The sequence below is a fragment of the Pseudomonas sp. SDT291_1_S447 genome (assembly GCF_054070155.1).
The window spans coordinates 1-50,871 of record NZ_JBSVXS010000034.1 but is presented as its reverse complement, the minus strand read 5'-3'; the positions used below and the strand labels follow the sequence as shown (position 1 = coordinate 50,871).

The window sequence follows — 50,871 nt, the reverse complement described above, 5'->3', positions numbered from 1 at the left end:
TTACTTTTTTTGGCGTTTGAAAAAAAGTGAGTCGCCGTAAGGGCGAAACCGTAATCAGCAACACCCGCAGCAACGGATCCACCCACAAAATTGACTAAAATCCCCGAGCCATGCTCTCCTACACAACTTGTTACGGGTGCCCTTCACAGGGTGAAACGGGAAACCGGTGAATCATGTGCTTTACTCAAGCCCATGTCAGTCCGGTGCTGCCCCCGCAACGGTAAGCGAGCGAAGCGTCAAAACCACTGTGTCAGCAAGGCATGGGAAGGTGACGCTTGCAGGTCGGCCTGACGCCAACCCCTCGTGAGCCCGGAGACCGGCCCGCAACACACAGCCCGCACCTTGTGCGTCGCTGAACATAACAAACCCGCGGTGGGCGGGCGCTGTTCGAACCTTTGCGAACCCGACCCGCAGGGGTTTTCATGCGCTCGATTCACCCACTGACACTCCAGAGGGAAGCGCCATGTCGATCATCAGCAGCACCGGCAGCAACACGGACAAAATTTCCAGCACCGCCACCCTGAGCCAACGCCTGAGCGCCGCGATCTTTGCGTCGATCCTCGGCGCCAGCCTGGTCTACTTCGCCGGTTTCTCGCACATCGAAGCGGTGCACAACGCCGCCCACGATACCCGCCACAGCGCCGCGTTCCCGTGCCACTGAGACCTGCCGACATGATCAAGCGTATTGCGCAAACCGCAGGTTTCACCGGTCTGCTGGCCGCCCTGCTCCTCACCCTGCTGCAAAGCTTCTGGGTCTCGCCGCTGATTCTTCAGGCAGAGACCTTCGAAAAAGCCGAACCAGTGGCTGAAGTTCACGAACACGCCGCCGGCGCCGCTGCGCACACCCACGATGCCGAGGCCTGGGAGCCGGAAGACGGCTGGCAGCGCGTGGTCTCGACCACTGGCGGTAATCTGGTCGTAGCCGTCGGTTTCGCTCTGATGCTCGCCGGCCTCTACACCCTGCGCGCACCGACCAAAACCTCGCAAGGCCTGCTCTGGGGCCTGGCCGGTTACGCCACTTTCGTCCTCGCGCCGACCCTGGGCCTGCCGCCTGAGTTGCCGGGCACAGCCGCTGCGGATCTGGCCTCGCGTCAGATGTGGTGGATCGGCACGGCCGCTTCGACTGCGGTCGGGCTGTCGTTGATCGCGTTCAGCCGTCACTGGCTGATGAAGATCCTCGGCGTGGCGATTCTTGCCGTACCGCACGTGATCGGCGCACCGCAGCCGCAAGTGCATTCGATGCTCGCTCCCGAGGCATTGGAAGCCCAGTTCAAAATCGCTTCGCAGTTGACCAACGTGGTGTTCTGGCTGGCCCTGGGCCTGATCAGCGCCTGGTTGTTCCGCCGCAAAAGCGCTGGCCAATACCACGCATGACCGATGACCGCGCAGCGCCGACTTTCGTGGTCGGCCTGGGCTGCCAGCGCGGCTGCCCTGCCAGCACGCTGCGCGCGTTACTCGACCAAGCCCTACAGGCGCACCGCATTGAACTTCAAACGGTCAAGGCATTGGCCAGCATCGATTTGAAGCGCGACGAGCCAGGCCTGCAAGAACTTGCCGCTCAGTTGGCTTTGCCCTTGCTGTACTTCAGCAGCGAGGAACTGGCCAGTTATCAGCAACGACTCAGCCACCATTCGCAAATCGCCTACGAACGAACCGGCTGCTATGGCGTTGCCGAAAGCGCTGCGTTGGCACTCGCCGAACAGTTGATTCAGGCTCCGGCAAAACTGCTGATTTCCCGGCAAAAATACGCTCAGGCAACACTGGCATTGGCCGGCGCGGCGTAAAATCCCGATAATCGCCGCCATTGATCATGAGCGTTGTTCATCTGCAACGCGGTCGTGCCCTCTTTTACTCAGGATTCAAAGATGACCGTCTACTTCATCGGCGCCGGCCCCGGCGACCCGGAATTGATCACTGTCAAAGGCCAGCGGCTGATCCGCAGTTGCCCGGTGATTATCTACGCAGGCTCGTTGGTGCCGGCGGCAGTGCTCGACGGCCATCAAGCCGAAACGGTGGTCAACAGCGCTGAATTGCACCTGGAACAGATCATCGAACTGATCAAGACCGCGCATGCCAAGGGCCACGATGTGGCGCGGGTGCATTCCGGTGATCCGAGCCTGTATGGCGCGATTGGTGAGCAGATTCGTTATCTGCGTGAGTTGAATATCCCGTTCGAAATCATCCCGGGAGTGACGGCAACGGCAGCCTGTGCCGCGTTGCTCGGCGCGGAACTGACCCTGCCGGATGTTTCACAAAGTGTGATTCTGACCCGCTATGCCGATAAAACCGCCATGCCGGCAGGCGAAGAGCTCGGCAGTCTGGCGCAGCACGGCGCGACCATGGCGATTCATCTGGGGGTCAATCATCTGGACAAGATTCTGGCGGAACTGCTGCCGCATTACGGCGCCGACTGCCCGATTGCAGTGATTCACCGGGCGACGTGGCCGGATCAGGATTGGGTGGTCGGGACGCTGGCGGATATTGCTGAAAAGGTTGAGGCCAAGGGGTTTCGGCGTACGGCATTGATTCTGGTGGGTCGCGTTTTGGGCAGTGAGGTGTTTAGCGAGTCATCGTTGTATCGCGCCGGGCATGCTCACCTCTATCGCCCATGAAGGCCCCTTCGCGAGCAGGCTCGCTCCCACATTTGGAATGCGATCAAATGTGGGAGCGAGCTTGCTCGCGAAGGCGTCGGTACATTTCATCCATAAAAAACTCACCCATAAAAAAACGGCGCTCACGGGGCGCCGTTTTTCATGTCCGCAGCGAACACCTTAGTAGTAGGCGTTTTCTTTCTGCGTGTGGTCGGTCACATCGCGAACGCCTTTCAGCTCCGGGATGCGCTCGAGCAAGGTGCGCTCGATGCCTTCCTTCAACGTCACGTCCGCCTGGCCGCAGCCTTGGCAACCGCCACCGAACTGCAGCACGGCGATGCCGTCTTCAACCACATCGATCAGGCTGACCTGACCGCCGTGGCTGGCCAGCCCCGGGTTGATCTCGGTTTGCAGGTAGTAGTTGATGCGCTCGTTGACCGGGCTGTCGGCGTTGACCATCGGCACTTTGGCGTTTGGCGCCTTGATGGTCAGCTGGCCGCCCATGCGGTCGGTGGCGTAGTCGACGACGGCGTCATCGAGAAACGCTTCGCTGAAGTGATCGATATACGCGGTGAAGCTTTTCAGCCCCAGCGCGGTGTCTTCAGGTTTTTCTTCGCCCGGCTTGCAGTAGGCAATGCAGGTTTCGGCGTACTGGGTGCCAGGCTGGGTGATGAAGACGCGGATGCCGATGCCCGGGGTGTTCTGCTTGGAGAGCAGATCAGCCAGGTAATCGTGGGCGGCGTCGGTAATGGTAATAGCGGTCATGGAAACTCCTCGCAGGCTTGGGCGCAGTTTACGCCAATCGTTGCGCCGGACAAAGTCCTAGTATTTTTGTCGGGAAAGATTCTCGTCGGGCTCGTCGTCGATTCGCGCCTTGAGCCAGCGATAGCTGCGTTTTTCCACCCATTCGTAGCTCAACCAGGAGCCGACGCCAATGGCCAGCGCGCACACGACAAACATCAAATACGGATTGATGCCGTAGCGCCGGGCCAGATAACCGCCCGCCGAGAGCACCAGAACGTGCATCAGGTACACAGAATACGAGCAATCACCGAGCAGCTTGAGGACGCGACTGCGCTCGACATACCGCTCAAGCGAGATACACGCCATCACCAGCACGGCGCTCGGCACACCCCAGTTGAGCAGCCTCGGCGCCGGTGCCAAGTGATAGATCGCCAGCAATGCAGCGCCAATCGCGGTCAGCGGCAGCCAGAAACCCGGGCCAATCCAACCCCGGCGATAGAGCATGCCGATGCCAATCCCCAGCAGAAACTCATAGACGATGTCCGAACGGTAAAACTCGCTGATCCAGCCAAACCCGGTCCACGCCTGACTCACTGCAAACAGCAACGCCGCGACTACCAGCAGGCGCACCTGCAGACGGAACAGCAACGCCCAGGCAAACAGCACGTAAAACAGGATTTCGTAGTTTAGCGTCCAGCCGACATTCAGCGTCGGATAGATACCGTAGCCGCCGGGGTTCTCAGTCGGAATGAACAGCAACGACAACAGCAGATGGCCCCAATCCACGGTCTGATCCGGCAGTAACGGCTGGGCAAACACCACCAGTAGCGCCATCAACAGCGTGTACAGCCAATACGCCGGGACGATGCGAAACAGCCGATACAACAGAAAGCGCGCGGGCGGCAGCGGTTTGTTCTCGGTCGAGAGGAAAATAACCAGACCGCTGATGACGAAGAAGATATCGACGCCTACCGCGCCCTTGTCGATGAACAGCTGCCCGATCGGCCCACGCGCCTGGAAGTCGAAGAAAATCTGCATGAAGTGGTGGCAGACCACCGTCCACGCGGCAAGCGCACGCAGGGCTTGCACTGAAATCAACATCACCTGCTCCCGATCACACCCTCAAATTCACCTCAATCTCTGTAGGAGCTGCGGCACGCTGCGATCTTTTGATCATGATTCTTAAAGATCAAAAGATCGCAGCCTCGTTTCACTCGACAGCTCCTACAGGGTTTTGCGGCGTTGCTTGAAGTTGGGACAGCAAGCCAATCTGAATCGATCAAAGATTCTCGTAGCGGTTCATGTCCAGCACGCCCTCTTCCACCGGTTCGGTTTCGTGCAGGTACTGACTCAAATCGTGGAAATAGAACCAGAATTGCGGATGACTGCGACGAATCCCCCAACGTTCGACGATTTTCTCAAAGCGATTGGCATCCTTGGCGTTTTCCATTGCATCGACAAACGCCGGCACCTGATCGGCCGGGACATTAAAGATGAAGTTCGGATAACTGCTGAGCACGCCCGGGTAAATGGTCAGCGTGTCCAGCCCCGGTTGATAGCGCAGCGACTCACCCAGCAGGAACGCCACATTGCTATGGGCGCGGTTGCGCAACAGGCTGTAGACCTCGCGTTTACCGCTGGCGGTTTCAACGCGCAGCAGGGTCGCTTCAGGGAGCTGATCAATCACCTTCAAACCGGCCGCCGGACGCGAAGTCAGGCGGCTCAATGCCTGTTCAGCATTTTGCAGCGCCGGGTCGATATTCGGCCGTGAGCAGTAAGCGCCATCGCAGCGATTGATCGGGTCCGGCCGCGCATTGAGATCGCCGTAACGCGCCAGCAATTGCATGGCGAAGTCGTATTTCGGGTCTTTCTCATCGAGCTTCAGCGCGGTCGGCTTATCGTCGTCAATCGCTTCGTAATCGAGCCACATCTTGAACTGGCCGCTGCTCTGATACCAATCGTCCAGGTAATCCTCACGGGAATCGGCGGGCATCAGGCGCAGGAAGTTTTGCTCGGCGCCGTTGCGGATCAGGTCGAAATACAGGCGGGTTTGCGCCTGATGCGAGACGTTGCCGAATACATCGAAGTTGACTGCCAACTGGTAATAGGTGCGTTCCAGCAGCGGATAGTCGAACAGCCACATGGTTTGCGGCACTTCACCGATCAGGCCTTTGGTCACTGAAGCGCTGTCGAAGTGGCGGAAAATGCTCAGCAACGCGTTATCGTTGCCGGCCCACAGGGTCGACCAGCTCGGCGCGGGGAGATCGGCGTAGCTGTCGCGGCGCAGAGCCTCATATTCATTGCGCTTGTCGCGGTAGTTGCGCCACAGGCTGAGGACGCTGCCGACATCGTCGTTCTGTCCCGGCATGGCCAGCAACGGTGTGGCCTGACCGCGATAATTCGGGTCGGTGATATAGAGGTCGTGTTCCGGTGCCTGGAACAGCGCCCAGAAGTTGTCACGGATCACGTCGGTCGCAATCTGCCCCCGGCACACCGGGCCGCGAATAAAGGTGCGGACGAAGTATTCGGCGTTATCCAGCATGAACTGGTAACGCGCCTGCGCCGGAATTGCCTCGAACGTGGCAAACGGATTGGCGCGGCTCTGCGGACCGTAACCCGGCAAGGCATTGACCTGCCAGTTGCCGCTGTAAAACAGGCTTTTCACCCGCGACATCTTCGCCGCGCTCAGCGGATAGGTGATGTGGGTTTTATGCACGATCACACCCTGCACCGGCCACAAACGGTAATACACCTGAGTGCCCGGATCGTCGTTCGGGCGGCGAGTGGCGATAAGGTCGATCGGCTGCCCGCTCGGTGTACGTGATCGCACCCACTGGAAGTAATGCCCCGGCTCGCCATCCTTGAAATAGATGTGCGCGAGGTACCAGTGCTCGTACAACCAGCGGCCGACCAGACTTTGCCGTGCGCCGGGGGTGTTGAGCAGGTTTTCCCACTGGACGATCTGCAGCGCCTCTTTGGCGCTTGGTGCCAGGCCTTGCTCGTCAATCGGCGCACCCGAGGCCAGCCAGCGCTGCAATGTCTGATATTGCTGGTCGGTCAACCCGGTGACCGCCAGCGGCATGCCTTCTTTCGGGTGAGCGCCGGCGTAGCCTTCGAACTCGGCGGGCAGCGCGCACATGTTCTCGCGATTCAGGCCCAGCACGATGTCTTCCGGAAGTTTGGCGTTCGGTGTCAGCGGCGTCTTGTGCCCCAGTTCGAGCATGCGCGCCATCAACGCCGCTTGGCTGCCTTGGGCGTCGAGCACCGAATAAAAGTCTTTCTGCTGCCAGGCGCGTTTACCGAAGGCGTCGTAAAACAGTCGGGTGGTCGGTGCCGCTTGTGTGCGTTCGCCATCGTAGACCGGCATCTTGCTCGCACCACGGGCCGCGCCCTCGCCACTGCCCAGGTTCAACTGGCAGGCCGAATCGTAGCAGGCATGGCAGGCCACGCACTTCTCGGTGAAGATCGGCTGAATGTCGCGGCTGTATGAGATCGTGGGCTCTTGCGCAACGGCGCCCCAGCTTAAAAACAGCAAAACCATGCTGATGACGCGGTACGACATGCCCTTGATCCCGATCGTGAAAAAAACGCCGCGATTCTACAGTATGACGCTCGTACCAACATGAACGATATTCATGCAAAAGCCCCACATGCTCTAAAAGCGCACAGGTTTGCTATGATCCCGCTCCTTCGTAATGGTCTTTCCGAGTAGTTCAAATGTCCGATCGCAGCGTCCGCCTTCAAGCTCTCAAGCAAGCCCTCAAAGAGCGCATCCTGATACTCGATGGCGGTATGGGCACGATGATCCAGAGCTACAAGCTCGAAGAGCAGGATTATCGCGGCAAACGCTTCGCGGACTGGCCGAGTGACGTCAAGGGCAACAACGACCTGCTGGTGATCACCCGTCCGGACGTGATCGGCGGCATCGAGAAGGCCTATCTGGATGCCGGCGCCGACATCCTCGAAACCAACACCTTCAACGCTACGCGCATTTCCATGGCCGACTACGGTATGGAAGAGCTGGCCTACGAGTTAAACGTAGAAGGCGCACGTCTGGCCCGCAAGGTCGCCGACGCCAAGACCGCCGAGAACCCGGACAAGCCACGCTTCGTTGCCGGCGTACTCGGCCCGACCAGCCGTACCTGCTCGCTGTCGCCGGACGTCAACAACCCTGGCTATCGCAACGTCACCTTTGATGAGCTGGTGGAGAACTACACCGAAGCCACCAAAGGCCTGATCGAGGGCGGCGCCGACCTGATCCTGATCGAAACCATTTTCGACACCCTCAACGCCAAAGCGGCGATCTTCGCTGTGCAAGGCGTGTTCGAAGAGCTGCACGTAGAACTGCCGATCATGATTTCCGGGACCATCACCGATGCCTCCGGCCGTACCCTGTCGGGGCAGACCACCGAAGCATTCTGGAACTCGGTGGCGCATGCCAAGCCGATTTCGGTCGGTTTGAACTGCGCGCTCGGCGCCAGTGAGTTGCGTCCGTACCTGGAAGAGCTGTCGAACAAAGCCAGCACCCACGTTTCCGCGCACCCGAACGCTGGCCTGCCGAACGAATTCGGCGAGTACGACGAACTGCCGTCGGAAACCGCCAAGGTCATCGAAGAATTCGCCCAGAGCGGCTTCCTCAATATCGTCGGCGGCTGCTGCGGCACCACGCCGGGGCACATTGAAGCGATCGCCAAAGCCGTCGCCGGTTATGCGCCGCGGCAGATTCCGGACATTCCCAAGGCTTGCCGCCTCTCGGGTCTGGAGCCGTTCACCATCGATCGCAGCTCGTTGTTCGTCAACGTCGGCGAACGTACCAACATCACCGGTTCCGCCAAGTTCGCCCGTCTGATCCGTGAAGACAACTACACCGAAGCGCTGGAGGTCGCCCTGCAGCAGGTCGAGGCCGGCGCGCAGGTGATCGACATCAACATGGACGAAGGCATGCTCGATTCGAAGAAGGCCATGGTGACCTTCCTCAATCTGATCGCCGGTGAACCGGACATCTCGCGCGTGCCGATCATGATCGACTCCTCCAAGTGGGAAGTGATCGAAGCCGGCCTCAAGTGCATTCAGGGCAAGGGCATCGTCAACTCGATCAGCATGAAAGAAGGCGTCGAGCAGTTCATCCACCACGCCAAACTGTGCAAGCGCTACGGCGCGGCCGTAGTGGTGATGGCGTTCGACGAAGCCGGCCAGGCCGACACCGAAGCGCGCAAGAAAGAAATCTGCAAACGCTCCTACGACATTCTGGTCAACGAAGTCGGCTTCCCGCCGGAAGACATCATCTTCGACCCGAACATCTTCGCCGTCGCCACCGGTATTGAAGAACACAACAACTACGCTGTGGATTTCATCAACGCCTGCGCCTACATCCGCGACGAGCTGCCGTACGCGCTGACCTCGGGCGGCGTGTCCAACGTGTCGTTCTCGTTCCGGGGCAACAACCCGGTGCGTGAGGCGATCCACTCGGTGTTCCTGCTGTATGCGATCCGCGCAGGCCTGACCATGGGCATCGTCAACGCCGGTCAACTGGAGATCTACGACCAGATCCCGCAGGAGCTGCGCGACGCCGTTGAAGACGTGATCCTCAACCGCACGCCGGAAGGCACCGACGCCCTCCTCGCCATCGCCGACAAGTACAAGGGCGACGGCAGCGTCAAGGAAGCCGAGACCGAAGAGTGGCGCAGCTGGGAGGTCAACAAGCGTCTGGAACATGCGCTGGTCAAAGGCATCACCACGCATATCGTTGAAGACACCGAAGAATCCCGTCAGTCGTTCGCCCGCCCGATCGAAGTAATCGAAGGCCCGCTGATGTCCGGCATGAACATCGTCGGCGACCTGTTCGGCGCCGGCAAAATGTTCCTGCCGCAAGTGGTGAAATCCGCCCGCGTGATGAAGCAGGCCGTGGCGCATTTGATCCCGTTCATCGAACTGGAAAAAGGCGACAAGCCGGAAGCCAAGGGCAAGATCCTCATGGCGACCGTGAAAGGCGACGTGCATGACATCGGCAAGAACATCGTCGGCGTGGTACTCGGTTGCAACGGCTATGACATCGTCGACCTCGGCGTGATGGTGCCGGCCGAGAAGATTCTGCAAGTGGCCAAGGAACAGAAGTGCGACATCATCGGCCTCTCCGGTCTGATCACGCCGTCGCTGGATGAAATGGTTCACGTCGCTCGCGAGATGCAGCGTCAGGACTTCCACCTGCCGCTGATGATCGGTGGCGCGACCACCTCCAAAGCGCACACGGCGGTGAAAATCGAACCGAAGTACAGCAACGATGCCGTGGTTTACGTGACCGACGCCTCCCGCGCCGTGGGCGTGGCCACACAGTTGCTGTCGAAAGAATTGAAAGCAGGTTTTGTTGAAAGAACCCGTGCCGAATACGTTGAAGTGCGCGAACGTACCGCCAACCGCAGCGCCCGCACCGAGCGCCTGAGCTACGCCGCAGCCATCGCCAAGAAACCACAGTTCGACTGGGCGACTTATCAGCCGGTCAAACCGACTTTCACCGGCAGCAAGGTGCTGGACAACATCGATCTCAAGGTCTTGGCCGAGTACATCGACTGGACGCCGTTCTTTATCTCCTGGGATCTGGCCGGCAAGTTCCCGCGCATTCTCGAGGACGAAGTGGTCGGCGAAGCCGCCACCGCGCTGTACAAGGACGCGCAGGAAATGCTCGCCAAGCTGATCGACGAGAAGCTGATCAGCGCCCGTGCGGTGTTCGGCTTCTGGCCAGCCAATCAGGTGCATGACGATGACATCGAGCTGTACGGCGATGATGGCAAGCCATTGGCCAAACTGCATCACTTGCGCCAGCAGATCATCAAGACCGACGGCAAACCAAACTTCTCGCTGGCCGACTTCGTGGCACCGAAGGACAGCGAAGTGACCGATTACGTCGGCGGTTTCATCACCACCGCCGGCATCGGCGCCGAAGAAGTGGCCAAGGCTTATCAGGACGCTGGCGACGACTACAACTCGATCATGGTCAAAGCCCTCGCCGACCGTTTGGCCGAGGCTTGCGCCGAATGGCTGCACCAGCAAGTGCGTAAAGAGCACTGGGGTTATGCCAAGGACGAAACCCTCGACAACGACGCGCTGATCAAAGAGCAATACAGCGGCATCCGCCCTGCCCCGGGTTACCCGGCGTGCCCGGATCACACCGAGAAGGCTGCGTTGTTTGCCTTGCTCGATCCGGAAGCTGAAGAGATGCGCGCTGGTCGCAGCGGCGTGTTCCTCACCGAGCACTACGCGATGTTCCCGGCGGCAGCGGTCAGCGGCTGGTACTTCGCCCATCCGCAGGCGCAGTACTTTGCGGTGGGCAAGGTCGACAAGGATCAGGTCGCCAGCTACACCTCGCGCAAAGGCCAGGAGTTGAGCGTGACCGAGCGCTGGCTGGCGCCGAACCTGGGTTACGACAACTAATCCAGCTTCAAAGCATCACCCTGTGGGAGCGAGCTTGCTCGCGAAGGCGTCATGTCATTCAACATTAGTACTGAATGATCGACCGCTTTCGCGAGCAAGCTCGCTCCCACATTTGCTTTTGCGGTGTTCTGCAGAGGGTTGGCTATGCTTGTCTGACACACACGGCAGACGAGGGATTTATGGACGATCCAGTCGACAACAAACCGCCGACCTTCTGGCAGATGCTGCACAGCGTGATGGCGGCAGCGTTCGGGGTGCAGAGCGGCAAGAACCGGGCAAGGGACTTCACCCATGGCAAGCCCAGCCATTTCGTGATGCTGGGGATTCTGTTCACCGCGGTGTTTGCGTTGACGCTGTTTGCCATCGTCAAACTGGTGCTGCACTTCGCCGGGGTCTAACGCGTTCAGCGCATCAGGGTTTGCAGGGTGAACGGATAGCGATACGACTCCGGTTGCCCTTTGGCTGAGAGCTTGCGGAAATTCACGCCATAGTTCGGCGACTTGCCCATGGCCAGCATTTGTCGGGCGTGACGCTTGTCGATCAGTTGCAGCAACGGAATCTGCCGGTCACGGCCGCCGTAGTGATCCAGCTCGACGCCTTGCTCGACGTCATGCAACTCGACCAGCGCCCAGCCACCCAAGGTGAAATGTCCGCCGACCAGTGCGCTCAGGCGCCCGTCAACCAATGCCTGCAAGGCCGCCGGGGAGGTGTTGACCGCACTGAACAAGGCATCTTTGCCGGGGACTTTGCCGATCTCGGCGTACGCGCGCATCGCCCCGAAGGCCATTTCATCATTGGCCGACCACACCAGCGACACCTTCGGGTAACGGGCGAACAGCTGTTTGGCCTGTTCATAGGCGCGCTCTTGGGTCCAGCCGCTGTAGACCAATTGCCGCAGGCGAATCTGTGGATGTTCGGCCAGCGCCCGCTGCATGCCGCGCTCGCGTAATTGCGCCGAGGGCGTGACCTTCAGCCCGGAGAACGCCAACACCTCAATCGGCTCAGTGCCTGGCGTCGACGGGTGCAGGCGAATCAGCTCCTTCATCATCAAGTAACCGCCCTCCTCGTCGTTCGGCACCAGGCTGCCAATGCGGTCGTCACGCTCGCCAACCATGGCCTGCTGGTCAGCCGTCAGTGCGGCATTGACCATAAACAGCTTCACGCCGCTGTTCTGCGCCAGGCGCAGGATTTGCGGGGCTACGTATTGTTCGTTGACGAACACCAGGTACTCAGGCCGATTCGCCCCCTGCAACGCGACGCGCGCTTGAGCGAGGGTCAGTTCGGGCTGACGTTGTGAGTAGAGAATCTGCAGATCGATGCCCAGATCATGGGCGGCCGCTTGCATGAATTGCGAATAGCTGACCCAGAAGGCTTCTTGCGTCGAACCCGGATTCAAAAACAGCACAGACTCTGCCCGCGCGCCGGTCTGGAACAGCGCGCCGAACAACAGAAGACTGATATGGAAAAGCTTGAACATGAAGCATCCGGGCCCAACGAAAAATGGCCGCGCATTATAGCCCTCGTTTCATCGGCTATTGATGCCTGATCCCGCTTTTTGTCCGACAATCTGTCGCAAGCGAGGCCCGGATCGGTCGTTTACTGATGGCTGACCCAGAATACCGCTGTTCCTACTACGAGAATGATCAGGAACAGGATGGCCCACGCATCGACACTGCTGTCGCTTTTTCTTGCCTTGGTCGGGTTGCTCATTGCATCGCCTCTTGTCGGTTTTATCGGTGATTGCAGAAAGACTCGACCACAGTTAAGACGATGATTGCCCGCACGACAAATGTGGGTTAGTTGACAGCCATTCTCGTTAGGCGATTTGGTTCTTTACATATACTCAAACATCACTTTTGCGCATAACTGCAAACGGGTATATTGCCCCGGCTCCGTTAGGGAGTGCGCGGCCGTGCGCGCAGAATTGCAGAGGCACAATCGGACTCCAGCAAGCGAAAACGCAGTGCTACTCCGAATGGCCCAAGCCTGAGAACAGGACTTATATGTACGTATACGACGAGTACGATCAGCGGATCATCGAGGACCGCGTCAAGCAGTTCCGTGATCAGACCCGACGCTATCTGGCAGGTGAGCTGAGCGAAGAAGAATTCCGCCCCCTGCGCCTGCAAAATGGCCTGTACATCCAGCGCTTTGCGCCGATGTTGCGTGTGGCGGTGCCTTACGGCCAGCTGACTTCGCGTCAGACGCGCATGATGGCCAAGATTGCCCGCGACTACGACAAGGGCTACGCCCACATCAGTACGCGGCAGAACGTGCAGTTCAACTGGCCGGCGGTGGAAGACATCCCGGACATCCTCGCTGAACTGGCCACCGTGCAGATGCACGCGATCCAGACCAGCGGCAACTGCCTGCGCAACGTCACCACCGACCAGTTCGCCGGCGTCGCTGCCGATGAAGTGATCGACCCGCGCCCATGGTGCGAAATCGTCCGTCAGTGGACTACATTCCACCCGGAATTCGCCTACCTGCCGCGTAAGTTCAAGATCGCCGTCAACGGTTCGACCGCTGACCGTGCCGCCATTGAAGTCCACGACATCGGTCTTGAGCCGGTGCATAACGCCGGTGGCGAACTGGGTTTCCGTGTGCTGGTGGGCGGTGGCCTCGGTCGTACCCCGGTGGTCGGTGCGTTCATCAACGAGTTCCTGCCGTGGCAGGATTTGTTGAGCTACCTCGACGCCATCCTGCGCGTGTACAACCGCTACGGTCGTCGCGACAACAAATACAAGGCGCGGATCAAGATCCTCGTCAAAGCCCTCACGCCGGAAGTGTTCGCACAGAAAGTCGATGCGGAAATGGAACACCTGCGCGGTGGCCAGACCACATTGACCGACGCCGAGCTACAGCGTGTCGCCAAGCACTTCGTCGACCCGGATTACAAGGCGCTGGACAACCAGACTGCGCAACTGGCCGAGCTGGACAAAGAGCATCCGGGGTTCGCCCGCTGGCGTACCCGCAACACCCTGGCGCACAAGAAGCCGGGCTATGTCGCCGTAACCCTGTCGCTGAAACCGACCGGCGTTGCCCCGGGCGACATCACTGACAAGCAGCTCGACGCCGTCGCCGATCTGGCCGACCGCTACAGCTTCGGTCAGCTGCGCACCTCGCACGAACAGAACATCATTCTGGCCGACGTCGAGCAGAGCCAACTGTTCACCCTCTGGGGCGAACTGCGTGAAGGCGGTTTCGCCACGCCGAACATCGGCCTGCTGACCGACATCATCTGCTGCCCTGGCGGTGATTTCTGCTCGCTGGCCAACGCCAAGTCGATCCCGATTGCCGAATCGATCCAGCGCCGCTTCGACGACCTCGACTACCTGTTCGACATCGGTGAGCTGGACCTGAACATCTCCGGTTGCATGAACGCCTGTGGTCACCACCACGTCGGCCACATCGGCATCCTCGGCGTCGACAAGAAAGGCGAAGAGTTCTATCAGGTCTCCCTCGGCGGCAGCGCCAGCCGGGATGCGAGCCTGGGCAAGATCCTCGGCCCGTCCTTCGCTCAGGAAGCCATGCCTGACGTGATCTCGAAGCTGATCGACGTGTACGTGGAACAACGTACCGAAGACGAGCGCTTCATCGACACCTACCAGCGTATCGGCATCGACCTCTTCAAGGAACGCGTCTATGCAGCGAATCATTAAGAACAACGAGGTCGTCGACGAAACCTGGCACTTGCTGCCCAAGGATTTCAACATCGACGAGATCAGCAACTGCGACGATCTGATCGTGCCGCTGCAACTGTGGCGCGAACACAGCCGCATGCTCAAGGCTCGCGACGGCGGTCTGGGTGTCTGGCTGGACGCCGACGAAGAAGCCGAAGAAATCGGTGAAGACGTCGCCGAGTTTCAGGTGATTGCCCTGAACTTCCCGGCGTTCACTGACGGCCGCAACTACTCCAACGCCCGCCTGCTGCGCGACCGTTACGGTTTCAAAGGTGAATTGCGGGCGATTGGCGATGTGCTGCGCGATCAGCTGTTCTACATGCATCGCTGCGGTTTTGATGCCTTTGCCATTCGCGCGGACAAAGACCCGTACGAAGCGCTGGAAGGCCTCAAGGACTTCTCGGTGACCTATCAGGCTGCCACTGACGAACCGCTGCCGCTGTTCCGTCGCCGCTAAGTCTTCAGGTTTAGCGCGAAAAAAAACGCCGGTCATGTGACCGGCGTTTTTTTATGCCTGTTCGAGTTACCAGAAGCGCTGCTGGGTCAGGCGACTCCACCAGCTCAGCAGTACGCGGTCGACCGAGCCGCTGGCGGCCATGCCGATACGCTCCTGCAAGCTTTTGCGCTCGGCGTAGTGCAGGTGATAGACCTCGGCTTTTTTCGCCCGGTCTGCCAAATATTCATCACTGGTCTTGAGCTCATCGACCAGTTGCTTATCCAGCGCCGCGACGCCGAGCCAGACTTCACCAGTGGCGACATCGTCAATCGCCAGTTGCGGGCGATAGCGGGCTACGAAGTTCTTGAACAGTTGATGGGTGATGTCCAGGTCTTCCTGAAACTTCTCCCGGCCCTTCTCGGTGTTTTCGCCAAACACGGTCAGGGTGCGTTTGTACTCGCCGGCGGTGAGGACTTCAAAGTCGATATCGTGCTTCTTCAGCAAGCGATTGACGTTGGGCAATTGCGCCACAACACCGATCGAACCGAGGATCGCGAACGGCGCGCTGATGATCTTCTCGCCGATGCACGCCATCATGTAGCCGCCACTGGCCGCAACCTTGTCGATGCACACGGTCAACGGCACGCCGGCTTCACGGATACGCGCCAATTGCGAGGATGCCAGACCGTAGCTGTGGACCATGCCGCCTCCGCTTTCCAGACGCAGGACCACTTCGTCTTTTGGCGTGGCCAAGGTCAGCAGCGCGGTGATTTCATGGCGCAGGCTCTCGGTGGCCGAGGCTTTGATGTCGCCGTCGAAATCGAGGACGAATACGCGGGACTTGGCTTCGGGTTGTTTCTTCTGCTTCTTCGCGCTTTTCTCGGACTTGGCCTCGCCCTTGCGCAAAGCCTTGAGCTGATCCTTGTCGAGCAAGGTCTGCTCCAGGCGCTCACGCAAGCCCTTGTAAAAATCATTGAGTTTGCTGACCTGCAACTGACCGGCGGATTTGCGTCGGCCCTTGCTGCGCAATGCAGCAAAACTGGCAAGCACCACCAGAATGGCGATCACCAGGGTGACGGTCTTGGCCAGGAAGCTGGCATATTCGGTGAAAAACTCCACAGAGACTCCTTAAACGATGCGCGGATGTGAGGCACGCGCGAGATGGTTCCAGCATACCCATGCGCCGGCTTGTCGGCCAGCCGTGAAACCTCTGGCAACACCCCTGTAACGGGCATTTCAAACAAGCGTATGTTTTTTCATTGACAGCTACCCGTCATCCTCATAACCTCGCCACAACCTTCAACGTACCGGGATGACGCGGACGTGGGCAGTATCTATTTGATTCGACATGGCCAGGCCTCCTTTGGTGCAGACGACTATGACGTCCTGTCGCCGACCGGTGTGCGCCAGGCAGAAATCCTCGGTCAGCACCTTGCTGAACTGGGTATCAGCTTCGATCGCTGCCTCGCCGGAGACCTGCGCCGTCAGCAACACACGGCCACCAGCGCGCTGGAACAGTTCACCGCCAAAGGCCTGCCGGTGCCGATCCTGGAAACCGATTCTGCCTTCAACGAATTCGATGCCGACGCGGTGATCCGCGCCCTGCTCCCGGACATGCTGGCAGACGAGCCGGAAGCCCTCGACATCTTGCGCAACGCCGCGCAGAACCGTGGCGAATTCCAACGCATTTTCGCCCTGATCATCGAGCGCTGGCTGGCAGGCACTTACGACACACCGGGGCTGGAAAGTTGGCTGGGTTTCGTCGAACGCGTTCAGGCCGGGCTGCAGCGGATTCTTGATCTGGCCGATAAAAACCAGAAAATCGCCGTGTTCACCTCCGGCGGCACCATCACTGCCCTGCTCCACCTCATTACGCAAATGCCTGCGAAACAGGCCTTTGAATTGAACTGGCAAATCGTCAACACCTCGCTCAACCAGCTGAAGTTCCGCGGTCGCGAGGTGGCTTTGGCCTCCTTCAACAGTCATGCGCATCTGCAGCTGTTGAAGGCTCCGGAACTCATCACTTTCCGTTGAGTCCGGTTAACTGTGAACCTTGCTGTAATTAACCTCATAAGGATCGAACCATGACCTCCGTAGCCGATGCCGTAAAAGCAATGCAAGCCAAGTTCAACCCAGCCGCTGCTGCCGGTCTGGATCTGGTCTTCGGTTTCAACATCACTGACGAAGACAAGCAGTACTCGCTGATCGTCAAAGACGGCACCTGCGACATCCAGGAAGGCGAAAACCCGGACGCCAACTGCACGCTGGTGCTGGACAGCGAAACCCTGAAAGGTATCGTCAGCGGCGAAACCGACGGCATGCAGGCTTTCATGGGCGGCAAGCTGCGCGTTGAAGGCGACATGATGCTGTCGATGAAGCTGTCCGAGCTGTTCCCGTCGTAATAGCGACGTTCAGTGACACAAAAATCCCGCCCCCAGTGGCGGGATTTTTGCGTTTCGGCCCTGTAGGAGCTGCGGCACGCTGCGATCTTTTGATCTGGTTTTTTTAGAACGCAAAGTCAAAAGATCGCAGCCTCGTTTCACTCGACAGCTCCTACAGGGTTACCCGCTGAACGAAGCGGCCAGCAACTCTCGGGTATACGGATGCTGCGCGGCATGAAACAGCGCATTCGTCTCGCCACGCTCCACCACTTCACCGTCCTTCATCACAATCAAGTCATGGGCCAACGCGCGTACCACCGCCAGATCGTGGCTGATGAACAGGTACGTCAGGCCATGTTCTTGCTGCAAACGCCGCAGCAAAGCAACAATCTGCTTTTGCACCGTGCGATCCAGTGCCGAGGTCGGCTCATCCAGCAGGATCAAGTCGGGCTTGAGCACCAGCGCCCGGGCAATCGCGATGCGTTGCCGCTGCCCACCGGAAAACTCGTGGGGATAACGATGCCGTGTGGCAGGGTCGAGACCGACTTCACGCAACACATCGATCACCGCCCATTCGCGCTCAGCGGCGTTCAAATCGCTGTGCACCTGTAGACCTTCAGCGATGATCTGCTCCACACACAGGCGCGGACTGAGGCTGCCAAACGGATCCTGAAACACCACTTGCAGACGTTTGCGCAGTGGCCGGAGTTGTTTGCCGCTCAAGTGCTCCAGCGCCTCGCCTTGAAAGCGAATACTGCCTTGCGCATCGATCAAACGCAGAATCGCCTGGCCCAGCGTCGACTTGCCGGAACCAGATTCGCCAACAATTCCCAAGGTCTTGCCGCGCTGAAGATTCAAATCTATGCCATTGACCGCGTGCAAGTACGACTTCGCGCGCAGCCATCCACCGCCCAAACGGAAGCGCACATTGAGATCACGCACCTCCAGCAAATCCTCAGCGGGTTCCCGGCACAACGCCTCGCCACCCGGTTCAGCGTTGAGCAATTCGATGCTGTAAGGATGTTGCGGCGCACTGAACAACTGTTCACAAGACGCTTGTTCGACGATCAGACCGCCACGCATGACCGCCACCCGCTGAGCGATATTGCGCACCAGATTCAGATCATGACTGATGATCAACAACGCCATGCCCAGCCGCTCCTGCAGTTCTTTGAGCAGCAACAAGATCTTGCGTTGCACGGTCACGTCCAGCGCGGTGGTCGGCTCGTCGGCGATCAGCAACTGCGGCTCGCAGGCCAGCGCCATGGCAATCATCACCCGTTGTCGCTGACCGCCCGACAGTTGATGCGGATAGGCCTTGAGCCGTTCGCGCGGATGTTGAATGCCGACCAATTCCAGCAGCTCCAAAATCCGTAACCGCGCCGCCGCCCCGGCCAACCCCTTGTGCAGCGCAAGGCTTTCGCCCAGTTGCCGCTCAATCGTGTGCAAAGGGTTCAGTGAACTCATTGGCTCCTGAAAAATCATCGCGATGCGGTTGCCCCGCAATTGCCGCAAGTAGCGTTCATGCACACCAAGCAGCTCCTCGCCGGCATAACGGATGCTGCCGTCGATCCGGGTGATGGCCGGGTCGAGCAATTGCAGAATGCTGTGCGCCGTCACCGATTTACCGGAGCCGGATTCCCCAACCAGCGCCACGCACTCGCCGGGGCGGATATCGAGGTCGATGCCGTGCACCACGGCCTGGCCATTGAAGGCGACGCGCAGGTCGCGTATTTCGATCAGATGTTCCGGCATCTCAAGTCCTCGGATCAAACGCATCGCGGCAGGCCTCGCCGATGAATACCAACAGTGAAAGGATCAGCGCCAAGGCAAAGAACGCGGTCAAACCCAGCCACGGCGCTTGCAGATTGCTCTTGCCCTGGCCGATCAACTCGCCCAGCGACGCGCTGCCGGCCGGCATGCCAAAACCGAGAAAATCCAGCGCCGACAAGGTCGCAATCGCACCGGTGAGAATGAACGGCAGATAAGTCAGCGTTGCGCTCATGGCATTGGGCAGGATGTGTCGAACGATTACCTGCGCATCGCCGACACCCAGTGCCCGCGCCGCTTTCACATACTCCAGACCGCGACTGCGCAGGAACTCGGCCCGCACCACATCGACCAGGCTCAACCAGGAAAACAGCGCCATGATCCCCAGCAACCACCAGAAATTCGGCTCGACAAACCCGGACAGAATGATCAGCAGGTACAACACCGGCAGCCCAGACCACACCTCCAGCACGCGCTGACCGATCAGGTCGACCCAACCACCGTAATAACCCTGCAACGCGCCGGCGGCGATGCCGATCAGCGCACTCGCTGCGGTCAGCGCCAGGGCAAACAGCAGCGATATACGCGTGCCGAAAATCACCCGCGCCAGCACGTCGCGCGCCTGATCATCGGTGCCCAGCCAATTCTCGCCGCTGGGCGGACTCGGTGCCGGCTCCGTGAGGTCGTAATTGACCGTGTCGAACGCGAACGGAATCGGCGCAAACCACAGCCGCCCGCCCTGCCCCTCGATCAATTGCCGCACCTGCGCGCTGCGATAGTCTGGTTGGAACGGCAACTCGCCGCCGAAGTCCTGCTCGGTGTAGCGCTTGAACGCCGGGAAATACCAGTCGCCCTGATACGCCACCAGCAGCGGTTTGTCATTGGCCACCAGTTCCCCGCCAAGGCTCACGCCAAACAACAAGATAAACAGCCACAGCGACCACCAGCCACGCCGATGCGCCTTGAAGCGCGCCCAGCGGCGCTGACCGATTGGAGATAACGTCAGCATCAGGCAGCCCTCGCGGTGAAGTCGATACGCGGGTCGACCAGCGTGTAGCAGAGGTCGCCGAGCAGTTTTATCAGCAGGCCGAACAAGGTGAAAATGAACAGCGAGCCGAACACCACCGGGTAATCGCGGGCGACCGCCGCTTCGTAGCTCAGGCGACCGAGACCATCGAGGGAAAAGATCACTTCGATCAGCAACGAGCCGCCGAAAAACACCGTCACCAACGCTTGCGGCAAACCGGCGACGACCAACAGCATCGCATTGCGAAACACATGGCCGTACAACACCTGCCGTTCACTCAGCCCTTTGGCGCGCGCGGTCACCACATAAAGGCGCGAGATCTCGTTGAGAAAGCTGTTCTTGGTCAGGATCGTCAACGTGGCGAAACCACCGATGACCAAGGCAGTCACCGGCAGCACCAAGTGCCAGAAATAGTCAGCCACCTTGGCCCACGGCGACAGCTCGGCGAAGTTGTCCGAGACCAGCCCGCGCACCGGAAACCAGTCCAGCGCCGTGCCGCCGGCAAACACCACGATCAGCAGCAGCGCAAAGAGAAATCCCGGCAGCGCATAACCGATGATGATCGCCACGCTGCTCCAGACATCGAACGCCGAGCCGTTGTGCACGGCTTTGCGAATGCCCAGCGGAATCGACACCAGATAGGTGATCAGCGTCGCCCACAGGCCCAGCGACAAGGTCACCGGCAGCTTCTGCCAGATCAGTTCCGTGACGCTGGCACCGCGAAAGAAACTCTGACCGAAATCCAGTTGCGCATAGCTTTTGAGCATCAGCCACAAGCGCTCGCTGGCGGGTTTATCGAAGCCGTATTGACGCTCGATATCGGCCACCAGTTTCGGGTCCAGTCCGCGGGTAGCGCGGGACTCGCCACCGACCGTTTCTACATGGCTGGAGCCCACTGCCGCGCCGACGCCAATCCCCTGCAAGCGCGCAATGGCCTGCTCCACCGGGCCACCGGGTGCGGCTTGCACGATAACGAAATTGACCAACAGGATCGCGAGCAAGGTCGGCACGATCAGCAGTAGACGCCGCAGGCTATAGCCCCACATGGCTGTACTCCTTGGGCATCTGCGCTGATGTCAGTGCAGTCGGGCTGATTTCCCACCAGGTGTCGAGGCCGGCGTCGTACAGCGGGGCAATCGCCGGTCGGCCGAAACGGTTCCACCACACCGTGGAAATCCCCGGCGGGTAATAGTTGGGCACCCAGTAATAACCCCACTGCAACACTCGATCCAGCGCATGGGCATGGCGCAACAGACTCTCGCGATTGTCAGCCTGCACTAGCCCTTCGAGCAGTGCATCGACGGCCGGGTCGCGCAGGACCATGTAATTGTTCGAGCCGGGATCGTCGGCGCCGTCGGAGCCGAAGTAATTGAACATCTCGCGCCCCGGTGCCTGGCTCACCGGGTAACCGGCGACGATCATGTCGTAATCGCGATTGCGCACGCGGTTGGTGTATTGCGCGGTGTCGACCTGGCGGATATCGAAGCCGATGCCGATCTGCGCCAGGTTGCGTTTGAACGGCAATAACAGCCGTTCGAAACCTTTCTGGCCATTGAGAAACGTGAAGTGCAGAGGCTCGCCATTGGCGTTCACCAACTGATCGCCCTGAGGTTTCCAGCCAGCGGCCTCTAGCAGTTTCAGTGCCTGCAATTGTTCGGCGCGGATATTGCCACTGCCGTCGGTTTTCGGTGCTTCAAACACCGTGGTGAACACTTCATCGGGAATCTGTCCGCGCAACGGCTCAAGAATCTTCAGCTCTTCGGCATCCGGCAATGCAGTGGCCGCCAGTGCGCTGTGCGAGAAGAAGCTGCGCTGGCGCAGGTACATGCTGCGCATCATCTGGCGGTTGCTCCATTCGAAATCCCAGAGCATGGCGATCGCCTGACGCACACGACGATCCTGAAACGGCGGTTTTTGCAGGTTGAACACAAAGCCCTGCGCGCCTTGCGCGGCACCGGGTGCGAGGTGTTCACGAAGCAATTTGCCTTGCTCGAGTGCAGCGCCCGCGTAGCCGATGGTGAAACTGGTGGCAGAGAATTCGCGGTTGTAATCGAAGCCGCCGGCCTTGAGCACTTGCCGCGACACGTCGGTGTCGGCGAAAAACTCCACGCTTAACTGATCGAAGTTGTACAACCCGCGAGTGATCGGCAGATCCTTGGCCCACCAGTCTTGCACCCGCTGGAATTTCACGCTGCGCCCGGCATCCACCGCGCTGACGCGATACGGGCCACTGCCCGGCGGGATCTCAAAACCACCGCCCTCGGCAAAGTCGCGAGTGCGCCACCAATGTTCGGGCAGCACTGGCAGTGTCGCCAGGTCCAGCGGCAAGGTGCGGCTGTCGTTGTTCTTGAAGAGGAAACGCACTTGCGTCGGTGACTCCACAAAGACTTCAGCGACATCGCGAAACTGCTGGCGGTATTTGAGGCTGCCCTGGGTGATGAACAGATTGAAGGTGTAGCGCACGTCTTCGGCAGTGATCGGTGTGCCGTCGTCGAAACGCGCCTTCGGGTTCAGGTAGAAGCGTATCCAGCGGCGATCCGGATCCAGCTCCATCTGCTGCGCCACCAGTCCGTAGACGCTGTAGGGTTCGTCCTTGCTGCGATAGGCCAGTGGCGCGTAGAGCCAGCCATCGATGTCGGCCACGCCGGTGCCTTTGTCGGTGTAAGGAATCAGGTGGTCAAACGGGCCGCTTTCCAGCGAAGACCGGCGCAGGCTGCCGCCCTTCGGCGCGTCGGGGTTGGCGTAGGCCAGGTGCTGGAAGTCGGGGGCGTATTTGGCGGGTTCGCCGTAGACCGTTAATGCCGGTTGCGGGGTCGCCCAACTGAACGGGGTTAAAAGCGCAAGAGCGCTGAATAATATGAGCCTGGAGAACATCGGCAGATCCTTTTACTCGCTGCTGCTACTGGCTTCATCGCGAGCAGGCTCACTCCTACAAGGGTCTGCGGTGAACACAAATCCAATGTAGGAGTGAGCCTGCTCGCGATAACGCCGGAACAGTCAACACACCTTCTGCCTACCTGTGATGTGCAACAGGCCGGCGATTTTTATAGGGCACGCTTTAGATCAATAGGTGACTAAAACTCGCCATCTCTGAGCATTTTCAAAACTTGTAACTGACCCGCGTGTACAGCGTCCGCCCAAACGGATCGCCATATTTCGGGTCGTAACCGCTCTGGAACGTATAGGTCTGGTTGCTGAACGGTGGCTCGCGGTCGAACAGGTTTTTCGCGCCGAGGGTCACGCTCAGGGTCTTGCGCCAGGTGTAAGTGCCGGCCAGATCCCAGACGTTATACGAGCCGACGTAATCGTGAGTGTCGCGATCGGAGTCGTGGTAACCGCTGGTGTAGCGGTTGGTCAGGGCCGCACCGAACGGGCCGTAATTCCAGCTGCCGGTCAGGCTGTGGCGCCAGCGCGCCACGGCACCCGCCGAGGCAAAGTCACCGCCACGGAAATCGCCCAGCTTGTCGATGTAGTCGCCCTTGAGTTGCTGCTGATAGTCATAGCGGGTGACGTAAGTGCCTTGCAGGCCGATGCCGAAGTTTCCGTACGGCGTGCTCGGCAAACGGTAATCGAAACTGACGTCGACGCCGTTGGTCTTGATCTTGCCGAGGTTGGCCAGGCCGGTGACGATGTGATCGATGGAGCCATCCGGCTTGCGCACCAGCCGATCCGGGTACAGCTCAGGATTCTCGAACACCGCCGATTCCGGGAACTCGGCAATCTGGTTGGCGATGTCGATCCACCAGAAATCCAGCCCGGCGCTCAGGCGCTCAAACGGTTGATAGACAAACCCGAGGGTAACGTTGCGCGCGGTTTCCGGGCTCAGGTCGCTATTGCCGCCGCTGCTGCGATTGAACTGCTGCGCGCAATCACGGTTGGCGATGCCGCCATTGCTCGGATTGCCGCCAGCGCACAAACGTGGATCGTTGTAGTTGGCATTGGTGAAACTGGTAAAGGTCGGGTTGTACAGCTCATACAACGACGGCGCACGGAACCCTTCGCTGTAGGCACCACGTACCACCAGTTCCTTGAACGGCTGGAAGCGGAACGAGTACTTCGGGTTGGTGGTGCTGCCGAAGTCGCTGTACTTGTCGTGGCGTACGGCGGCGGACAGTTCGAGGCTGTCGAGCACCGGCACGTTGACCTCGGCGTACTCGGCGGAAACGCTGCGATCCCCGGCGACGCTGCCGTTCGGATCGACACCAAGGCTTTGCACGTCGCCGGCAAATTGCGCGAAATCCTGATGGAAGTCTTCCTTGCGGTACTCGCCGCCCAGCGCCAATGCCGAAGGGCCGGCACCGAACCAGTCGCCGATTTCACGACTGATACGCCCGTCGATGGCCTTCACCCGCCCGACCGCCGTGGCGTAATCACCGTCCACCGAGTTGGCCGCCAACAGCGCGGAACCGGCAGCCGTCTGCGGGCCGAACGGGTTGATCACGCCGTTGGCAATACCGGCGCTGACGGCACGGTCATTGACGTAGCCGTCCTGAATGCTGTTGACCACTTTGTTCTGGTTGTACGAGGCACCGAGGTTGTAATCCCAGCCGACCAGCGTGCCGTCGAAACTCAGCAGCAAACGCTGACTGGTGTTGTCGTCTTCGTGCTGACGCGCGCCGACGGCAGTTTCGCGCCAGTTCACGTCGACCGGTTGCGTCGGGTCGAGGGCAAAACCGTTCGGCCCCGGGGTGATGCCGTTGCCTGGATAGAACGCCGTGCCGGGGTTGACCTGATTACCCATCAAAGTGCCGGGGCCGATTTGCGTGCGGTTTTCGTTTTGCGCCCAGAAGTATTCGAGGCTGACGTTGTGATCGTCCGACAGTTTGCCGGTGGCTTTGGCGAAGGCCGAGGTCTTCTCCGTTTCCGGCACCAGATCAAGGTAATTCCACAGGCTCTGCCGGCAGATGCCGTTGCGCGCCAGCAAACCCGGTGCGTTGCAGCCAGAACCGGCCAATGGATTGGTGGCGTTACTGCCCTGGCTCCAGTTGGCTGGCGAGGCGGTGCCGGAGGTGTAGTCGAGTCCACGATTCGGCTGGTAGTTATAGGTGTAGCCGCGATCTTCGGCGGCCAGGCGTTGCTGCTTGTCGTAACTGACCACACCAAACACGTTGAAGCGATCATCCTGCAAATCACCGAAGCCCCAACTGCCGCTGAAGTTTCGACTTTCACCGCCCCCCGAATGCGTCGGAGTGTCGTAATTGGTGCTGATCTGCCCTTCGGTCAGGCTGGTCTTGGTGATGAAGTTGATCACCCCGCCAATCGCATCGGTGCCGTACAGCGCCGAGGCGCCATCGCGCAGCACTTCGACGCGGTCAATGGCGGCGAACGGAATGGTGTTGAGGTCGACACCCGAGCCGTTGATCGCATTGGTAGCGTTGTTGCTCAGGCGCCGGCCGTTGAGCAGCACCAAGGTTTTGTTGGCGCCGATGCCGCGCAGATCCGCATAAGACGCCCCACCACTGCTCGACCCCACCGAACGCCCGGAACCAACCGAAGACTGGTTGGCGGATATCCGGCTGACCAGTTCCTCGGTGGTGGACACGCCCTGCTCGCGCAGCTCTTCTACGCGCAGGATGGTCACCGGCACCGCAGTTTCCGCGTCGACCCTACGGATTGCCGTCCCCGTGACTTCGACACGCTGCAGTTGAGTGGTCGGTTCGGTTGCCGTGCTGTCGGCGGCGATGGCCGGCAGCGTGTTGATTGCCAGCAGCAAGGCCAGGCTTAAAGGTGATTTGACGGGTGAAAACTGAATCATGAACAGCCATCCCTGCGTTTTGGTTTATGCAGGGATGTGCAATGACGAATAAGGATTTATAGAGGGCGGTTTAGACCGTTGGGTGATGAGGTTATGCACAAAATGCCGTGCGTCCGAATCAAGCCAATGTCACCTCCCTCAACAACCGGGTATCCAGGCCAAACCGCTCCTGGGAGACCATCTTGAACTGCCCCTCTGCGAGGTCGCAGCTCACCAGCAGATTCCACGAGTGGCGGGTTGCCGCCGAGGGAATCAGGACAAACGGATGCTCATCCAGTAAAGCGTCGGCAAACCGCTGTTGATTGGGCGACGGCCACGCGGGACTCAACCAGTAAGGATTGGGTACCTCTTCAGGCTGAACGACTTTGACCCGTGCATCGCGGATGACTTCAAAGCACGTCAGCACATAAGGCTCTCTGTCCAGTGCATCAAAACTGTTATTGGCCGCCACCTCCAGAATGGCCGAGGACGGGTCAACAGATGCATAGACGACTCGCCGGCCAGGCGCATTCCATCGACCGCCCTTCAGTTTTGAACCCATCCCGCTGTCCCACGTCTCTCCGTAGGCCGCCTGATCCAGGCGCCAGCCATACCAGTGCCCTTCCCAAGGCAAGGGATTCATGGGTAACCCCCGTACAGGAGCCGACACAAGTATTGCTCGACCATCTGGAAACCGAGCGGATGGTGGGTCAGTTCCAACGGCACGTAGCCGTTAAGGTAAGGGGTGGATTTCTGCATCCATACCTCCGCCTGTGGCAGCCCCCCGAACGCACGAGTAGCCATCTCCAGCACCAGCGCATATTGGTAGGCGACAACACTCTGCTGCGAGTCAAGCCGTATCGATTTGCCTTCCTTCAGCAGCCGCTGCACGGTTCTGACAGACCGGCCGGTGATGCGTTTGACCATGTCTTCGCGCAGGTACATTTCGGAAGTTGAAAGCATGTTGACGACGTCGCTCAGCTCAAAGCCCTCCTCGGTAAGGCGGACAATCAGCATGGCGTCGTCACCGAGGTCCTGGCCATGCACGAGCAAATCGACAGGCTTGCCCGCGACCTTCTTCAGCCCCGTCAGCCGAGGCACTTTTGCTGTGGGCATCGCGACATCCTCCATGGGGCATCTGGCGCGATCGTCGATCCAGAAGTTGCGCAGGGAATAAACAGAGGTTTCATGCTGAATGTGTGGTGTACGCATAATTGATCCTTGATCTGGGAGCCTGAGCGTTCAAGCCGCTCAGCGACTTCAATGTCAGGTCCGATGCTATAGATCGCGCGTCCGACGACCAACCTGAAAAAGTCGTCGGAAATATCCCCTGCTTACCGCAAAACCCGCCATTTTCCGTAGGACGTCAACGCGAGATTCCTGCCCTCAGCCGCCGAAGTGATAACTCACGTCCAGCCACCACTGCCGCCCGTACGGGTCATAGTTGCCGGTCGGGTAATACGGCCACCCCGCTGAATCATCGTGTTTGACCTGATTGAGCACGTTGTTCACGGTCAGACCGACACTTGCCCGGTCATTGAGTTTGTAACGCGCACTGGCGTTGAACACTGTCCACGGCGACAGACGCCCGTCTCCTGCGCCGTTGGTGACTGAACCGTAACGAATGCCCATCAGCGTCGCCGTGGCTTTCTGATAATCCCAGGTCAGGCTGGCGTTGACCTTGCTGCGCCAGTCGTAGTTGGTGCGTGAAGTGCGCCAGTCTTGCGTCGGTGCTTCTTCCGACTCCTTGTAGTAATGCGACAGCACCAAGGTGTAGCCCAGCGCCGAACTGAATGCGCCGTACTGCCCGGCGCCCCAGCGAATGTTGCTCTTGAAGTCCAGACCACTGACCCGCTCGCTGGCGGCGTTGATCGCGTTGACTCGCACGCGGTTCAACTGGTTCGGATCGACTGCGGCATTGCCGGCGTTGCGATCGATGCGCGCCAGGGTCGACTGGCAATTGGCCGAATTGATGTCCTGCGTACCGTTGCGGCACTCGTTCTCTTGTTGCAACAAGCGGTTTTCATCGACGGTGGTCAGCAGATCGTCGATCTCGACACGCCAGAAATCCGTGGAGAAATCGAAGTTGCGCGACGGCGACCAGACAAAGCCGTAGGTCCACGATTTGCCGCGTTCAGACTCCAGATTCGCCGTACCGCTCTGGGTGTAATCGACCCGCCCACGATCACACGCGCCTTCCACGCCCTGGCTGCAACCGTAGTAATCGATCTGCGCCGGATAGTAGCCATTGCTGTCGGATTGATAGATGTAGTTCAGGTCCGGCGCACGGAAACTGGTGCCGTAACTGCCGCGCAGCAACAGGCTGGTGACCGGGCGCCATTCCAGTCCCAGGTTGTAGGTTTTCTGCTGCTCGGTGCGGCCGCTGAATTTGTATTGGTCCCAGCGTCCGGCGGCAGTCGCCAACAACGTGTCGGTGACCGGAATGCTGAACTCGCCACCTGCCGCATAGCGCTTGCGCGAGCCACCGGAGCTTTGCTGTGGGCTTACGCCGTAAAACGTGCCGTCGTTGAGGCCGTCATCCGGGTCGACGCGGTATTCCTGTTTGCCCGCTTCCAGTACTCCGGCGAAGCCCACCGGGCCGGCCGGCAAGTCGAACAGATCACCGTTGACCGAAGCGTTGTAACTGGTCGACACCGATTTGCTGCTCTGGGTCAGGTTGCCGCGAAACTGCTGCCATTCCTGCGGCGTCAGCGGCCGGTCGAGCCGTGAAGCATCCGGGGCGAATACTGGATAACCGCCGCTGACACCGAGTTGCGGGCCGAGGTAGAAATCCTGAATCGATGACAGTGGCGTGTAGCGCGTGGTCCTGACGCTGCGATATTCCGAGCGGTTGGCCGCCAGATCGTAACTCCAGCCAGTGTCGGCGATCTTGTCCGAGAGGCCGAGGGTGCCGGTCCACGAGGTGTCGCGCCACTTGCTGTTGTTGCTGGTGCGACCACCGATTTCCTCTTCGCCGAAGCGTCGATACCAGCGCTCCAGATTGCCGCTGTTCTGATTGATGAAATCCGGCGAGGTGAAGGTCGGCCCGCGTGTGTTGTTCTGGATATGGTCGAGGCCGTACATCAGGTCGGCGAAGACCTGACCGCTGTCGCTGAAATGCCAGGTGCCACGGGTGTAGCCGTCGTAGTTTTCCTTCTGGGTCTGCACAGTCCAGTAATCGTTGTACATCTGATCGGTGCGGCAGCGCCCGCCGCTGTTGACCAGTTTGTTGTCGAAGGTGCCCTGATAAGCACCGCAACCCGGTCCCAGATAACGACTGTTGCTCAGGTCGCGGCGGTAACCGACGTCCGCCAGCGGGCCGTTTTGCATAAAGCCACGGTCATCGGCCCAGATCGGATCGCGGTTAGTCAGTTCCAGACCGAACAAACCGTCAAAATCCCCCCAACTGCCGCCACCGCTGATCTGCAAACGCTGGTTGTCACCGCCGCCGCGCTCGCTGGTGCCGCCCTTGAGATTGACGTCGACGCCGTTGATCTTGTCCTTGAGGATGATGTTGACCACCCCGGCGATCGCGTCCGAGCCGTAAATCGCCGAGGCGCCGCTGCTGAGGATTTCGATGCGTTCGATGACCGCCGACGGAATGTTCGCCAGGTTGGTGAAGTTGACCTTGCCGTCGTACGGCGTCGGGTAGTCGGCGACGCGACGGCCATTGATCAGCACCAGCGTATGGTTCGGGCCGAGGCCGCGCAGGTTGAGCGCGCTGGCCGCCGGTTGCCAGGTGTTGCCGTAATCTTCGCCCTGGGTCATGCCGGTGTTTTGCGTCTGCGTCGCGAGGGCGTCGTAGACGTTTTTGTAGCCGCGCGCTTCCATTTCTTCGTGGGTAATGACGTTGACCGGTGTGGCGCCATCGCTCTGCGCGCGGGCAATGCGCGAGCCGGTGACGGTGACTTTTTCCATGCGGTAATCGGCGCTGGTGACCGGCGCGACGCTGGTGACTTTCGCCGGCGCATCGGCTTCGCGAACCGTCAAACCCTGAGCGCTTTGCTCGACTTGCAGACCGCTGCCGAGCAAGGCTTTTTCGACTGCCTGCCGGCCACCCAACGCGCCGCGCACCGCCGCGCTGCGCTTGCCCTGCACCAGTTCTTGGCTGAAGGAAATCGGCACACCGCTTTGCCGCGAGATGTCCAGCAGCACTTCGTCTAGCGGCCCGGTAGCGATGTCGAAGGTAAACACCGCTGCAGCAGGTTCCTGAGCAACCGCCGCCCATGGGCTGATGCCCATCGCCAACGCAGCGGCGAGGGTCAATCGAGGTAATTGTTGTTTGATTGAGAACATCGAAGGGTTTCCCTGTTGGAGGCATCTGCAGGGAATGAGCAGCGGGCCGGCGCTTTTTATAGGGCGGCGATTAGGCCAAGAAGTTATGGGTTTATAACCGCGCGTCGATGCTGACCCAGTACGGGTTGTGCCAGGTCACGCGAATCGGCAGCGAACGTTCCAGCAACTGCAACGTACGATCGCTGTCGTCGAGCGGATAGAGGCCGCTGAGGCGCAGGTCGGCGACTTCCGGGCTCAGATGCAAGATGCCGCGACGGTAGCGGCGCAGGCTGTCGATGACCTCGCGCAGAGGCCGGTCGCGCACCTCCAGTCGACCTTGCACCCAAGCACTTTCCTGGCCACTGCTGCGCTCCAGCGCCAGCAACCCTGCGCCGTTGAACAGCAGACTCTCGCCGGCCGCCACCACTTGCCGCGCGCCACCGGCGGTGACCACTTCGACCTGCGAGTGGAGCATCACCAAACGCGTCGAATCCTCGCTGTACTGCACGAGAAACTTGGTCCCCAGCGCCCGTATGCGCCCGTGCTCGGTCTCGACCACAAAGGGTCGCGCCGACTCTTTCGCCACATCGACCAACAATTCGCCACTGCGCAAGGCGAGCAAGCGTTGCTGGCTATCGAACAACGGCACCACACGACTGCGCGCATTGAGGGTCAGCGCACTGCCGTCGGCCAAGGTGAAGTCACGTCGTTCACCGGTGCCGGTCGACAACTCCCCCGCCTCCGGCAGCCAGCCGTAGCGCCGTCCGAGTAATCCGGCCAACAGCGCAATGCCGAGCACACTCAAACTGCCGCTGATAAAGCGTCGACGACTCGATGGCGCATTGAGACTGTGCAGCAGGCTGTTGCGCGGCACGTTGCGCAAGCTCGGGCTGCGCAGCAAATTCAGGCCGCCGCCCATCTGCTCGATGACCTGCTGATGCCGTGGATCGGCAAGCCGCCAGGCCTCAAACGCGGCCCGCTCGGCCATGCCCGCCTCGCCCGACTGCAGCAACGCCAGCCATTGCGCCGCCTCGTCGATCACCGCGTCGTCCGGCCTCATGCCTGCATTGCCTGATAGCAACGCTTGAACGCTTCCACCATGTATTGCTGCACGCGACTGGTCGACACGCCGAGGCGTTCGCCGATCTCGCTGTAGGTCAAGCCGTCGAGTTGATGGTAGAGAAACGCCGCTTTGGCCTTGGCCGACAACCCGTTGAGCAAACGATCGACCGCCAGCAGCGCTTCGATCACCAGCGCCCGCTCTTCCGGAGACGGATGCACCGGTTCGGGCGCCAGCGCCAGACTTTCCAGATAGGCGCGTTCAAGGTCCTGACGGCGCCAGCCTTCGTACACCAGTCGCCGGGCGATGGTGGTCAACAGTGCCCGTGGCTCGCGAATGGCCGTAGGGTCCGGCAGTGCCAGCACCCGCAGAAAGGTTTCCGAAGCGATGTCCTGCGCACTGTGCGGGCAACCCAGCGTGCGGCCAACGGCAGCACACAGCCAGCGATAGTCCTTTTGGAACATCTGCCCGATGATCTGGTAATGCGGGTTGTACCCACCCATGCCTTGCTCCCTGAAACGGGTCCCACCCGCTGCGAAAAACCATCGTTCTGCCGGGATCGTCCGGCTCTGATCAGGCGCGACTGTGCAATAGCCTCGAAGACATTTGAAGTAATAAAAAATAAGCACAAGCAAACCATTGAGCATAAGGCACTTGGTCGCCGCAGAAACATTGGCTGACACAACGTTGACCTCGGTCACTGGCGCGTGGCCGGCCACTGATTAATCTCGCGGCTCCATCGAAAGCCAGGGACGGCTCACCGAGAGCCCACGGCGAACCCACTCAAGGAAGAGCAAGCATGCGACCACTCAACATCATTCTGCTGTCGTCAGCGTTCAACGGCCTGACCCAACGTGCCTGGCTGGAACTGCGCGAGGCCGGGCACTCGCCGAGCGTCGTGCTGTTTACCGATGAAAACGCTGTATGCGAACAGATCGAACACAGCGGCGCGGATCTGGTGATTTGCCCGTTCCTCAAGGACCGTGTGCCCGAGGCACTGTGGAGCAATGCACAGCGTCCGGTGGTGATCATTCATCCCGGCATCGTCGGCGATCGGGGCGCCAGTGCCCTCGACTGGGCGATTACCAACGAGCTGCCGAGTTGGGGCGTCACCGCGTTGCAAGCGGTCGAGGAAATGGACGCCGGGCCAGTGTGGGCCACTTGTGAATTCAACCTGCCGGCGGGCCTGCGCAAATCCGAGCTGTACAACGGCCGGGTCAGTGACGCGGCGATTCGCTGCATACGCGAAGTGGTGGAGAAATTCGTCGAAGGATTCGAGCCGGTGTCTCTGGACTATACCAATGCAAAAGTGCGCGGGCGCTTGCAGCCGAATATGAAGCAGGTCGACCGCAGCTTCAGTTGGCACGACTGCGCGCGCTTCATCAAACGCTGCATCGATGCCGCCGATGGTCAGCCCGGCGTGCTGGCGAGCCTGGCCGGCGGTCAGTATTACGTTTACGACGCACACCTGGATTCACGCAGCGGCGTGCCCGGCGAAATTCTCGCGGTGCATGACGATGCCGTACTCGTCGCAGCCGGCGATCAAAGCCTGTGGATCGGTGCACTACGGCGCAAACCGCAACCCGGCGAAGAAACCTTCAAACAACCGGCGCGGCACCTGTTGGCTGAGCAATTGGCCGACGTGCCGGTGCTGGACTGGTCGATCGCTACACAGCCGTTCAGTGACGAAGCCTATCAACCGCTGCGTTATCGCGAATCTGGCATCGTCGGCGAGCTGACATTCGAGTTCTACAACGGCGCCATGAGCACCGAGCAATGCCAGCGCATGGTCGCCGCGCTGCGCTGGGCCAAATCCCGTGATACGCAGGTGTTGCTGATCAAGGGCGGACGCGGCAGCTTTTCCAACGGCGTGCATTTGAACGTGATCCAGGCTGCGCAGGATCCCGGTGCTGAAGCCTGGGCGAATATTCAGGCGATCGATGATGTCTGCGCAGAACTGCTGACGGCCCGGCAACTGGTGGTCAGCGGCGTCACCGGCAATGCTGGCGCCGGTGGTGTGATGCTCGCGCTGGCCGCCGATATTGTGTTTGCCCGCGCCGATATCGTGCTCAATCCGCATTACAAGAGCATGGGTTTGTACGGCTCCGAATACTGGACCTACAGCCTGCCCCGCGCCGTCGGCCCGGCCATGGCCGAGCAATTGACCCAGGCGTGCCTGCCGGTGAGCGCGGTGCATGCGTGGCAACTGGGCATGGTTCAGGAAATCGGCCCACGTTGCCCGGACGAGTTTTCTCTGTGGTTGCTGCAACGGGCCAACGGCGTATTGAGCGATCCGACCTATGCGGCGGTGCATGAGCGCAAGGCGCGGGTTGATCAGGTGTTGATCCAGCAATGCCGTGAAACCGAGTTGCAGGAGATGCAGGAAGACATGCTCTACAACCGCAATCAGTTCGCCGAGAAGTGCCGAAATTTTGTCTACAAGCGCAAGGTCTGCGGCACGCCGGCGCGGTTGATTGAAGAGTGGGCGCGGGTGCGTTTGACCGAGTTGGCCAGTTGATTTTGCGGTGACTGCTTTCCCCTCACCCTAGCCCTCTCCCCAAGGAGAGGGAACCGACCGAGGTGTCTGGCGCCCTGCATCGACCTGAAAAATTGGGTCGATTATGGATTCAACGCTGATCGTTCAAGTCGGTGCATTGCTTCAATATCCCCCAATCAGTCCCCTCTCCCTCCGGGAGAGGGTTAGGGTGAGGGGCTTTTGCCTTTACAATGCCCGCCACCTCAAACACCGGCCCGCCCATGGACATCGATCTCGCTCGCACCTTTCTGGAAATCGTCCGTCACGGCAGCCTCGCCGCTGCCGCGCAGAAGCTGTTCGTCACGCAAACGGCGATCACCGCCCGGGTGCAAAAGCTCGAAAGTCAGCTGGGCAGCACGCTGTTCGTGCGCAACCGCGCCGGGGCGAAACTGACGCCCAATGGCGAGGCCTTTGTGGTCTACGCCAACCAACTGGTGCAGACCTGGGAAGCCGCGCGCCGCGACCTGCCGCTGCCCGAGGGCTATCACAACGTGCTGCACATCGGCGGCGAAGTCAGCCTGTGCAACCCGTTGATGCTCAGTTGGGCAGCGGAGTTGCGCGAAAAGATTCCCGGGCATGCCCTGCGCATGGAAATCCGCGACGGTGAAAACCTGCTGCGGCAACTGGAACTCGGCGTGCTCGACGCCGCGCTGGTCTATCAGCCGGAATACTGGCCGGGATTGCAGGTCGAGCAAGTGCTGGAAGAAAAACTGATTCTGGTGCGTGCGCCCGATCGCCCCGATCCTTACGTCTACATCGACTGGGGCCCGGACTTCCGCCGCCAGCATGACGCCGCCCTGCCGGAAAAAGCCAAAGCGGCGCTAAGCTTCAACCTCGGCCCACTGGCCCTGCAATACATTCTCGAACACGGCGGCAGCGGCTACTTCCGTACTCGTGTGGTGCGCACCTATCTGGAAAGCGGCGCCCTCGAAGCGGTGACCAAAGCCCCGGAATTCGGCTATCCGACTTACCTCGTCTACTCACGCGATCGCGATTCGGCGACACTGCAGCAAGCCTTCCACCTGTTGCGCGAAGTGATCCGCACTGATGACGACTGGTCGCAACGTTGGAACCCGCTGAGCTGAACCGGCAGCTTTGCACCGGAGCATGGCGCATGTGACACCGAGGTCCGGCCAGCACAAACGGCCGGATCGGCTAATCTGCCGGGTATAACAACAATACCCGCAGGTGAAGCAGTGAGGCAGACCACCGAAATATTCCGCAGTCGCTACCGCGCGGCCATTCATCCGCTGTACAACCCGTGGCTGCACGGCGCCTTCGTGCTGCTGTTCGGCGTGCTGGCCATCGGTGCGTTCTGGAACAGCGTGCAGCAGGTCAGCCTGCTGGAATGGCTGACGCTGCCGTTGACCCTGCTGCTATTCAATTTCGGCGTGTACATGGTCCATCGCCATCTCGGCCATCACAAAAAAACCTTCGCGAAAATGTTCTACGCCCGGCATGCCGGCGACCACCACAGTTTCTTCACCCCCGGCCACATGACCTACGACAGTGCCCGCGACTGGCGGGTGATCCTGTTCCCTGCCTGGCTGATCGTGCTGCACACACTGCTGATTACCCTGCCGCTGTGGTGGCTGTTGGCACAGGTAAACGCCAACGTCGCCGGACTGTTCGGCGGCTGCATGGTGCTGGGTTATCTGACTTACGAGGTGTTTCATGCCTGCGAGCATTTGCCGGCAGACAATCCCCTGACACGCCTGCCATGGATCCGCCAGATGCGCCGCTTGCACGAGCTGCATCACCGCCGCGAGCGCATGCAGCAGAGCAATTTCAACATCGTCCTGCCGCTGATGGACTACCTGTTCGGCACCCTTTACTGGGAGCCGGAAACCGCCCCTTTGAGCTACGCGAGAATGCCCATGACCCGCATGCAGCACACCGTCGATATCGCTGGCGAACCCAATGCTGTGCTTGCCTACGCCGCCAGTGTCGGTCGCTGGCCGGAGTGGCACCCCTCGTCGCTGAAGATAGACGGCGCCCACGGCCCCCTGCATGCCGGCTCGCGCTTTGAAGAGGACATTCACGCGGGTGGACGTGAAGGCCATTTAAGCTGGGAAGTCACCAAGTACTTGCCCGGCCGACGCTGGTGCGCGCGGGCGCAAGGTGATCATGGATTATCGCTGCTGTTGACGTATGAATGTACCGCCGAGGGCAGCGGCACGCGGTTCGTGCGCACGCTGGATTATCGCTTCGACGGTTTGGCCATGCGCATCGCCAATCACCTGCTGCTCAAACGCCGCATCGAGCGCGAATCCGCCGCGTCGATGCTGGCGTTGCGTGACATGGCTGCCCGCTACCTGGCCTCGGCGAGGGCCAGCGCGTGAAGCTACGGCATCTGTTGTTGCTGCTGATCCTCATCGTCATCGCGTTCTTATTGTTGATGCCGACCAAAGTCGAACCGGTGGCCTGGACGCCGCCGCCGGCACCTTCGCTGACAGAAGGCATGTACGCCGAAAACCAGAAACTCAAAGGCATAGCGCAGGTCGGGCCGAGCGACATCGAAGGGCCGGAAGCCTTGCTGCTGGAGAGTGACTTTTTGATCACCGGCCTGCACGACGGCCGACTGATCCGCACCAGCCTCGACGGCCAGCAACGCAAGGTACTCGCCGACACCGGTGGCCGCCCGCTGGGATTGGCCCGGCACCCGAACGGTTTGCTGGTGATTGCCGACGGGGTCAAGGGCTTGCTGTCCCTTGATGCGCAAGGTCAGTTGATTCCTTTGACCACGGAGGCCAACGGTCTGGCCTTCGGTTTCACCGATGACGTGGCCATCGACAAGGCCGGGCATTACGCCTATTTCAGCGATGCTTCCAGTCGCTGGGGTTACGGCCACGACGGCGAGGCGATCATCGAGCACGGCGGTGACGGACGCCTGCTGCGCTATGACTTCCAGAGCGGTAAAACCAGTGTGCTGCTAGATAAGCTTGAGTTCGCCAACGGCGTGACCCTCGGCCCGGACGATGCCTATGTGCTGGTCAACGAAACCGGCGCCTATCGCATCAGCCGCTACTGGCTGACCGGGCCGAAAGCCGGCACTCATGACCTGTTTATCAACAACCTGCCGGGGCTGCCGGACAACCTTGCATTCAATGGCAGTAACCGGTTCTGGGTGGCGTTGTATGCGCCACGCAATGCTCTGCTTGATGGCACCGCCGGGCATCCGTTCGTGCGCAAGATGATCGTGCGGGCGTTGGCGGTTTTGCCTAAGCCAGTGGAGAAGCGCGGGTTTGTCCTGGGGCTGGATCTGGAGGGCAAGGTGATTGCCAATTTGCAGGATGCGAGCAGTGGCAGTTACTCGCCGATCACCACGGTGCGCGAGTATGGGTCATGGTTGTATTTTGGCTCGTTGAAGGCGACGCATATGGCACGGATGCCGTTGAATGCGGCGTTGAAGTGAACCTGCTGGATCTGTATCGAGCCTACTGACGCCATCGCTGGCAAGCCAGCTCCCACAGGGTTCTTTGCTGACCGCGGCATTTGTGGACAACACAATTCACTGTGGGAGCTGGCTTGCCAGCGATGGCGATCTGTCAGTTGCTGGATTTATCGAACTTGTCCGGATCTTCGTCTTCGGGAAGATCCTCATCCGGCTCTTCAGGGTTGGCCGTGGTATGCGCCGGGCTATTGGGTTCGGGATGCGTGGGAACCGGGTCGAATGCGCCCTGCTCTTCACTGGGGAATTTGGGATCGTTCATAAGGCACCTCGCAATGAGTCGGATGGAAGACTCTATACATTCGAGGTGCCGGTTGTGGCTGTCGTTCCCGTCAATCCGCGACCGCAGGTCGGCGGATCAACAGGGCCTCAGGTTCGCGCCTGTAATTGTTCGACGATCTTGTCTTTGACCTGCAAGCGCTTTTCTTTGAGTTTTTTCAGCGTGTCGTCGCTGGGAGCATCCGAGGTGGCAGTCTCGGCCTTGACTACTTCGGCGTCCGCCTGGGAGTACTTGTTGATCAGTGCGTCCAGATGTGGATCCGCGGTGCGTTTTTTCTGGATCTCTTCCTTTGTAAGTTTCAAGTCCTGTAACAGATCATGGATCACCGGCATGGAACACCTCCGTCAGTTGATCGGCTGGCCAACGCGACCGATTGCGCTGGCCAGTTATCAGAATGGCCTCGGTTGCACGGTTCTGTCGACCACCTGTCAGACCAGCGGTGCCCGTTCGTCGCCCTGTCGCAAATGCGATCAAACCTTTGCTTGCCGCGCTGCCTCCATTGCTTAACACCAACAAAAACTGCGTGGAGATACACCAATGGACGGATTCAACCTGCGTCATCTGGTTTTGGCTGTCGCTTTGAGCAGCGGCATGGGCAGCGCCTTCGCTGCGACTGACAATGACTTTGTCGATAACGCTGCGGCCGGTGGTATCGCTGAAATCGAAACCAGCCGTCTCGCCCTGGAAAAAAGCCAATCGGCTGACATCAAGGCGTTCGCCAACATGATGATTACTGACCATGGCAAGGCCAACGACGAACTGGCGACCATTGCCAAGGCCAACGACATCGAAGTTCCGGACACTACGACATTGGTCAAACAGGCCAAGGAAAAAATCCTCGAAGTGCGTGATGAATCTTTCGACGCGGCGTACGCCAACAATCAGGTGAAGGCTCACGAAGAGACTATTGAGCTGTTCAAGAAGCAAGCCAATACCGTGACCGATGACAAGGTCAAAGGCGCTCCTGAACTGAAGGCCTTTGCGCAGAAAATGCTGCCGGCGCTGGAGAAACACCTCGCGGCTGCCAAAGAGCTGCAAGCCAAGCATCCGAGCAAGTAAAAAGCCTTACCCTCACCCCAGCCCTCTCCCGGAGGGAGAGGGAGCCGACCGAGGTGGATGTTCGAGTTACATCGACCTGAAAGTCTTGCTTCGAACTCAGGTTCTGAATAGCCCCCGACCTGAAATCTCGAGTCGAACCTGGCTTTTGAAAGGCACCGAGATCGGCTCCCTTCCCCCTCGCCCCCTTGGGGGAGAGGGCTGGGGTGAGGGGGATCGATCTCAGCAACACCACAAATCCAATGCAAAAAAAAGGCCGCATCCATAAGATGCGGCCTTGTCATCTCCACCGAACATCAACCGCCATCCGTATCAATATCGGCATCCGTCTCCTCCCCCGGTTTCGCCCGATCCGGCTGCGGTTCGAAGCCCGGACTGAATTCATTGTCGTTGTCCGTGTGCTTGTTCTTTTGATCCACCACCGGATCCGCACTCTGCGCCTGGCCGTCATCGCCCTGTTGCTGCGTCGGCACCTCTTGCCCCGGCACCTGCGGGTCAATCGCCGGGTCGTTGCGGTTGATCGGCTCGGCGGAGGGTTTCTGCTGATTTTGCGATTGCTCGTTCATGACCACCTCGTTCGTCAAAACCAGCCCGGCGCAAACCCGCCGGGCCTTGAAGATTCGAAGCCTGCCCCACGCCAACGTTCAAAACTTCGCCGCGCCCGGCCACGCCGACTAGAGTTACCGGGACGTTCCTTGCGCCAGATCAAAAATATACGTGCAAGAACGAACAACTATTTCGAACGGCAAATGTCGATCACTTCGCGGCGATCATTTTCACGACCGCCCCCCAATTCGCGACGGAGCAACAGGCACATGGCAGCACTGCAGAACAGCACACTCGATGCGATGAAAAACAAACAAGCACAACTGCTGGGCGAATGGATCAACGGCCTGCAAGCCAGCGGTGCCACCCGCAACCTGAAAGACCACGATCTGCAGCAACAGACCACAGAATTCCTGCAACTGGTGGTCAGTGGCATCGAGAACGACAACGGCACCAATATCGCCGCACCGGGCTGGGAAGCCACCCGCCAGTTCCTCGAAAAGCTCTCCCACAGCCGCGCCCTGCTCGGCCAGGACTCGCAGCAGACCGCCAGTTTCATCTTCGCCCTCAAAGGCCCGTTGTTTAACCTGCTGCAGAGCCATTACAAAGACCAGCCGGCGCTGCTCGCCGAACAACTCTGGGAAGTCTCCGAGCTGCTTGATGCATTCGGCATGCACACCATCCGCACCTTCCAGAAATCCCGCGAAGCGGTGATCAAGCGTCAACAGGAAGAACTGCTGGAGCTGTCGACCCCGGTGGTCAAGCTGTGGGACGGCGTGCTGGCGCTGCCAATGATCGGCACCCTCGACTCGCAGCGCACGCAAGTGGTGATGGAATCGCTGCTGCAACGCATCGTCGACACCGGTTCGGAAATCGCCATCATCGACATCACCGGCGTGCCGACCGTCGACACCCTGGTCGCGCAACACCTGCTGAAAACCGTGACCGCAATCCGCCTGATGGGCGCCGACTGCATCATCAGCGGCGTGCGTCCGCAAATCGCGCAAACCATCGTCCACCTCGGCCTCGACCTGCAAGGCGTGGTGACCAAAGCCAATCTGGCCGATGCGTTGAAACTGGCCCTGACCCGTCTGGGTGTCAGCCTCGTCAAGACGGTATAAGCATGGAACGTATTCCGATTCTCCAGATGGGCAAGTTCCTGCTGGTGACCATTCAGGTCGACATGCATGACCAACTCGCCCTCACCTTGCAGGACGACTTGTCCGAGCGAATCAGCAAGACCTCAGCGCGTGGCGTGTTGATCGACATCTCGGCGCTGGACATGGTCGATTCGTTCATTGGCCGGATGATCAGCACGATTTCCGGTCTGTCGAAAATCATGGACGCCGAAACCATGCTGGTCGGCATGCAACCAGCGGTGGCGATCACCCTGGTCGAACTCGGCCTGACCCTGCCCGGTGTCAGCACGGCATTGAACGTCGAGCGCGGGATGAAACTGCTGCAGGAACGAGTAGACCGGCAATGACCGTGCGCAGTAGCGGTACTCAACCCATCCACATCGAGCAGGATGTCGTGCTCGCGCGTCAGACCGCGCGCAAGCTCGCCACCGAGTGCGGCATGCGCCTGATCGACCTGACCAAAATGGTCACGGCGGTCAGCGAGCTGGCGCGCAACACCATGGTCTATGGCGGCGGCGGCGACATGGACTGGCAGATCCTCGATGAGGATCACAAGGTCGGTCTGCGCTTGACCTTTCGCGACGAAGGCCCGGGCATTCCCGACCTGAAACTGGCGATGACCGACGGCTGGACCTCCGGCAGCGGCATGGGCCTGGGCCTGACCGGGGCGAAACGCTTGGTTGAAGAGTTCGAACTGGACACCGAGCCCGGCAAGGGCACCCGAATAACGATTACCCGATGGACATGAATATCAGCGGGTCGATGACCCAGGTTTTACTGATCGAAGACAGCAGCCAGATCGGCCACGCCCGCCGCACGGCGCAACAACTGGCCGAACAACATGGCTTTGACGAGCGCGATGCCGGACGCGTGGCACTGGTGGCTACGGAGTTGGCGAGTAACGTGCTCAAGCACGCCAGCCACGGTGAAATGCACCTGCGGGTGTTGCCGCGCGCCAAAGGTTTTGGCATTGAACTGCTCGCCATCGACCGTGCTCAGGGGTTTGATCTGGAGGCCTGCATGGCCGACGGGTTTTCTACCGGCGGCACCCAAGGCATCGGCCTCGGGGCGATATCGCGTCAGGCTGAAGTGTTTGATGTGTACGCCGATGCCCGTGGCGCAGTATTACTGGCCCGATTTTATCCACGCACGGATCGCGAGCCTGACCTGCGCTTCGGGGTCAGCCAGCACTCGCTGCACAACGATCCGGCGTGCGGCGATGTCTGGCACCTGGCGTATGACAACGGCAGCATCAGCGCGCTGATCATCGACGGCCTCGGTCACGGTGAAGAAGCCGAACGCGCCGGCCGCGCCGGAGCACAAACTTTCGCCCTGACGCCTTTCGCCGAGCCGGTGATGCTGATGGAAGACCTGCACCGCGACATGATCGGCACTCGCGGTGGCGCTGTTGCGTTTGCCCGGTTCGATGCGCGGCGCGACAGCCTGACCTTTGCCGGCGTCGGCAACATCGGCGCCAGCCTGATCAACGCCGACAAGTCCCGTGGACTGGCCTCGCACCCAGGCATTGTCGGCGTGCAGTATCGGAAAGCCAGACCCTTTGACTATGCTCACGTGAACGGACATCTATTGATCATGTACAGCGACGGCTTGCAGTCCCGTTGGAACCTTCAAGACTACCCCGGTCTGGTGCACCGCCATCCCGCCGTGATAGCCAGCGTCCTGCACCGCGATTTCTGTCGCGGGCGCGACGATGTAACGGTGCTGGTCGTTGCCCTGGAGGCCGCCCATGGCTGAGTCCCCCATTCTGAGCAGTGCCGAACAGGCCGCACTGATTGCGCAGTTGCAGAGCGAGACTGCAGCCCTGCGCGAAGAACTCGATGAAACCAACCAGGGCGTGCTGGCCCTGTACGCCGAACTCGACATACAGGCTGAGGAATTGCGCCAGGCCTCGGACTTGAAAAGCCGTTTCCTGTCGTACATGAGCCATGAGTTCCGCACGCCACTGGGCTCGATCCTGAGCATCAACAGCCTGCTCGCAGACGAGCTCGACGGCCCGCTCAGCCCTGAACAACACAAGCAGGTGGCGTTCGTCAGCACCGCTGCCCGCGAGTTGAGCGACATGGTCGATGACCTGCTCGATCTGGCGAAGATCGAGGCCGGACGCATCAGCATTTCCCCGGCGTGGTTCGACATGTTCGACCTGTTCTCCGCCCTGCGCGGGATGTTCCGGCCGATTGTCGATGCCTCCGCCGTCGATCTGATTTTCGAAGAGCCGGTCGGTTTGCCGCGCCTGTACACCGACGACAAGAAACTCGCGCAGATCCTGCGCAACTTCATTTCCAACTCGCTGAAATTCACCACCCGTGGCGAAGTGCGGGTGTCCGCGCGGCTCGAAGGTGCAGACAAGGTGCGATTTGCCGTCAGTGACACCGGAATCGGTATCGCTGCCGAGTTGCATGGCGCATTGTTCGAGGACTTTTCCCAGGTCGACTCGCCGTTGCAGAAACGTCTGCGCGGCACCGGGCTGGGCCTTTCGCTGTGTAAACGCTTCGCCGCCCTGCTCGGCGGTGAAGTCGGGATGGACAGTGCGCCGGGGGTCGGCTCGACCTTTTTCGTGATCATCCCGTTGGCGATCGCTCTGGAGAACGTCGATGAAACGTGACATCCGCCTATTGATCGTCGATGACAACGTCGCCACCCGCTACGCCCTGCGTCGACGGCTGGAGCGCCACGGTTACGAAGTCCTTGAGGCCGGGACCGGCGGCGACGGGCTCGCGCTGATCGACAGCGAAGCACTCGATGCGTTGATTCTCGACGTCAATCTGCCGGACATGAGTGGCTTCGATATCGTGCGCATTCTGCGCGCTGATGCGCGCACTGCCCTGCTGCCCGTGATCCATGTGTCCGCGGCGTCGATCCAGACCGGCGACATCATCACCGGCCTCGACGCCGGTGCCGATGCCTACCTGATTCACCCGGTTGACCCGGATGTACTGCTGGCGACCCTGCGCACGCTATTGCGGGTGCGCGATACGGAAAATGCCCTGCGCGAAAGTGAAGCGCGGTTCCGCGAAATTTTCGCCAATGTGTCCGCGCCGATCGCGGTGCTTGATGCCAACCTCAAGGTGCATGAGTGCAACCAGGCCTTCGCGCAACTGATTATCGACAATCAGGACCCGCAAATCCTGCGTGAATGCTTCGCCGAGGATCAAAGCGCGATCCTCAATGAGCTGCGCCTGCGCCTGGTCGATGGCGAACGCTGGCAAGGCACGCTGAACATGCGCGTGCAGGGCGAGATCCGCGAGACCGAGTGGCAGATTTCGCCGTACCGCACGCCAGAGTTGAGCCTGGTGTTCGTCGAAGACGTTACCGAACACCGCCATCGCGAGCGCTCGCATCTGGCGCGCCTGGATGACACCACCACGCAACTGGCCAAGGAAGTCGCCGAACGCGTGCGTGCCGAAGCGCAGTTGCTGCAAGTGCAGAAGATGGACGCACTGGGCAAGCTCACCGGCGGTATCGCCCACGACTTCAACAACCTGCTGACCGGAATCATCACCAGCCTGGAGCTGATCCAGAAACGCGTGGTCGATGGGCGTCTGGACAAGGTGCAGTTTTATTCCGAAGCGGCGCTGAATTCAGCGATGAGTGCCGCGTCCCTCACCCACCGCTTGCTGGCCTTCGCCCGTCAGCAACCGCTGGATACACGGCCGGTCGACATCAACGAGCAAGTCCGTTCGCTGGAAGAATTGCTGGTGCGCACCATCGGCGAACGGATCAACCTCAAGCTTGAACTGACCAACAAACCGGCCATCGCCCTGGTCGATCCAGTGCAGCTGGAAAGTGCGGTATTGAACCTGGTGATCAACGCACGCGATGCCCTGCCGGCGGGCGGCAATATCTGGGTCAACACCTACGCCGCGTACTCCCATGGCGATCCGAATCTGGCCGATGGCGCTTACGTGGCGCTGTCGGTGCGCGACGACGGCACAGGGATTGAGCACAACGTCATCGATAAAGTCTTCGATCCGTTTTTCACCACCAAACCGTTGGGCCAGGGCACCGGGCTGGGGTTGTCGACGATCTATGGTTTTGCCCGTCAGTCGGGCGGTGATGCGCACATCCGCAGCGTCGCGCGGCGCGGCACCGAAGTGACCATCATGTTGCCGGCTACCACCGATCCGACAGGGGCCGACATCCCCGCGCCAGTGGTTGATCCGCAAGGTAGCGGTGAGCATGTACTGATTGTCGAGGACATGCCATCGGTGCGCATGTTTGTCACTGAAGTGCTGGAGGACGCGGGTTATCGCTGCACCCAGGCGGCGGATATCGAAACGGCGCTGGAGCGATTGCAGAATGATCCGTCGATCAACCTGTTGCTAACCGACGTTGGTCTGCCGCGCATGAGCGGGCGGGAGTTGGCGGATGTGGCGCGGGGTTGGCGTGACGGATTGCCGATTCTGTTCATGACCGGGTATGCGGAGACGGCGATCAACCGTCAGGTGTTTCTGGGCAGTGGCATGGACATGCTGGTCAAGCCGTTTCAGATCAGTGAACTGCTCGACAAGGTTCGCCGCACCCTTGATGGGGCCTGACAGATTGCCATCGCTGGCAAGCCAGCTCCCACAGGGATTAGTGTCGCTCGCACATTTCTTTTGTGTGTACCGATATTCCGCATACAACACCAAAACCTGTGGGAGCTGGCTTGCCAGCGATGAGGCCCGCTGGGCCAACGCTCCCTATCGGTTTAACGCACGAGCCAAAAACGGCGCAGTCCTGCTCTTCTTGCTCGCCGCAACCTTCTGCGGCGTGCCCGCCACGACAATCCTGCCGCCCTGATCCCCCGCCCCCGGCCCGATGTCGATCACCCAGTCACTCTGCGCGACCACGCGCATTTCGTGCTCGACCACAATCACCGTATGCCCCGCCGTCACCAGCGTATCCAACTGCTCCAGCAACCGATCGACATCACGCGGATGCAGCCCGGTGGTCGGCTCATCGAGCACGTACAAGGTTGCGCCGCGCTGACTGCGTTGCAACTCGGTGGCCAGTTTGATCCGCTGCGCTTCACCGCCGGACAACTCCGTGGCGGGTTGGCCCAGACGCAGATAACCGAGGCCGATATCGCGCAAAACCTCCAGCGAACGGCGGATCCCCGGTTGCTCGGCAAACACTGCAACCGCTTCCTCGACGGTCAGTTGCAGCACTTGGGCAATGCTCAAGCCCTCCCAGAGAATCGCCAGGGTCTGCGGGTTGTAGCGTGCGCCATGGCAGGTCGGGCACGGCGCATAAACACTGGGCATGAACAGCAATTCAACACTGACAAAACCCTCACCTTCACAGGTGGCGCAACGGCCCTTGGCGACATTGAAGGAAAACTGCCCGGCGTCATAACCTGCGGCCCGAGCAGCGTCAGTCGCGGCGTAGAGCTTACGGACGTTATCGAACAACCCGGTGTAGGTCGCCAGATTGGAGCGTGGCGTGCGGCCGATGGGTTTCTGGTCGACCTGCACCAGGCGTTTGATCGACTCCAGCCCGGACGTGACCTGGCCGCTGCTGACCTGCGGCGCGTCGTCTTCGAGGCTGAGTTCTTCCGGTTCGCTTTCCAGCGCCGGACGCCCTAACTGCGCGCCAACCAGTTCCAGCAACGCCTGACTGACCAGACTCGACTTGCCGGAGCCGGAGACCCCGGTCACCGAGGTAAAGCAGCCCAGCGGAAACTCGGCACTGAGATTATTCAGGTTGTTACGGGTAATGCCGTCGAGCTTCAGCCACGCCGTCGGTTTGCGCGCAGTACGTGTCTGACGCTGCGACTCGGCAAACAGATAAGCCCGCGTCTGCGACGCTTCGATCGCGGCCAGACCTGCCGGCGGGCCGCTGTACAGCACCTGCCCACCCTGCTCGCCGGCTGCCGGGCCGACGTCGATCAGCCAGTCAGCGCGGCGCATGGTTTCCAGGTCATGCTCGACCACAAACAACGTGTTGCCATCAGCCTTCAAGCGTTGCAAGGCCTCGAACAACGCCTCGCCGTCGGCGGGATGCAAACCGGCGGAAGGTTCGTCGAGCACGTAAATCACCCCGAACAATTGCGAACCCAGTTGCGTCGCCAGGCGCAAACGCTGCAGCTCACCGGACGACAACGTTGGCGTGCTGCGCTCCAGCGCCAGATAACCGAGGCCCAGATCGGTCAGGGTGCTGACGCGCTCCAGCAGATCCTCGGCAATGCGCTGCGCCGCCAAACGCTTTTCCAGCGACAGGTTTGGCGTGTGTCGCACATCCGGCGCACTGCCATGCCCGCTGGCGCCGTGGGCCACGCGCTGCTGGCGGGCCTCGCGGGTTTGCGCGTGGCTCAAGGTCTCGCCGGTTTCTTCGGCCTGCTGCAGATAACTGGCCGCCGCCACCGGCCTTAATACCTCGGCCACTTGCAGCAACGGCATCTGCGACAGCTCACCGATGTCATACCCGGCGAACGTCACCGATAACGCTTCACGCTTCAGGCGTTTGCCGTCACACAACGGGCAAGGGCTGCCGAGCATGAACTGTGAAACGCGCTTCTTCATCAGCGCACTTTGCGAATGGGTGAAGGTGTGCAGGATGTAGCGCCGGGCGCCGGTGAACGTGCCCTGATAACTCGGTTCCATTTTGCGTTTGAGGGCGACGCGGGTTTCTTCCGGGGTCAGCCCGGCATACACCGGCACGGTCGGGGTTTCTTCGGTGAAGAGAATCCAGTCGCGCTGCTTTTTCGGCAGCTTCTTCCATGGAATATCGACATCAATGCCCATGGTCACAAGGATGTCGCGCAGGTTCTGCCCCTGCCACGCCAGCGGCCAGGACGCCACCGCGCGTTGGCGGATGGTCAGGTTGGGATCGGGCACCATCAGCGCCTCGGTGACTTCGTAGACGCGACCGAGGCCATGGCACTCCGGGCAGGCACCCTGTGGCGTGTTCGGCGAAAAGTCCTCGGCATACAACATCGGCTGCCCCGGCGGATAACTGCCGGCGCGCGAATACAGCATGCGAATCAGGCTCGACAACGTCGTGACGCTGCCCACCGACGAACGCGTGCTCGGCGTACCGCGTTGCTGCTGCAGCGCCACGGCTGGTGGCAGGCCTTCAATGGAGTCGACATCCGGTACGCCGACCTGATCGATCAGCCGTCGCGCATACGGCGCCACCGATTCGAAGTAACGGCGCTGAGCTTCGGCATACAGGGTCGAGAACGCCAGCGACGACTTGCCAGAGCCAGACACCCCGGTAAACACCACGAGAGCATCGCGAGGAATGTCGATATCAACGTTCTTGAGGTTGTGTTCACGGGCGCCGCGCACTCGGACCATGCCGGCGGGTGCTTTGGAGGTGCGTTTGGAAGTCATCGACCTGCCTTGATAAAGGAATGTTCAGCACTCAGTTGCCGAGAACCACCCGAATCATCTGCAGCATGGCTTCAGGGCTATACGGTTTGCTCAGCAAATGGGTGTCAGGGCTCAACTGGTGATTGCGCGAAATGATGTCGCGGGTGTGCCCGGAGGTGAACAGCACCGCCACCGGCGGCGTCTGCACTTTGGCCCAGGCGAACAGATCGGAGCTTTTGATCAGCCCCGGCATGACCACGTCGGTGAAAATCAGGTCGACCTCGACACCTTCGAGGAGCATTTGCATGGCCGCATCGCCGTGGCCGGCGGTCAACACGCGATAGCCCTCCTCGCGCAACAATTCCACCGCCGAAGTACGCACGGCGTCGTTGTCCTCGACCACCAGAATCGTCTCGTGGCCGCCGCTCTGCTGCCTTTGCAGATTGGGCGCCTCATCAAGGATAGGCCGCAGGCTGCGCGGGAAGTACAACTGCACCTGCGTGCCCTCACCGACGGCACTGGCAATGTCGACATGCCCGCCGCTCTGTTTGACGAAGCCGAACACCATGCTCAGGCCCAACCCGGTGCCCAGGCCGTCGGCCTTGGTGGTGAAAAACGGCTCGAACACTTGCTCGAGAATCTCTGGCGCAATGCCGGCGCCGGTGTCGCTGACGGCGACGCGGACAAACTCGCCGGGGACGATGCCTTTGCCGGCACAGAATTCGCGGTCGAGGCGCACGTTGGCAGCGCTGAGCGCAATGGTGCCCTCGCCCTTCATCGCATCACGGGCATTGATCGCCAGGTTGAGAATGGCGTTTTCCAACTGGTTGCGGTCGACGTTGATGTGCCACGGTTTTTGCGGCAACTGCACGTTGATCTGAATGGTTTCACCCAGCGCCCGCTGCAGCAATTCGCCGACACCTTCGAAAATCTGCTGCGGGTTGCACACTGCTGGCGACAACGGTTGGCGGCGGGCAAACGCGAGCAGTTGCGAGGACAACTTGGCACCGCGCTCGACCGCCGCCAGCGAGGCACTGACCCGGCGCTGCACATTGGCGTTGTCCGGTTCGTGGCGGGCGAGCAAATGCAGATTGCCAGCGATCACTTGCAGCAGATTGTTGAAGTCGTGGGCGACGCCGCCGGTGAGACCGCCGATCGCTTCGAGCTTCTGCGACTGGCGCAACTGTTCTTCAGCCGCCAGCCGCGCCTCGACCTCTTCGCCCACGCGCTGTTCGAGGTTGCGGGTAAATTTGAGCAGCGATTCTTCGGCAATCTTGCGCTCATGAATGTCGATCAGTATCCCGGGAAAACGCAACGGCGCACCGTGTTCGTCGAACTCACACGCGCCACTGGCCAACACCCACGAATAACTGCCATCACTGCGTCGGACGCGATACTCGGCGTTATACGGCTCGCCGGTCTGCACGGAATGGGCGACCCGCTCTTGGACCCAGGCGTGGTCATCGGGATGGATGCGCGATTCAGCAATGTCCTGGGCCAGATTGCTCAGGTCGTGATCCGGCGGATACGAGAACGTACGGGCGAAACGCTCGTCCGCGGACAATGTGTTGTTTTTCACGTCCCAGACAAACGAGCCGAGCAAGGCCCCGGCATTCAGCGCCAGACGTACCCGCTCATTGTCAGCGCGGTAGGCTTGTTCCGCCGCCTGACGCCGGCGTTCGGAGTGCATGAATTCGGTGGTTTCCACCACCATTGCCATCACCCCGCCGGGCGCTCCATCATCATTGGCCACCGGGCTGTAATACAGATCCATCCAGACGTCTTCGGGGACGCCGTCGCGCAACAGCACCAATTCTTTGTTGCGGAAGGACAAGGTGCCGCCCGCCAGACAGGTGTCGACCACATGCCGGTTGAAATCGGCGACCTCCGGCCAGCCCAACTCCACCGGCGAACCGAGCAGATACGGATGGCGGCCACCGGCAAATATCGAATAGGCGTCGTTGTAGATCATGTAGCCGAGACGGCCCCAGAGCATGACCATCGGCAGTGGCGAGGCCAGCATCAATTGCACCGCGCTGCACAGGCTGGCCGGCCAGCTGTTCAGCGGGCCGAGTTCGGTGTGGCTCCAGTCGAACGCACTGATGCGCCCGGCCATTTCGCCTTTCCAGCCGTCACAACCATGGCTATCGGATAAAAACTGCATCGACTGACTCAGTGTCCTGTGGTGATTGCCCGATAAATCGCGACGCCGTATCGACGCGACGCCCGTCTGTTTCGAGCGTCTGCAGTCGCATTGGTTTCATTTGAGGTATAGCCGATTTAATCTCCGCCTGGAACCTAAACTCCGATCAGGTGTTTGAGCGGATGGTAGCCAGTTTTCATTTTCGCGGCGACGTCGAGAATGGCCTTCTCGATACCGTTGAGATGCGTACAGGTCAGCTCGATGGCGGCGCTCTGATTGCCGGCCTCGATGTACTCGATCAGGCGCAGGTGTTCGTTGTCGCGGCAGACTTCATGGCTGTCGTCGTCCAGCGCGGCGGCATATAGCGAGGCGCGGGAGATCAGCTTCTGGAACCAGTCGAGCAGCACCGGATTATTGAGGCTGCGCGCCAATTTGATGTGGAACTCGCCGAGCAGGTGAATCAAGCGTTCGTGATCACCCGCCGCGTGGGCCTCATCTTCCAGCAGCAGGTGTTCGCGCAGGTCCTGCATCGCCGCGCCGTCCTTGCGGCGGCACAGTTCGGTGACGATGCCGATCTCGATCAGCCGGCGGGTTTCAAACAGCGAGCGGAGCTCTTCATTGCTCGGCAGCGACACCGATGCCCCTTTATTGGGCTCGGTGGTGACCAGCCCATCGGCCTCCAATTGCTTCAACGCGGCGCGCACCGACGTGCGGCTGACATTGAATAACTCGGCCAGCGAGGCCTCGCCCAGTTTCATCCCCGGGCGCAACGAACGCTTGCTGATCGCCTCGTAAACCCCTTGGTAGACGCGGTCGACCGTGGTTTCCAGTTTCTTCTCGGTCATTCGAACCCTCCTTTAGCGTCAGGCAACCAGCCCTTGGCGATGCCTGGCCATGGAAACGCAGATTAATCCGGGCCTTTGCAAATTGCATTCATATATTGCATACCGGCGGATGATGGCGCTGAACATCGGTCAGTCGCGGGAGATCATTTTTGGCGAGGTGTTGATGGCGCATGTGCGCGATGAGCTGATCGATCCGAGGACGCTGTACATCGATCAATTGGGCCTGGATGCGATCGGACGCATGGTTGGCCATGGTTACGCACGAACCCGCGATCACTTCGATTTGCCGACCCGCTCGTTGCAAGCGTGGACGGAAGCGCCGGGCGGTGGCGAGCGGTTTTGGCCCACCGCCAAATAACCCAGCAGGGAAACGCATTCCCCTGTAGGAGTGAGCCTGCTCGCGATAGCGGTGTGTCAGGTGTCGATGTGTTGT

The 50,871-nt window shown here is 60.2% G+C and carries 43 protein-coding genes, 1 pseudogene and 1 riboswitch; of the genes and pseudogenes, 23 read left to right on the top strand and 21 right to left on the bottom strand.

Annotation, left to right across the window (positions count from 1 at the left end):
• The first annotated feature begins 117 nt into the window (after positions 1 to 117).
• Positions 118 to 339, top strand: a riboswitch (cobalamin riboswitch).
• A 124-nt stretch (positions 340 to 463) separates the two neighbouring features.
• The 4 genes from ACW9IR_RS13825 (at position 464) to cobM (ending at position 2,612) form a co-directional block, all read left to right on the top strand.
• Positions 464 to 661: a CbtB domain-containing protein gene (locus tag ACW9IR_RS13825; protein ID WP_034152302.1), complete on the top strand. Its 198-nt coding sequence runs from the start codon at positions 464 to 466 to the stop codon at positions 659 to 661.
• Positions 662 to 672: 11 nt separating this feature from the next.
• Entirely contained in the window at positions 673 to 1,374 is a 702-nt protein-coding gene (locus ACW9IR_RS13820) for a CbtA family protein (protein WP_457463711.1), read from the top strand.
• Positions 1,371 to 1,784 (top strand): cobalamin biosynthesis protein, encoded by a 414-nt coding sequence (locus ACW9IR_RS13815; RefSeq protein ID WP_102901915.1) that lies wholly within the window; start codon positions 1,371 to 1,373, stop codon positions 1,782 to 1,784. The genes ACW9IR_RS13820 and ACW9IR_RS13815 overlap by 4 nt, the downstream gene beginning before the upstream one ends.
• A gap of 81 nt (positions 1,785 to 1,865) precedes the next feature.
• Entirely contained in the window at positions 1,866 to 2,612 is a 747-nt protein-coding gene (cobM, locus tag ACW9IR_RS13810; RefSeq protein ID WP_102901916.1) for a precorrin-4 C(11)-methyltransferase, read from the top strand.
• 159 nt (positions 2,613 to 2,771) lie between these two features.
• On the opposite strand, the gene nfuA is transcribed toward cobM, so the two are convergent.
• The 3 genes from nfuA to ACW9IR_RS13795 all read right to left on the bottom strand — a co-directional run bounded on the left by nfuA (position 2,772) and on the right by ACW9IR_RS13795 (position 6,897).
• The gene (gene nfuA, locus ACW9IR_RS13805) at positions 2,772 to 3,356 is read right to left on the bottom strand and encodes a Fe-S biogenesis protein NfuA (RefSeq protein WP_007912592.1); all 585 of its coding nucleotides are present in this window, start codon (positions 3,354 to 3,356) and stop codon (positions 2,772 to 2,774) included.
• Between the two features lie 57 nt (positions 3,357 to 3,413).
• Positions 3,414 to 4,436 carry an acyltransferase family protein gene (locus ACW9IR_RS13800; RefSeq protein ID WP_457463708.1) on the bottom strand — a complete coding sequence of 341 codons (1,023 nt, stop codon included), beginning with the start codon at positions 4,434 to 4,436 and terminating at the stop codon, positions 3,414 to 3,416.
• A gap of 178 nt (positions 4,437 to 4,614) precedes the next feature.
• Positions 4,615 to 6,897, bottom strand: a complete 2,283-nt coding sequence (locus ACW9IR_RS13795) for a fatty acid cis/trans isomerase (protein ID WP_457463706.1) — start codon at positions 6,895 to 6,897, stop codon at positions 4,615 to 4,617.
• A 155-nt stretch (positions 6,898 to 7,052) separates the two neighbouring features.
• Between ACW9IR_RS13795 and metH the strand changes: the two genes are divergently transcribed.
• Positions 7,053 to 10,763, top strand: coding sequence for a methionine synthase (gene metH, locus ACW9IR_RS13790; protein ID WP_457463704.1), 3,711 nt, complete (start codon positions 7,053 to 7,055; stop codon positions 10,761 to 10,763).
• A gap of 179 nt (positions 10,764 to 10,942) precedes the next feature.
• Positions 10,943 to 11,161, top strand: coding sequence for a DUF2970 domain-containing protein (locus ACW9IR_RS13785; protein ID WP_016983294.1), 219 nt, complete (start codon positions 10,943 to 10,945; stop codon positions 11,159 to 11,161).
• 5 nt (positions 11,162 to 11,166) lie between these two features.
• On the opposite strand, the gene ACW9IR_RS13780 is transcribed toward ACW9IR_RS13785, so the two are convergent.
• Positions 11,167 to 12,240 carry an ABC transporter substrate-binding protein gene (locus ACW9IR_RS13780; RefSeq protein WP_457463701.1) on the bottom strand — a complete coding sequence of 358 codons (1,074 nt, stop codon included), beginning with the start codon at positions 12,238 to 12,240 and terminating at the stop codon, positions 11,167 to 11,169.
• Between the two features lie 526 nt (positions 12,241 to 12,766).
• On the opposite strand from ACW9IR_RS13780, the gene ACW9IR_RS13775 reads away from it, so the two are divergent.
• Positions 12,767 to 14,425 (top strand): nitrite/sulfite reductase, encoded by a 1,659-nt coding sequence (locus ACW9IR_RS13775; RefSeq protein WP_102901921.1) that lies wholly within the window; start codon positions 12,767 to 12,769, stop codon positions 14,423 to 14,425.
• Complete coding sequence (locus ACW9IR_RS13770) at positions 14,409 to 14,903, top strand: DUF934 domain-containing protein (protein WP_038368934.1); 495 nt, start codon at positions 14,409 to 14,411, stop codon at positions 14,901 to 14,903. Before ACW9IR_RS13775 ends, ACW9IR_RS13770 begins: the two co-directional genes overlap by 17 nt.
• Positions 14,904 to 14,969: 66 nt before the next feature.
• On the opposite strand, the gene sohB is transcribed toward ACW9IR_RS13770, so the two are convergent.
• Entirely contained in the window at positions 14,970 to 16,001 is a 1,032-nt protein-coding gene (gene sohB, locus ACW9IR_RS13765) for a protease SohB (RefSeq protein ID WP_077573155.1), read from the bottom strand.
• Between the two features lie 204 nt (positions 16,002 to 16,205).
• On the opposite strand from sohB, the gene ACW9IR_RS13760 reads away from it, so the two are divergent.
• Positions 16,206 to 16,916 (top strand): histidine phosphatase family protein, encoded by a 711-nt coding sequence (locus ACW9IR_RS13760; protein ID WP_102901922.1) that lies wholly within the window; start codon positions 16,206 to 16,208, stop codon positions 16,914 to 16,916.
• A 50-nt stretch (positions 16,917 to 16,966) separates the two neighbouring features.
• Positions 16,967 to 17,284 (top strand): SCP2 sterol-binding domain-containing protein, encoded by a 318-nt coding sequence (locus ACW9IR_RS13755; RefSeq protein WP_007912567.1) that lies wholly within the window; start codon positions 16,967 to 16,969, stop codon positions 17,282 to 17,284.
• A gap of 159 nt (positions 17,285 to 17,443) precedes the next feature.
• Here the strand turns inward: ACW9IR_RS13755 and ACW9IR_RS13750 are convergent, their stop codons facing one another.
• From ACW9IR_RS13750 to ACW9IR_RS13705, 10 genes are all read right to left on the bottom strand, one after another.
• The gene (locus tag ACW9IR_RS13750) at positions 17,444 to 19,018 is read right to left on the bottom strand and encodes an ABC transporter ATP-binding protein (RefSeq protein WP_457463698.1); all 1,575 of its coding nucleotides are present in this window, start codon (positions 19,016 to 19,018) and stop codon (positions 17,444 to 17,446) included.
• 1 nt (position 19,019) lies between these two features.
• A complete protein-coding gene (locus ACW9IR_RS13745; RefSeq protein ID WP_457463696.1) occupies positions 19,020 to 20,042 on the bottom strand; it encodes an ABC transporter permease in 1,023 nt (340 codons plus the stop codon).
• Complete coding sequence (locus ACW9IR_RS13740; protein ID WP_102901925.1) at positions 20,042 to 21,106, bottom strand: microcin C ABC transporter permease YejB; 1,065 nt, start codon at positions 21,104 to 21,106, stop codon at positions 20,042 to 20,044. Before ACW9IR_RS13740 ends, ACW9IR_RS13745 begins: the two co-directional genes overlap by 1 nt.
• Entirely contained in the window at positions 21,093 to 22,934 is a 1,842-nt protein-coding gene (locus tag ACW9IR_RS13735; RefSeq protein WP_457463693.1) for an extracellular solute-binding protein, read from the bottom strand. The genes ACW9IR_RS13740 and ACW9IR_RS13735 overlap by 14 nt, the downstream gene beginning before the upstream one ends.
• Positions 22,935 to 23,160: 226 nt before the next feature.
• Positions 23,161 to 25,815, bottom strand: a complete 2,655-nt coding sequence (locus ACW9IR_RS13730; protein ID WP_457463691.1) for a TonB-dependent receptor — start codon at positions 25,813 to 25,815, stop codon at positions 23,161 to 23,163.
• 118 nt (positions 25,816 to 25,933) lie between these two features.
• On the bottom strand, positions 25,934 to 26,437 hold the full coding sequence (locus ACW9IR_RS13725) for an RES family NAD+ phosphorylase (protein WP_457463689.1): 504 nt from the start codon (positions 26,435 to 26,437) through the stop codon (positions 25,934 to 25,936).
• The gene (locus ACW9IR_RS13720) at positions 26,434 to 26,910 is read right to left on the bottom strand and encodes an antitoxin Xre/MbcA/ParS toxin-binding domain-containing protein (protein WP_180988161.1); all 477 of its coding nucleotides are present in this window, start codon (positions 26,908 to 26,910) and stop codon (positions 26,434 to 26,436) included. Before ACW9IR_RS13720 ends, ACW9IR_RS13725 begins: the two co-directional genes overlap by 4 nt.
• Positions 26,911 to 27,180: 270 nt before the next feature.
• A complete protein-coding gene (locus ACW9IR_RS13715) occupies positions 27,181 to 30,090 on the bottom strand; it encodes a TonB-dependent receptor (RefSeq protein WP_102901929.1) in 2,910 nt (969 codons plus the stop codon).
• A gap of 91 nt (positions 30,091 to 30,181) precedes the next feature.
• Complete coding sequence (locus tag ACW9IR_RS13710) at positions 30,182 to 31,129, bottom strand: FecR domain-containing protein (RefSeq protein WP_457463686.1); 948 nt, start codon at positions 31,127 to 31,129, stop codon at positions 30,182 to 30,184.
• Positions 31,126 to 31,632: a sigma-70 family RNA polymerase sigma factor gene (locus tag ACW9IR_RS13705; RefSeq protein ID WP_034152323.1), complete on the bottom strand. Its 507-nt coding sequence runs from the start codon at positions 31,630 to 31,632 to the stop codon at positions 31,126 to 31,128. Before ACW9IR_RS13705 ends, ACW9IR_RS13710 begins: the two co-directional genes overlap by 4 nt.
• 296 nt (positions 31,633 to 31,928) lie before the next feature.
• On the opposite strand from ACW9IR_RS13705, the gene ACW9IR_RS13700 reads away from it, so the two are divergent.
• From ACW9IR_RS13700 to ACW9IR_RS13685, 4 genes are all read left to right on the top strand, one after another.
• A complete protein-coding gene (locus ACW9IR_RS13700; protein WP_457463684.1) occupies positions 31,929 to 33,647 on the top strand; it encodes a hydrogenase maturation protein in 1,719 nt (572 codons plus the stop codon).
• Between the two features lie 239 nt (positions 33,648 to 33,886).
• Positions 33,887 to 34,750, top strand: coding sequence for a LysR family transcriptional regulator (locus tag ACW9IR_RS13695; RefSeq protein ID WP_007912548.1), 864 nt, complete (start codon positions 33,887 to 33,889; stop codon positions 34,748 to 34,750).
• Between the two features lie 111 nt (positions 34,751 to 34,861).
• Complete coding sequence (locus ACW9IR_RS13690; RefSeq protein WP_457463682.1) at positions 34,862 to 36,007, top strand: sterol desaturase/SRPBCC family protein; 1,146 nt, start codon at positions 34,862 to 34,864, stop codon at positions 36,005 to 36,007.
• Positions 36,004 to 37,080 carry an SMP-30/gluconolactonase/LRE family protein gene (locus ACW9IR_RS13685; protein WP_457463680.1) on the top strand — a complete coding sequence of 359 codons (1,077 nt, stop codon included), beginning with the start codon at positions 36,004 to 36,006 and terminating at the stop codon, positions 37,078 to 37,080. Before ACW9IR_RS13690 ends, ACW9IR_RS13685 begins: the two co-directional genes overlap by 4 nt.
• Positions 37,081 to 37,213: 133 nt before the next feature.
• On the opposite strand, the gene ACW9IR_RS13680 is transcribed toward ACW9IR_RS13685, so the two are convergent.
• Both ACW9IR_RS13680 and ACW9IR_RS13675 read right to left on the bottom strand, forming a co-directional pair.
• Positions 37,214 to 37,378 carry a hypothetical protein gene (locus tag ACW9IR_RS13680; protein ID WP_007912545.1) on the bottom strand — a complete coding sequence of 55 codons (165 nt, stop codon included), beginning with the start codon at positions 37,376 to 37,378 and terminating at the stop codon, positions 37,214 to 37,216.
• Between the two features lie 107 nt (positions 37,379 to 37,485).
• The gene (locus tag ACW9IR_RS13675; RefSeq protein WP_102901934.1) at positions 37,486 to 37,728 is read right to left on the bottom strand and encodes a YdcH family protein; all 243 of its coding nucleotides are present in this window, start codon (positions 37,726 to 37,728) and stop codon (positions 37,486 to 37,488) included.
• On the opposite strand from ACW9IR_RS13675, the gene ACW9IR_RS13670 reads away from it, so the two are divergent.
• Both ACW9IR_RS13670 and ACW9IR_RS13665 read left to right on the top strand, forming a co-directional pair.
• A complete protein-coding gene (locus ACW9IR_RS13670; RefSeq protein WP_180988159.1) occupies positions 37,727 to 37,903 on the top strand; it encodes a hypothetical protein in 177 nt (58 codons plus the stop codon). The genes ACW9IR_RS13675 and ACW9IR_RS13670 overlap by 2 nt on opposite strands.
• Positions 37,904 to 37,933: 30 nt before the next feature.
• The gene (locus ACW9IR_RS13665; RefSeq protein WP_007912543.1) at positions 37,934 to 38,455 is read left to right on the top strand and encodes a DUF4142 domain-containing protein; all 522 of its coding nucleotides are present in this window, start codon (positions 37,934 to 37,936) and stop codon (positions 38,453 to 38,455) included.
• A 293-nt stretch (positions 38,456 to 38,748) separates the two neighbouring features.
• Here the strand turns inward: ACW9IR_RS13665 and ACW9IR_RS13660 are convergent, their stop codons facing one another.
• Positions 38,749 to 39,018: a hypothetical protein gene (locus ACW9IR_RS13660; protein WP_095120998.1), complete on the bottom strand. Its 270-nt coding sequence runs from the start codon at positions 39,016 to 39,018 to the stop codon at positions 38,749 to 38,751.
• 249 nt (positions 39,019 to 39,267) lie between these two features.
• Between ACW9IR_RS13660 and ACW9IR_RS13655 the strand changes: the two genes are divergently transcribed.
• From ACW9IR_RS13655 to ACW9IR_RS13630, 6 genes are read left to right on the top strand one after another with little or no spacing between them, the layout of a single operon-like run.
• Complete coding sequence (locus ACW9IR_RS13655; RefSeq protein ID WP_102901936.1) at positions 39,268 to 40,119, top strand: STAS domain-containing protein; 852 nt, start codon at positions 39,268 to 39,270, stop codon at positions 40,117 to 40,119.
• 2 nt (positions 40,120 to 40,121) lie between these two features.
• Positions 40,122 to 40,484 (top strand): STAS domain-containing protein, encoded by a 363-nt coding sequence (locus tag ACW9IR_RS13650; protein WP_007912539.1) that lies wholly within the window; start codon positions 40,122 to 40,124, stop codon positions 40,482 to 40,484.
• Positions 40,481 to 40,885, top strand: a complete 405-nt coding sequence (locus tag ACW9IR_RS13645; RefSeq protein ID WP_008084828.1) for an anti-sigma regulatory factor — start codon at positions 40,481 to 40,483, stop codon at positions 40,883 to 40,885. Before ACW9IR_RS13650 ends, ACW9IR_RS13645 begins: the two co-directional genes overlap by 4 nt.
• Positions 40,882 to 41,892, top strand: coding sequence for an ATP-binding protein (locus tag ACW9IR_RS13640; RefSeq protein WP_457463713.1), 1,011 nt, complete (start codon positions 40,882 to 40,884; stop codon positions 41,890 to 41,892). The genes ACW9IR_RS13645 and ACW9IR_RS13640 overlap by 4 nt, the downstream gene beginning before the upstream one ends.
• Positions 41,885 to 42,760, top strand: coding sequence for a sensor histidine kinase (locus ACW9IR_RS13635; protein WP_077573176.1), 876 nt, complete (start codon positions 41,885 to 41,887; stop codon positions 42,758 to 42,760). The genes ACW9IR_RS13640 and ACW9IR_RS13635 overlap by 8 nt, the downstream gene beginning before the upstream one ends.
• Positions 42,750 to 44,693 (top strand): response regulator, encoded by a 1,944-nt coding sequence (locus ACW9IR_RS13630; RefSeq protein ID WP_457463675.1) that lies wholly within the window; start codon positions 42,750 to 42,752, stop codon positions 44,691 to 44,693. The genes ACW9IR_RS13635 and ACW9IR_RS13630 overlap by 11 nt, the downstream gene beginning before the upstream one ends.
• Before the next feature lie 144 nt (positions 44,694 to 44,837).
• Here the strand turns inward: ACW9IR_RS13630 and ACW9IR_RS13625 are convergent, their stop codons facing one another.
• The 3 genes from ACW9IR_RS13625 to ACW9IR_RS13615 all read right to left on the bottom strand — a co-directional run bounded on the left by ACW9IR_RS13625 (position 44,838) and on the right by ACW9IR_RS13615 (position 50,438).
• Positions 44,838 to 47,471 carry an excinuclease ABC subunit A gene (locus tag ACW9IR_RS13625; protein ID WP_457463673.1) on the bottom strand — a complete coding sequence of 878 codons (2,634 nt, stop codon included), beginning with the start codon at positions 47,469 to 47,471 and terminating at the stop codon, positions 44,838 to 44,840.
• A 31-nt stretch (positions 47,472 to 47,502) separates the two neighbouring features.
• Positions 47,503 to 49,614 (bottom strand): ATP-binding protein, encoded by a 2,112-nt coding sequence (locus tag ACW9IR_RS13620; RefSeq protein WP_457463671.1) that lies wholly within the window; start codon positions 49,612 to 49,614, stop codon positions 47,503 to 47,505.
• A gap of 134 nt (positions 49,615 to 49,748) precedes the next feature.
• On the bottom strand, positions 49,749 to 50,438 hold the full coding sequence (locus ACW9IR_RS13615; protein WP_110719136.1) for a GntR family transcriptional regulator: 690 nt from the start codon (positions 50,436 to 50,438) through the stop codon (positions 49,749 to 49,751).
• 103 nt (positions 50,439 to 50,541) lie between these two features.
• Here ACW9IR_RS13615 and ACW9IR_RS13610 point away from each other — a divergent pair.
• Positions 50,542 to 50,796: pseudogene (locus ACW9IR_RS13610) on the top strand (flavin reductase family protein); the annotation flags it as partial.
• Positions 50,797 to 50,871 lie beyond the last annotated feature (75 nt).

Excerpts from the sequence above, each read along its gene's own strand:
- ACW9IR_RS13825 (WP_034152302.1), top strand. The coding sequence starts at position 464 with ATGTCGATCATCAGCAGCACCGGCAGCAACACGGACAAAATTTCCAGC.
- ACW9IR_RS13820 (WP_457463711.1), top strand. The coding sequence starts at position 673 with ATGATCAAGCGTATTGCGCAAACCGCAGGTTTCACCGGTCTGCTGGCC.
- ACW9IR_RS13815 (WP_102901915.1), top strand. The coding sequence starts at position 1,371 with ATGACCGATGACCGCGCAGCGCCGACTTTCGTGGTCGGCCTGGGCTGC.
- cobM (WP_102901916.1), top strand. The coding sequence starts at position 1,866 with ATGACCGTCTACTTCATCGGCGCCGGCCCCGGCGACCCGGAATTGATC.
- nfuA (WP_007912592.1), bottom strand. The coding sequence starts at position 3,356 with ATGACCGCTATTACCATTACCGACGCCGCCCACGATTACCTGGCTGAT.
- ACW9IR_RS13800 (WP_457463708.1), bottom strand. The coding sequence starts at position 4,436 with ATGTTGATTTCAGTGCAAGCCCTGCGTGCGCTTGCCGCGTGGACGGTG.
- ACW9IR_RS13795 (WP_457463706.1), bottom strand. The coding sequence starts at position 6,897 with ATGTCGTACCGCGTCATCAGCATGGTTTTGCTGTTTTTAAGCTGGGGC.
- metH (WP_457463704.1), top strand. The coding sequence starts at position 7,053 with ATGTCCGATCGCAGCGTCCGCCTTCAAGCTCTCAAGCAAGCCCTCAAA.
- ACW9IR_RS13785 (WP_016983294.1), top strand. The coding sequence starts at position 10,943 with ATGGACGATCCAGTCGACAACAAACCGCCGACCTTCTGGCAGATGCTG.
- ACW9IR_RS13780 (WP_457463701.1), bottom strand. The coding sequence starts at position 12,240 with ATGTTCAAGCTTTTCCATATCAGTCTTCTGTTGTTCGGCGCGCTGTTC.
- ACW9IR_RS13775 (WP_102901921.1), top strand. The coding sequence starts at position 12,767 with ATGTACGTATACGACGAGTACGATCAGCGGATCATCGAGGACCGCGTC.
- ACW9IR_RS13770 (WP_038368934.1), top strand. The coding sequence starts at position 14,409 with ATGCAGCGAATCATTAAGAACAACGAGGTCGTCGACGAAACCTGGCAC.
- ACW9IR_RS13755 (WP_007912567.1), top strand. The coding sequence starts at position 16,967 with ATGACCTCCGTAGCCGATGCCGTAAAAGCAATGCAAGCCAAGTTCAAC.
- ACW9IR_RS13750 (WP_457463698.1), bottom strand. The coding sequence starts at position 19,018 with ATGCCGGAACATCTGATCGAAATACGCGACCTGCGCGTCGCCTTCAAT.
- ACW9IR_RS13745 (WP_457463696.1), bottom strand. The coding sequence starts at position 20,042 with ATGCTGACGTTATCTCCAATCGGTCAGCGCCGCTGGGCGCGCTTCAAG.
- ACW9IR_RS13740 (WP_102901925.1), bottom strand. The coding sequence starts at position 21,106 with ATGTGGGGCTATAGCCTGCGGCGTCTACTGCTGATCGTGCCGACCTTG.
- ACW9IR_RS13735 (WP_457463693.1), bottom strand. The coding sequence starts at position 22,934 with ATGTTCTCCAGGCTCATATTATTCAGCGCTCTTGCGCTTTTAACCCCG.
- ACW9IR_RS13730 (WP_457463691.1), bottom strand. The coding sequence starts at position 25,815 with ATGATTCAGTTTTCACCCGTCAAATCACCTTTAAGCCTGGCCTTGCTG.
- ACW9IR_RS13725 (WP_457463689.1), bottom strand. The coding sequence starts at position 26,437 with ATGAATCCCTTGCCTTGGGAAGGGCACTGGTATGGCTGGCGCCTGGAT.
- ACW9IR_RS13720 (WP_180988161.1), bottom strand. The coding sequence starts at position 26,910 with ATGCCCACAGCAAAAGTGCCTCGGCTGACGGGGCTGAAGAAGGTCGCG.
- ACW9IR_RS13715 (WP_102901929.1), bottom strand. The coding sequence starts at position 30,090 with ATGTTCTCAATCAAACAACAATTACCTCGATTGACCCTCGCCGCTGCG.
- ACW9IR_RS13710 (WP_457463686.1), bottom strand. The coding sequence starts at position 31,129 with ATGAGGCCGGACGACGCGGTGATCGACGAGGCGGCGCAATGGCTGGCG.
- ACW9IR_RS13705 (WP_034152323.1), bottom strand. The coding sequence starts at position 31,632 with ATGGGTGGGTACAACCCGCATTACCAGATCATCGGGCAGATGTTCCAA.
- ACW9IR_RS13700 (WP_457463684.1), top strand. The coding sequence starts at position 31,929 with ATGCGACCACTCAACATCATTCTGCTGTCGTCAGCGTTCAACGGCCTG.
- ACW9IR_RS13695 (WP_007912548.1), top strand. The coding sequence starts at position 33,887 with ATGGACATCGATCTCGCTCGCACCTTTCTGGAAATCGTCCGTCACGGC.
- ACW9IR_RS13680 (WP_007912545.1), bottom strand. The coding sequence starts at position 37,378 with ATGAACGATCCCAAATTCCCCAGTGAAGAGCAGGGCGCATTCGACCCG.
- ACW9IR_RS13670 (WP_180988159.1), top strand. The coding sequence starts at position 37,727 with ATGGAACACCTCCGTCAGTTGATCGGCTGGCCAACGCGACCGATTGCG.
- ACW9IR_RS13675 (WP_102901934.1), bottom strand. The coding sequence starts at position 37,728 with ATGCCGGTGATCCATGATCTGTTACAGGACTTGAAACTTACAAAGGAA.
- ACW9IR_RS13665 (WP_007912543.1), top strand. The coding sequence starts at position 37,934 with ATGGACGGATTCAACCTGCGTCATCTGGTTTTGGCTGTCGCTTTGAGC.
- ACW9IR_RS13660 (WP_095120998.1), bottom strand. The coding sequence starts at position 39,018 with ATGAACGAGCAATCGCAAAATCAGCAGAAACCCTCCGCCGAGCCGATC.
- ACW9IR_RS13655 (WP_102901936.1), top strand. The coding sequence starts at position 39,268 with ATGGCAGCACTGCAGAACAGCACACTCGATGCGATGAAAAACAAACAA.
- ACW9IR_RS13650 (WP_007912539.1), top strand. The coding sequence starts at position 40,122 with ATGGAACGTATTCCGATTCTCCAGATGGGCAAGTTCCTGCTGGTGACC.
- ACW9IR_RS13645 (WP_008084828.1), top strand. The coding sequence starts at position 40,481 with ATGACCGTGCGCAGTAGCGGTACTCAACCCATCCACATCGAGCAGGAT.
- ACW9IR_RS13640 (WP_457463713.1), top strand. The coding sequence starts at position 40,882 with ATGAATATCAGCGGGTCGATGACCCAGGTTTTACTGATCGAAGACAGC.
- ACW9IR_RS13635 (WP_077573176.1), top strand. The coding sequence starts at position 41,885 with ATGGCTGAGTCCCCCATTCTGAGCAGTGCCGAACAGGCCGCACTGATT.
- ACW9IR_RS13630 (WP_457463675.1), top strand. The coding sequence starts at position 42,750 with ATGAAACGTGACATCCGCCTATTGATCGTCGATGACAACGTCGCCACC.
- ACW9IR_RS13625 (WP_457463673.1), bottom strand. The coding sequence starts at position 47,471 with ATGACTTCCAAACGCACCTCCAAAGCACCCGCCGGCATGGTCCGAGTG.
- ACW9IR_RS13620 (WP_457463671.1), bottom strand. The coding sequence starts at position 49,614 with ATGCAGTTTTTATCCGATAGCCATGGTTGTGACGGCTGGAAAGGCGAA.
- ACW9IR_RS13615 (WP_110719136.1), bottom strand. The coding sequence starts at position 50,438 with ATGACCGAGAAGAAACTGGAAACCACGGTCGACCGCGTCTACCAAGGG.